The following is a 57,671-nucleotide window of genomic DNA, read 5'->3' on the forward strand; positions in this document are numbered from 1 at the left end:
TAGTGGTGGCTCTCAAGCTTGATAATACAGTAGATTCCAATTGCTCTCAAGCTTAAGAACGGTGGCTCCCAAGCTTGATAATAATCAATAACCTCGCACCGCATGAGATAAGTATGCTTTTTGCGGTCTTGCCCGCCGCAAGTTTGTATTTGCGGTACTGCTTGACCGCAAAATGCTCCGGGTCTTTTTCTTCCAGACGTTCAAACATGAGGTCAACCGGGTTCTGGAAGTCCTCGTCGTCCTCGCGGGCTTCCGACGCATTTATCATTTCAAGCAGCGTCGTGAAGTTCTTTTCCTCGTCCGGGGCTTCATACCAGATATAGCCGATTAGCGCGGTGTAGTAGAGCTTTTCCGCTTTCACCCAAAAATCCTCGCCGGATTTCTCCCCGTCGCCTTTGGTGTTGGCGATAATGGTATTGACTAACTTCAAAATGTCCTTTTCGCTCCGCAGATAGGCAAAGGGATTGTATTTCATGGATTTCTTGAAGTTAATCGTATTCAGCACTTTAATCTGGTAGCCGCCCCGCTGTAAGAGCTTCCCGCACTCGATTAAGACGGTGCCTTTCGGGTCTGTGACAACATAGCTGCTGTGCATTTGCATAAGCGACGGTTTGACGAAAAACCTTGTCTTGCCGCTGCCGGAACCGCCGATTACAAGAATGTTCTTGTTGCGGGCGTATTTCGGCTGCTTCGGTCGGCTGTTCATGGTGAGCCGTTCCGTCTGCGTGAGGGGGATATTGTTCTCAAATACCGGGTCGGTGTACGGCTTTATGTCGTCAGCCCCGCCCCAACGCGCCGAACCGTATTCTGTCCCGCGGCGGTATTTCTTCGCGTTCTTGCCTTTGGTGTAGATAATCAGCCGGACAATGACCGCCCCCGCAATGCCTAAAGCTAAGTCTGCCGGGTGGAAGCTCGGCGCGATACTGGAAAAGGCGGCGGTAAAACCGTCCCCAAGATGTAGCAGCTTTGCGCTTGCGTCCGCGCCGGGGGAGAGCCGGACAGCCGCGCCCACTTTATCAAAGAGCCAGACAAAGAGCAGATACGGGAGATTTAGGATAAGCAGCTTCTTGATTTCCGGCTTCATAGCGATACCTCCCTGTCCTTGTTCTTGACCTTTGCCCGTTCCGCGTTTCTGCCCTGTGCAGCTTCTTTGAGGGTAGAGAGCAGCTTTCGGATTGAGGGCTTTTTCTCCTGTGTCAGCTTTTTTGCGGAAAATTCCTTAAAGGCTGCGGTCAGTACGTCCGCGTCCCGCCCCTTGAAGAAAACCAGATAGCGGGGCGGGCTTTCCGTCGCATCCTTTTTCAGCGCAAAGTTGATACCGTACTTTTTCGCCGTACTCTCAAAGGCTTTGATATTGCCCTCGGTAATCTCAATGTTGGAAACGCCCGCGTTCTGCTTCATAAGCTGCTTTAAGCTCTGCTTGCCCTGTGGCGGTTTTGCAAGCTGCTTTTTGCCCTTTGACAGTATGGCTTTCATTGCCTTTTGGAGCGTCTGCGCGGTCAGCTTCCCGGTCTTGATGTAAAGGGCTATGGTCTTTTCGTTTACTTCGTCCTGCAATTTGTCGCGTCCTCCTTTCGCGTTTCTTTATGGGGCGGCGGTCAGATACGCACCCGCAGCCCGTTCAAGTCCTCGGCTCTGATACCCACAAGATACCAGTTGTCGCCGTACTCAATCCGGGTCGGCTTCCACTTGCCCCGCACGAATACGTCAAAGCACTCGCCGCAATGCAAGCCCCCGTAGTAGCTGTTTAAGTCAAAGCGGATGTCGTAACGGTCGGTGCGCTCGTCAAATACCAATGCTCCTGTCATTTTCTGTGCCATAATAAAATCCTCCTTTTGTGGTTGTGGGTGGTTACAGGCTTTCGCCCTCGTTGCATGAATAATAGTCCGGGTCGCCGTACTGCGGCTTCTTCGGTGACAGTGCGCCGCTTGCCATGTCATGGGCGACAAGGGAAGTGTAATAATTGCCGATAGTGGACGGGGCGTTGAAAAGGGCTGCTTTCAGATATTGCTTGATGTTGCGGATTTTCGTTGTGTTCTCCCGCATACAGTCAAGCACAAAGCGGATATGCTCGCCGTCCAGTTTCATAAACTTAGATTTCACAAGCTCTGCCGGGTAGTCGTCCCCCGCAATCCGTACCCGCTTTCTGGCGGTGCATACGGTTTCAAGCATGAGGTCTACAATCTCGTCCAGCCTGTCCCCGTCAAACTTCATGTCCTGTTTGAGAATGTGGTAGTCGATATTGTCCTTGATGATTTCCCGGTATATCTCTACTGCGCTCTGTGCTGCCGCTTCCGTTCCTTTCCGTTCCGGCGGCGTAGCCGCTTCACCGCAAGGAGAGGGGTTAGGGGAAAGGATAGGAATGGAATGGGTACTTGATAAATCTGTATTTGATTTTTCTTTTTTTGGTAAGTCAGTTCTTTGTATATCTTTATTTAATTGCGTTGGATTTTCCAACGTAGGTTTTTCCAATGTTGGTTTTTCCTGTGTTGGATTATCCAATGTTGGATTTTCCAATGTAGGTAAATCCGGCGTAGGCGGCTGCGGCTGCTCGAATATCACATAGTCCGCGCCCCGCAAGCGTCCTTTCTCGTCGCGCTCCCTTGACCGGACGATATACCCGGCGCGTTCAAGCTCCTTAATGGCTTCGCGGATAGCGTCTATCTTCTCCCGGTTGATAAGGGATAAGCCTTTCAAGGTGTAGTCCCAATCTTCGGGGAGTGACAGCATTTTGCGACAACAGCCCCTTTGCCTTTAGGGAAAGCTCCTTGTTGCGTAGGTGGTGGTTGCTCATTACGGTGTAGCCTTTGTTCCGTTCCACTCTGAAAACTGCCATAGTTCATAGCTCCTTTGCTTTGGATTTGTTACGCAGTAGAAGCGCAGTTTCGGGGGATAAGGTATAAATCCCTTTCCGCGCCAGATACGCGCCCGGAAAACCGCTTGTAGCAAGGCTTTTTCTGCCCCTACTGCGTAACAAAGGGCATGAAAAAAGCGGCGTTCCTGTTCTCCCATGTAGAGAGTAAGAAACGCCGCTTCTGCGTCGTATTCAGTTTTTAGTACAATCCCCTGCTTGTCCGTCGCTCGAAAAACCCTGATTTTCCAGTGTTTTCAAAAGTATCGTTATCTAACGTCAGCTTTCGAGCGCCCTGCATTCCAGGCTATGCTGGAAGATATCAGGCGTGGGATTGTTGATTGCGTAGTGGTGAAAGATTTATCTCGGTTTGGGCGGGAATACATTGATTCCGGGAAGTACATTGAAACATTATGGACAAGGACACAAAAGGCAGACCATGAAATGGGGCTGCTGACAACAAATAAAGGTTGAATATCCGGCACAGGGAAAGTGCGGGATATTCAGCCTTTTTGTTGTTTGTTGGGGTTTCCAAAGGGGCTTGCCCCTTGGCACACGACTTTGCTTGCAAAGTGTAGTGTGTTATACGCTCTGTCAGCGTTGCTGCGAAAATGGGATTGCCACCGGGAAAGGCAATAGCATTTGGAGCGGCAGGAAAACAGGGCTGTGATTGCGTGACGTGGAGCCGCAAGCGCAAGACTGGTCTTATCAGCAGACAGGGCGTATATGGAACTTCCGTTCCACGCCGGACTATGAGACAAAGTGTCCCAAACGGATAGCCACACTCACAAAAAAGAAGACGGATTTTTCTCTCAAAATTGAAATGGGCAGGAAAGCTATTTTAGGGCTTTCCCGCCTTGACTACCCATCAGCAAAGACAGGCGGGACTGTCAGCGGCGGCGCATTTATGCGCCGTTCATCTTGACCGTTGACTGGCTCGCCTGGCTTTGCTATTTCCCCGATAGATTAGGAAATTATTTGAGTGGCTTTTCACGTTCTTGAACATAATCATTTTCAAAGCTAATAGAAATTATTGTATTTTTTATTCCTGTCCCTGTAAAACATACAGCATATTCGTCATCCTTTTTTAGATTGTCCAGTGAAATGGAAAAAGTAGTTAATTCAACTGCTCCGTCCCATGTATTACTCCATAAAATCTCATTTGTTTTATTGTTCTTGATTTCTAAAATTCCTTTTTCTCCATCCATTTCCAATTCACATTTTGCTGTCACATTCTCTAAATCATTTGATACACAAAATAGCTTTTCATTGATAAATGGTTCTGTATCATCATAATTTTCATTTAATTGCATTTCGATTTTTACACCATCTGCGGTATTGGCATTGGCTATGGAACTTTTGCATGATGTTAAGGCCGCCATACTAATAAGTGCAATACATAAAACAAGAATTTTCTTCATAAATACCTCCGCATACTTTGGTTTTCTGCTCTTTTATTTTCTCCCCCGCTGTGGGGTTGGATTTTTCAGCAAGTCCGATTTCTCCGCAATCTTTTTCAGCCACTTCTTTTCTTCTTCTGACAGCTTCTTCAAATTCAATTTGAGCTGTTTGCAGATAAAAGCCATAGATGCTTGCTCCATGTCATCGTCCTCGCTGGCGGCTTCGTCTGCGGCCTGCAACAATCCTTTCAGCGGGTTATCCTCCGGGACGCTGAAAAAATCGTCCTTGTGGGTTTCCCGCAGGTCAAATGCTATATTGTTTATGTCCTGCTGTATCACATAGCGGCAAAAGCTGTCATCGTCAATATGGGCGGCGATAAGCTGTCTTAACTGCGGGTCGGTCAAGCCGGAATTATGTTGCTTCATAATGGTTGCGCTCATAGCGTCCACAATGGCGTTTGCGCCCTGCACCTGCTTCCCGGCAATTCCATTCACATAAATTTCAAGGTCAGCCATCAGCCGGGGAAAATCCGGGTGCACCGCCAGTTCACACAAGAGGGAATTGTCTACCAACCCACTTTTCAATAGTTCAATCATATCATCACTCAAACACAGGTCTGCAAGATCGGCGTTTGGGTAATTTTTTGTTTCGGACAGCCCCAGCAGATAGTCGGCAGTCACGCGGTAAAATTTCGCCAGTTTGATAAGAGCATAGTGGCTGATATCCTTGAAGTCATCCGCTTCATAACTGCCCAGCGCAGACTTGGAGAGGTGCGTTTGCTCCGCAAGCTGTTCCAGTGTCAAGCCACGCTCCACACGCAGGTCTTTTAAGCGTTCTTGTGTGGATAGTTCCATGCTCTCCCTCCTTGTCCACTCTATAAAATAGGAAGTTGTTACATTGTGGGGTATGTTTATTATACATGTTTTGTTGTTTTTACTCTTGATTGTGTAATTTCTTCAAATAGTTGTTTTTCGTTTAGGTCTTTAAAAACTCTTTTTGGAATTAACGTATATATTCGTGGTGCTTGAATTAAATAATAAAAATCATGGCTTTCCCATAGTGCAGAGTAAATATCCCACTTCATTTCTGATTCAATGCTTTGTGTTTTAAATTTAATTGTTTCTTTTGAGAATACCAGCGTATATTCCTCATGATATTTTGCAGTTTGCTTGAATTTCAGTATAGGCATTAGAATATATAAATAGCTTCCCAATGCAGTTACAACAATTACCAATCCAAATATTAAAATACTAAATATGCTAAAAGAGGTGAACAGCATATAAACTACCGACAGCAGCAAAAATACAGTGACTAAAGCAATATCATATTTATGTATAATTTTACTAGAAATTAAATATTGCCTTTCTGCTCTTATATATTCACTTTGAGTATATTGAAATCTTAATTCTACTGTTTCCAAAAGTATACCTCCATTCGTTGTATAAATAATCTTTGTTACAACTTCGGATTTATACTTTTCTTTTCTTAAATTTTTCTACGGCATATTCATAAGCTTCTTGAATAAATGGTTTTAATTTTTCAAAGGTTTTATCTGACGGATTTAATACAGAAATCCAGCCCATCCAAGCATATACAGGATGTGGAATTATCTTATTTAATTCTGTGAAATCATAATTCATACTTACTATTTCTCCCGCACTTGGTCTTTTAGGTACATCACTAAATAATTCTATAAAAGTTTTTTTGCGAATTCCTAAATTAACTCTGTATACATTTTCTCTATCCAAATTTGAGCCGTTGTCATTATCTCCATCTTTTTCTTTTATTGTAAGTATATACACGCCTCTTTTTAAAACATGATTGGGATTATAAAATATTCCCTTTTCTCCCCAGCTATCTACCAAAACTGTATCTTTTAAATTTTTAAGACAATACTTTAATATTTCTTCTGGTTTCATATTTTTACCTTTCAAATTCTAATTCATCATGCTCTATACGAACTGGAATTTATAGCTATTCAAGCCGTTAGTATTACTGGAACAGCTATCCTTGCTCCCGTACTTGTATCTGCACCGAAGTTAAAACTTGGGGCTATATCATATGCGAATTTATAACCATATACCGCAGGATTGTATTTTCCTATCGCTGCATATGTGATTTCAATCGCCTTACAGAAGTCCTCTTCATTCTCGTATGGTTCACTTTGAAAATAAAGCATGATACATTCTGGAAGTTCCACTGTTTTATATGTTTCTGGAAGTTCTTTATCATAATCTAATGGCACTTCAACGCCTGCTGCTATCTTTGAAAAACCATTTTCGACTAATTTGTCTGGTAATTCAATCAAAGCAGCAGGTTCAAATTTTTCTGGAATACTATTTAGCAGACCTTCCCATTCACAGCCAACTTCTTCGCAATACGAAAAATAATCTTGTGCATGGTGTGACGGGAGATAAATCAACTTCCTTTTTTCACGTTCTTTAACAGTAATCATACAAAAACTTAAATCATTACCCATAAATAATTCCTCCTTATTTTTAAACAAAGCATAATAGTGACTAATCGGATATTGTATGAATAATGGAATAGCAATCTTTTTTTCACGATATACAGAGGGATTGATATGAAATTTTTTATAAAAGGAACGCGAAAATCCCTCGTGCGTTTTATAATGGCTGTTCAATGCGACTTCCAAAATTGTTTTTTTTGTATTCAATAATTCATTTGCGCTATCCGTTAAACAAACTGCACTAACATATTCTTGTAATGTTTTGTTCAGATACTTCTTGAAAATTCTGTCAACTTGTCGCCTTGAATACCCAATCTTAGAACAGATATCATTTATATTGAAATTAGCATCTTTATGATGTATGCGTATATAGTCCTGTATTTTCTGTACCGTTTCTATTTCTCTCATTCAATCATACCCACCTCTAATATACATAATTAACAACGTGCTTATCTTGATTTATTTAGACAAATTGTCATTTGTCGCTTTGCTGTTTCCATTCTACCACAATTCCGAGAGCGTGGAAATAGAAAGTTTTCCGGGCTGATTTCCGACATTATGGATATACGGGACGGGCGGTCATTTAGGTGTAGACTTATCTTAGTTCATCGATGAGCCGCACCTTGAAAACAGAATGACCGTTCGAAAGGCGTTTCCCGGCAGGGGAAGCAACGCAAGGAGCCAGTTTCGGGACAACTTGTCCCGAAGTCCGGGGAGCGTGCCAACGTCGGAAAACCTTTCGGAGAGAACGGCAGCGAAAAAGCAAATGGAGGAAACGCATGAGAGATAATCCATATAAACGACTGCCACCCATAGAGCGCAGACCGGACGGTTCCCTCTACTGCATGAACCCGGCGCAGAGGAAACAGGCAAACGCCCTTATCCGGCGGGAGTGCTGTAATTGTGAAAACGGGGCTTGTATCGCCCTTGGCGACTGGGACAGCCACACCTGCCCGCAGATGATTTCTTTCTCGGTCTGCTGCAAGTGGTTCCGTTGGGCGGTCTTACCACTTATGGGGACGCTGGAAGCGGCGATTTACCGGAATAAGGATCTGAAACGCTGTGAGGTCTGCGGCGGTGTGTTCGTCCCAAAATCCAACCGAGGGAAATACTGCCCGGACTGTGCCGCCAGAGTTCACAGGCGGCAGAAAACAGAAAGTGAACGGAAAAGGAGGTCGAGCGTGGACAGTTAGGGGCTGAAAAGTCCTTGATTTATAAAGCGTTCAGAGGGCAGAACCGGAAGAAGTGGTATAAAGTATCGCCCTCCCCTGAAAATGCCTTTCTAACCGTCCACAAAGCATACTATGACAAGCATGATTTATATTCATCAGCCAGGAAAGGCGTCCAGCTTCACCCGGCTCCCCAATTTTCTCTTTGAAGCGCCCACATTCCAGCCCTTATCCAACGAAGCAAAGCTGCTGTATGCCTTTATCCTGCGGCGGGCGGAGTTATCCCGGAAAAACGGGTGGGCGGACGAGTACGGTCGCATTTACCTGTATTATCCCATTTGCGAGGTGGTTGCCCTGCTCCATTGTGGGCGGCAAAAAGCAGTCAACACCTTGCGAGAGTTGCAGTATGCGGAGTTGATTGACATTAAGAAACAGGGCTGCGGAAAACCCAATCGCATTTATCCAAAATCTTATGAAGCGGTTTCAAACACCGACTTTAAGAAATCCGATTATGGTACGCGGTCGAATTGAAAACCGTACTCGACAAGTACGATAATCAATCCTCTTGAAGTACGGAAACTGGACGGTATATAGAAATACAAAGATTAAAACGATTGATTTATATCTATTTCATTCCTATCCTATCAGAGATAATTTTGGCGGGGAAACCCGCTGGAAAGGAAGGGAACGGGGAAAGGAGTTTCATGGCACAGCACGCAATTTTGCGGTTTGAAAAGCACAAGGGCAACCCGGCAAGACCGCTGGAAGCCCATCACGAACGGCAAAAGGAACAGTACGCCAGCAATCCCGACATTGACACCAGCCGGAGCAAGTACAACTTCCATATCATTAAGCCAGAGGGTAGATACTACCACTTTATCCAGAACCGCATTGAACAGGCAGGGTGTCGCACCCGCAAGGACAGCACCCGGTTTGTAGATACGCTGATTACCGCCAGCCCGGAGTTTTTTAAGAAGAAGTCCCCAAAGGAAATTCAAGCGTTTTTCCAGCGAGCGGCGGACTTCCTCATTGAAAGAGTGGGCAAAGAAAATATCGTGTCGGCGGTGGTTCACATGGACGAGAAAACGCCACACCTGCATTTGACCTTTGTTCCGCTGACACAGGACAACCGCCTGTGCGCCAAAGAGATTTTAGGCAACCGGGCGAATTTGACAAAATGGCAGGACGATTTTCACGCCTACATGGTGGAGAAATACACAGATTTGGAGCGTGGGGAAAGCGCCAGCAAGACGGGCAGGAAGCATATCCCCACCCGGCTGTTCAAACAGGCGGTTTCCCTCTCCAAACAGGCAAGAGCCATTGAAGTCACCCTTGACAGCATTAACCCACTGAACGCCGGAAAGAAGAAAGAGGAAGCCCTCGCTATGCTGAAAAAATGGTTCCCGCAGATGGACAACTTCTCCGGGCAACTGAAAAAGTACAAGGTCACAATCAATGGCCTTTTGGAAGAAAATCAGCAGTTGGAAGCCAGAGCCAAAGCCAGCGAAAGCGGCAAAATGCAAGACCGTATGGAACGGGCGAAGTTAGAAAGCGAACTGCACAATATCCAAAGACTGGTTGAGCGTATCCCGCCGGAGGTGCTGGCAGAACTGAAACGGCAGCAGCATTGCAGAAAGGAAAGGTGATTTTATAAGTAACAGTATCAGATACAAGAAAGAAACCGAAATCGTGACTTTTCAGGGAAAGGAAATCACGCTGGAAAATCTCTCCCCAATATTCACGCCGGAGCAGGAAGCGGAGAAACGCCGGGAGCTGGAACAGCAGCTTTATGAGGTGTTCCGCAAGTACGCCGACAAGCGGCAGAACGAGGAAGCCGGGGCGTAAGGTTTTCCGAAGCCATCGTTGATTTGCGGGGCTGCTGGCGGTATAATGAAACTGTCAGTAGCTCCGTTTCTTTTTTAGAAAAGGAGCGACAATATGGATAATCGAATAGACGCGATCTATGCAAGACAATCGGTGGACAAAAAGGACAGCATTTCCATTGAAAGCCAGATTGAGTTTTGCAAATATGAACTAAAAGGCAGTAACTGTAAAGAGTACAAAGACAAAGGGTATTCCGGGAAAAATACGGAGCGTCCAGAGTTCCAGCAGCTTATGAGGGACATCGAAAGCGGACTTGTGCGGAAAGTAGTGGTCTACAAACTGGACCGTATCAGCCGTTCCATTCTCGACTTTGCGAAGATGATGGACTACTTCCAAAAGTATGAAGTGGAGTTTGTGTCCTCTACGGAAAAGTTTGATACCTCCACCCCGATGGGGCGGGCTATGCTGAATATCTGTATCGTGTTCGCCCAGCTTGAAAGGGAAACCATACAGAAGCGGGTGCAGGACGCATGGCACTCCCGCTGTCAGCGGGGTTTCAAGATGGGAGGGAAAACACCCTACGGGTTTCGGACAGAGCCGTATGTGATGGACGGGGTGCGGACAAAGAAGCTGGTCATTGAGCCGGCAGAAGCGGCGTTTGTGCGGCAGATGTATGAAATGTACGCAGACCCGCAGGTGTCCCTGCATGACATTACAAAGAAACTGACAGCGGACGGTATGCGTACCTATCATGGCAGGCCGCTGTCGAGGGCAACTTTGAGCGTTATCCTACGCAACCCGATTTATGTCATGGCTGACCTCGACATATACGAGTTCTACAAAAGCCAGGGAACGGATATTTACAATAACGCCGCCGACTTTGCGGGGACAAACGGCTGTTATTACTATCAGGGCAAGGGGAACACCGAGGACAAACATAAACACCTGCAAGGGCAGACGCTGGTGCTTGCTCCCCACGAGGGCTTTATCCCCTCCGAACTGTGGCTAAAATGCAGAAAGAAGCTGCTTGCCAGCCATACCTACCAGCCCGCAAGGAAAGCCCGGAACACTTGGACAGCGGGAAAAATCAAGTGCGGAAAATGCGGTTATGCGCTCATGTCGGCACACTCCAACGGTATCCTCTATATGCGCTGTACCGTCCATGCGGACAGCGGGGCTTGTCCCGGCTGCGGGTGTGTGAAGTTGCACGAACTGGAAGCGGTTGTCTATGGGGCGATGGTAAAGAAGCTGAAAGATTTTAAGACGCTGACAGGACGGAAAAAGGCGGCGAAAATCTCCCCAAAGCTGACAGCGAAGCGGCTGGAACTGGCGCAGGTGGAGAGCGAGATTGAAAAGCTGCTTGACACGCTGACAGGCGCAAGCCCGGTTTTGCTCTCCTACGTAAACAGCAGGATTGAGGAACTGGACGCAAAGCGGCAGAGCATTTCCAATGAGATTGCAAAATTGTCTGCGGACGCTGTGCCAGCCGAAAAGATAGAAAGCATTTCCGGCTATCTGGACGATTGGGAAAATGTCAGCTTTGAGGACAAGCGGCAGGTAGTGGACGCACTGATAACCGTTATCCGGGCGACCAATGAGAAAGTAGAAATCGAGTGGAAAATCTGACGGGCTAACCTCCGGCGTACATTATCCTTTTGTGCTCTTGTCCAGAATAGTGAACGTTTATTCCCGGCTCTTGGTGTGCGCTTTATTGCCATAAATGACAATTATGACAGCCTTCAGGGAAAGAATCATGCCGATGAAATTATTATCCCATTCAAAAACTTAATCAACGATGCTTATTGCCGTGACATTTCCATTAAGATCAGAAGTAACCTTGAAATTAAGAGGAAAAAGGGAGAATGTGTGACACCTTTTGTGGCATTCGGGTATCAGAAAGTTAAGGCAGACAAGCATAAGCTGGAGATTGATCCGGTTGCAGGCAGTGTAGTACAGGACATCTTTAAGATGAAACTGCAGGGAATGAGCCAGGATGCGATTGCCAACCGCCTGAATGAACTGGGTGTGCTTTCACCATTTGAATATAAGATCAGCAGCGGCAGTCATTATGAGACCGGGTTCCGACAGAAAGAGCAGGCTCTTTGGAGTTCTGTTACGGTACGCAGAATACTGGAAAATGAGGTTTACATTGGAAACCTTGTGCAGGGGAAACGTACGACACCGAACCATAAAGTGAAGCAGTCCTACGTAAAGCCGGAAGATGATTGGATCCGTATTGAAAAGAACCATGAGCCGCTGGTAAGTGAAAGGGATTTTGAGATCGTCCAGCGGCTTTTGGGGATGGATACCCGTACTTCTCCTGACCAGAAGCAGGTGTATCTGCTGTCCGGCATTGCTGTATGTGCGGATTGCGGGGCACCGATGACGAGAAAGGTCTCAACAGTGGCTGGAAAGAAATATGCCTATTATTTATGTTCCACAAATAAAGAAACGAAACGCTGCTCCAGTCACAGAATCCCGGAAAAAGATCTGGAAAACGTGGTATTGGTAATGCTGAAACAGCATATCCAGAACATCATGCATTTGAAAAGGGTGTTGGAGTTTATCGGGACTGTACCATTTCAGGAAATCAATGTGAAAAAACTCCAGGACAGGCTGGAAAAGAAAAAAATGGAGACAGAACGCTGTAAGGAACTCCGCATGATGCTTTATTCCGATATGAAAGAGGGCATCGTATCAAAAGAAGATTATGTAGAACTTCATGCAGCATATGGAAAAAGGCTTAGGAATGCAGAAGAGAGTATCCGGGCAATCCAGAAAGAAATGGATAACATGCTGGAAAAAGCAGATGCTTCTAACACATGGCTGGATTATTTTGTGAAATATCAGGATATTGAAGTGCTGACCAGGACGGTAATCGTGGAATTGATTCGGGAAATCAGAGTCCATGACAAAAAGAATATTGAGATCATCTTTGACTTTAATGACTGCTACCAGGCATTGCTGACACAGCTTCCGGCTATGGGAGTGGAGGTTGCAGCAGATCCGGATAACAATCTGCAGGTCAAGATAAAGGAGGTTGTATAAATGGCACGAAAAAGCAGGAAAAATATTTCTGAAACGGTCAGCGGTGCAGCCGTTCAGGAAGAGATCAAAAGACCGTTCCGGGCAGGATTATACGCAAGGATTTCTATGGAAACAGAGGAAACAATAGAGAGGGGGACGATAGAAACCCAGGTGGAACTGATGAAAAACTATGTGGCTGATACAGAGGATATTTCAGTTGCAGAAGTTTATAAGGATTCTGATTATTCCGGTACAAATTTTGACCGTCCTGGATTTACACAGATGATGGAAGATATCAAGCATGGGAAAATCAACTGCGTGATTGTAAAGGATTTGTCCAGGCTTGGCAGGAATTATGTAGAAACAAGCAATTATATTGAGCGTGTATTCCCGTTCTTTCATGTACGGTTCCTGGCAGTGACGGATAATTTTGATTCTTTCCGGGAGGGAGTGGATCTGACTGTTCCCTTAAAGAATATTATCAATGAGTTCTATTCCAAAGACCTTGCAAAAAAGAGCAGCAGTGCAAAAAAAGCATTGTGGAGAGAAGGGAAATTTACCGGTGCCTGGGAACCCTATGGATATAGGAAATCAGAACAGGACAGACACCAGCTGGTAGTTGACGAGGAAGCTGCCGGACATTTACGGGCGATTTTTTCTATGTATATGGATGGATGCAGTTACAGTGATATTGCAAAAAAACTCAACGCTGATGGCGTCTTGTCCCCAACTTTGCAGAGGGAATATTATAGATTCGGGGAAAAGCCATCCCCAGAGTCCAAACCGTGGAATAATTATGAAGTAAAACGTGTGCTTCAGGATGTTCATTGTACCGGGGATTCCGTATATGGAAAATATCAGCAGAGCGTTTTCCAGGGAAATAAGCAGAGAAACAGACCGGAGAGTGAGTGGATCTATGCAGAGAATACCCACGAAGGGATTATAGATAAAGAGCTGTTCCGCCAGGTACAGGAAAAAATCCGGGAATTTACGGAAGAATATAAAAAGAGGCATCAGCTGAATAATGGAGCCATCCGGAGCCAGAATTTTTATACCGGCAAGATCAGGTGTGGAGGATGTGGCAACCGCATGATCCTGTCCAGGGAAAAGTCCGGGACATTTTATTATATCTGCGGTGCCAATGCAAACCATAAATCAGGAGGAAACCAGTGCAAGGGGCACAGGGTCAAAAAAGAATACGTGGATGAAGATGTCCTTCGTCTGATCCAGTCACATATGAAAAACGTACTGGATACAGAAAAAATGATCCGGGAAATGAACTCCGCTTCCAGAAACCAGACGCAATATTTGCTTTTGGACAAGGAAGTAGGGAAACTTCGGCGGGAACTGAGCCGGATCAGTAAGCGTAAATCTGATTTATATGAGGATTATTCGGAACGCCTGATTACAGAAGAAGAGTACATGCAGTTTTCCCGTATCTATTCCAATGAAATAGAAAACATCAAGAGCCGTCTGGATGCAGTATTGACGGCGCAGGTACGGTATTCCCAAGATTATCATATCGAAGAAGGATGGGGGAAAGTGATACATACTTATATGTCTAAGCGGAAGCTGACAAAAGAAATGGTGGATGCCTTTGTGGATTCCATTATTATCCATGGTAAGTATGATTATGAAATCAAACTGGTATATGATGACCAGTTCGCTGAATTGCAAAAGATAATGAAAGAGAAGGAGGCACAGTCAAGATGACAGAAAATAGGAAAACAGCTGTCTATATCCGTTTATCTATGGAAGATGAGAATGTGGATGGCAGAACCAAACTGGAAAGTGACAGTGTGACTTCTCAGAGGATCCTGTTGAAATCGTTTGTGATCGATCAGCTTGGTGTGGATGAGTCGGATATCCTTGAATATGTGGATGACGGTGTTAGCGGCACCCATTTCAAACGCAATGGTTTTCAACAGTTGCAGGAGGATATGAAAAGCGGACAGATCGGCTGTGTAGTTGTGAAAGATTTCTCCAGGTTTGGCAGGGACTATCTGGAAGTGGGATTTTATATTGAGTATATTTTTCCGCTTCTTCAGATCAGATTTATTTCCATTAATGACAGTTATGACAGTGCAGCCAGCTCTGGAATGACCGGCGGTATGAATGTGGCTTTGAAAAATCTGGTTTATAACATGTATAGCCTGGATTTGTCGAAAAAAATCTCATCCGCAATGCAGACCAGAATGAAAAACGGTACAAGGCTTCCGGTAAATGCCAGATATGGTTATAGAAAGGGCAAAGATGGAAGGCTGGAAGTTGATCCAGATGCGGCTAAAGTGGTGAAGATGATCTTCCAGATGGCTGCAGAAGGTATGAGCTTTGCAGAGATCACAAGGGAACTGAACAAACAGGAAATTGCCACCTGTGATGAGCAGAAAATGTCAAGAGGAGAGCAGGTTCAGTTCCGACGATTTGATACCATCATGAAAAAACGCTGGAATCCAACCACAGTATCTGCAATCATACGGGATGAGATTTATATTGGAACCCGGATATGGGGTAAAACACGCTGCAGTATGCACACCGGTCATAAGGCGGTTCTTAATGACGAGTCTGACTGGATCAGGCTGGAAAACCACCATGATCCGATTGTTGACAGGGAACTGTTTGAAAAAGCGAACAGACTGCATCCGAAAAAATCCAGAGGTGTTGCAGAAACAAGAACCAATTATACGCTGGCAAGACGCAAGAAACAGCCAGCACTGATGTTGTGTGCACACTGTGGTCATTGTCTGGTAAGAGAAACGGAGCATCTACTGAAATGCTCGGATGGGCGTACCAGCGGTGATCATGTCTGTCGAAGCCTGGTGGTCAGACGTGAGCCAATGGAAAAGCATATCCTGGAACTTGTTCATCAGTTTGCATCTTCCATGCTGGAAAACCGGAAAATTGTTAAATCAAAGAACCAGAGCAAAGGTATGGAGACGAATGTTGCAGAATTGTTGAAACAGAGCCGCCAGTTGTCTTCTGAAAAAATGAGACTTTATGATGGGTACAAAGATGGTTGTATTGATCGGGAACTGTACAAGCAGAAAGCAGAAAAGATAGGCAGACAGCTGGAAGAAATCAGACGAAAGATAGCAGAGTCTGAACGTGATGCAAAGATGCTTAAGCAGGACAATACTGCGAAGGAAATGAAACTGGAAGAATTTCTGAACATGGAGAAATTCGATACAGAGAAGTTACGGGAGATCATCAAGGTTATCCGGGTGCATAGCCAGGAGGAAATCGAAATTGAATGGAATTTTGATGATGTATTTTTAGGGCAGAGATAAAATGTTCTGGACAAGAGCGATTTTGTGGAAGATAATAAAAGTGCTGGGGTACCTGATTGGAATGGTCAGGTACTATCCGGCAAGAAAAAAGAAATATTTTTTTGTCCCATACTTGACACGTCCACATATCTTCCGCCATACCTTTGCTACAAGAGCCATAGAGGCAGGAATGCAGCCACAGGTTTTAAAAACAATACTGGGGCATAGTTCCTTGGCTATGACAATGGATTTATACTCTCATGTATTACCGGATACAAAATCCGAGGAAATGAATAAAATATCAAAAGCGTTTTAAGGCAGGATAGTCCATATATCCTGTCTATTATTTTGTCCAAAAAAATGTCCAACTTTGGATGTCACAAGAAAGAAGATGATAAAAAGAAAATCCTTTGAAACATAACGTTTCAAAGGAAGATATAACATGATAAAAATGTAAAAAAGCATGGTTTTTAAAGTTTTGTTTTACGTGTGGAAGGTCTCGAACACACGCGCCTCAGCGGGCAGCAAAGTTATCCGGTGGATGTCTTTGCTGGTTTCCCATAACGCCGGAAATCGGCGGCAAGCCCAATAAGACCTTGGTTTTTGCCTGCGAGTAAAGGGCTTTGCAACGAATGAAAGTATAGCATGAAAAAGTGGATAAATCAAGATTTATTCGGAATAGGAAAATAGATGTAGTAACAGTTCAGCCTTTCGGCTGCACTGTTACTGAATCCGCCCGCCGAAGGCATGAATTATGGGATGCCCGGATGGGTATAGAATTATGTGCTTGTCCAATTGCAGAAGATGTGATACACTCCCCTTAAAACAACTGTGTTATAGGGTGGATTCTGCGAGTGGGGAGTTGACAGGACGTGGCAGGAGCACGAAAGAGAAAGAAAAGACACAGCATAAGAAACTTCATAGCTGCTATGCTGATTATTGTATTGAGCGGCATTGGTCTTTATGCGCAGCTTGGGGGAGCCGATGCGAGGGCACAATTATCCGAAGTAAAGACGCAGGTACAGACTGCGGTTTATGAAGCGGGGGAGAAAGTCGGTCTGGCGAAACCAGCCAGCAAGCTGATACAGTGGGGACAGGAACTATGGGATGAATTTGTCCCGGGGGCGGAACCGAAGGTTTTGCTTGCAGATATTCCGGAATATGCCGGTGCGCCGTATGTGGAGATAAATGGTAATGTTCCTCAGTTTGACAAGGCGGACTTTGAGAGGGAGGCTTTTGAAAGATACAGTTCCCTGGATTTGCTTAGCCGCTGCGGTACAGCATATGCAAAGCTGGGACAAGAACTGATGCCGAAGGAGAAGCGGGAAAGTATCAGTCAGGTGAAGCCAACAGGCTGGCAGAATGTAAAATATGAAGAAATTGATCAGAAATATTTATATAACCGCTGTCATTTGATTGGGTTTCAGTTAGCAGGTGAGAATGACAATGAGAAGAATCTGATTACCGGAACCCGATATATGAATGTTGATGGAATGCTGCCATTGGAAAATAAAGTGGCATCTTATATCCGTGAAACAGGGAATCATGTGATGTATCGTGTCACTCCGGTGTATGATGGGGCTGATATGGTGGCAAGAGGGGTGCAGATTGAGGCAGAGTCTGTGGAAGACGGCGGAAGCGGAGTACGGTTTAATGTGTATTGTTACAATGTGCAGCCCGGAATTGAGATTGATTATGCAACCGGAGAGAGCTGGGAGAAATAAAGACTATCTGAAATATTTCTGACTTTATAAATGATACGGGGAGGGAATGATTATGTCCTTAAAAATTGGAATTATCGGAACGAATTATATAAGTGATAATCTCTGCCGTGCAGCAATACAGGTGCCGGGAGTGGAATTGTATGCGGTGTATTCCAGAAAGCAGGAAACAGGTTCCGTGTTTGCAGAGAAATATGGAATTACACACGTTTTTACTGATTACGAGGAATTTTTATCATCGGAAATCAATGCGGTATACGTGGCATCACCGAATGTGATCCACTGTCAGCAGACGCTGGAAGCGCTGCGCCATAAAAAACATGTACTTTGTGAGAAAGTTATGGCAGTCAATGAAAGGGAAGTGCAAAGTATGATTGACTGTGCCCGTGAAAATGGTGTAATTCTGCTGGAAGCTATGCGCCCGGATTTTGATCCCGCATTGGCGCTTGCAGAGGAATGCCTGCCGGAGATCGGAAAGCTGCGGAGAGTGACATATGAATACTGTCAATATTCCGGGCGGTATGATACATTTCGTCAGGGAGAAATCTTAAATGCTTTTAATCCAGAGTTGTCCAATGCGGCGATTATGGATATCGGTGTATACTGCATACATTCTCTGGTTCGTCTGCTTGGTATGCCAAAGGCAGTGAGGGCATATTCTACAAAGCTTCATAATGGATTTGAGGGAAGTGGAATTGTTCTGATGGAATATGAAGATTTACTGGCAGAGGCAGTATATTCTAAGATATCTGTAAGTGTGAATCCGAGTGTGATCCAGGGGGAGGAAGGTTCAATCTTGATTGACTATATAGGGAGTCCAATGCGTATGGAGGTGCGTAGGAGAAGGAGCTGCCGTGATACATTAGACGGCGGTGAGAGTAGGGTGATACCGTATACTCCGGTGGAAAATAATATGGTTTATGAAGTGCAGGAGTTTTTACGGTTAATTCAGGAAAATGAAGTGAACCACAGATATTTACAATATTCTCTCGATACGATTCGGGTAATTGATGAAGCAAGAAGACAGAATGAGATTGTATTTTCATCGGATTTAGTGCTATAATATAGAACATGTTAACAGACAAGGAGTAGGAGAGATGGAATTAATAACAGTTCGCGAATTATTTAAAAACAGAGAGCAGTACCTTGACAAGAAGGTTACGGTTGGCGGATGGATCCGCAGTATCCGTGACTCCAAAACATTTGGATTTATTGTGGTAAATGATGGTTCTTATTTTGAAACATTACAGATTGTATATCATGACAGTATGGAGAATTTTCAGGAGATATCCAGACAGAATGTAGGCGCTGCAATTATCGTAACAGGTACTCTTGTTGCGACACCGCAGGCAAAACAGCCGTTTGAGATTCAGGCGGATGAAGTTGTGGTTGAAGGTGCGTCTGCACCGGACTATCCGCTGCAGAAGAAGCGTCATAGCTTTGAATATCTCAGAACAATTTCCCATCTGCGTCCGAGAACGAATACATTTCAGGCGGTATTCCGTGTGCGTTCTCTTGCGGCATATGCGATTCACAAGTTCTTCCAGGAGAGAGGATTTGTGTATGTGCATACACCGCTGATTACGGGAAGTGACTGTGAAGGCGCGGGAGAGATGTTCCGTGTAACTACAATGGATATGGAGAACCTACCGAAGAACGAAGACGGCAGTGTGGATTACAGCCAGGACTTTTTCGGAAAAGAAACAAGCCTGACTGTAAGCGGACAGCTCAACGGTGAGACTTATGCACAGGCGTTCAGAAGTATTTACACATTTGGACCGACATTCCGTGCAGAAAACTCCAATACGACAAGGCATGCTGCTGAGTTCTGGATGATCGAGCCGGAAATTGCGTTTGCAGATCTGGAAGATAACATGAATCTCGCAGAGTCAATGCTGAAGTATGTGATTCATTATGTAATGGAAGAGGCGCCGGAGGAGATGAACTTCTTTAACTCCTTTGTGGACAAGGGATTGATTGAAAGACTAAAGAATGTTGCAGAGTCTGATTTTGCAAGAGTGACTTATACAGAGGCAGTTGAGATTCTGGAGAAGAATAATGACAAATTTGAATATAAGGTACACTGGGGTAGTGACTTACAGACGGAGCATGAACGCTACCTGACAGAAGAAGTGTACAAACGCCCGGTATTCGTAACAGATTATCCGAAGGAGATTAAGGCGTTTTATATGAAGCTCAACGATGATGGCAAAACGGTTGCCGCAGTGGATTGTCTTGTTCCGGGAATCGGCGAGATTATCGGAGGAAGCCAGAGAGAAGATGACTACGGGAAGCTGTGTGCGAGAATGCAGGAACTGGGTCTGAAAGAGGAAGATTACGGCTTCTATCTGGATCTGAGAAGATTCGGGTCTACACGTCATGCAGGGTTCGGTCTTGGATTTGAGAGATGTGTGATGTATCTGACGGGTATGGGAAATATCCGTGACGTGCTTCCATTCCCGAGAACAGTAAACAACTGTGAGTTATAAAATTTATCAAATAAGAGGGTGTCCCGGCTTCCGGAGATACCCTCGTTTGGAATAAAGGCGGCACGCCGGGAATATACCGTTACTGCCGGGAATGGAGAGAGTGAAAGAGGAGAGTATAGAGATGCGGTTTATTCATATTGCAGATGTACATCTTGGAGCAGAACCGGATGCGGGGAGCGCTTACAGTGAAGTGCGTCCAAGAGAATTATGGGAGACTTTTGGGAAAGTAGTGTCAATCTGTGAGACGGAACAGATTGATCTGCTTTTGATTGCAGGAGATTTGTTTCACCGGCAGCCACTTTTGCGGGAATTGAAGGAGGTAAACTATTTACTTTCTTCTCTGAGCCATACAAAGGTAGTATTAATTGCGGGAAATCACGACTATATTGCAGCCGGTTCCTATTATCGTACATTTCAATGGGGTGAAAATGTATATCCATTGTTTGAACCGGAAGTAACGTATGTAGTATTTGAAGAATTGGATACGGCAGTTTATGGATTCAGTTATTTTTCACGTGAAGTCCGGGAGCCAAAATATGACAGTGTGAAAGCACAAGGCGCGGCGGGGTGTGAGATTTTACTGGCACATGGCGGAGATGAAAAACATGTGCCGATTCACAGAAGCGCGCTGGAGCGGTCAGGGTTTGATTATGTTGCATTGGGGCACATTCACAGACAGCATCATTTGATTTCGCACTATGCCGTTTATGCGGGGGCATTGGAACCAACGGATAAAAATGATACAGGACATCACGGATTTATTCAGGGAGAGATTCAAAACGGTACAGTCAGAACAGAGTTTATTTTAATGGCAAAACGGGAATATCTTCATCTTGTATTGAAGGTAAATCCTGAGATGACGATGGGGACGATACGTACCTGGATACGCCAGATTATAAAAGAAAGAGGCTTGGAGAATCTTTATCAGTTTACTTTGAAAGGATTTCGTGACGCAGATTTGGCGATTGAACCGGAAGGGCTGATGGTCAGCGGAAATATTCTGGGGATTACAGATGGGACAAGGGCTGCCTATGATATGAACAGGCTGTCAGAAGAGAACAGGGATAATCTGATCGGAAAATATATCGGATTGTTTGATGGCTGTGAAGAGGGAAGTGTGGAAGAACAGGCTTTGTACGAGGGTGTGCGTGCATTGTTGGAGAGCCGGTAGAGCAGAGATGGTGTGAGATGCAGGTATGGCGCCTGATTACAGAAGGGGAGAAACAAAATGCAGATATTGGAGTTGCATTTAAAAAATTTTGGAAAATTTTCTGATCATCATATAGATTTTACGGATCATATTCAGGTTTTTTACGGAGAAAATGAGTATGGAAAATCGACTATATATGCTTTTATCAAGGCGATGCTTTTTGGGCTGGAGCGCAGCCGCGGGCGTGCGGCGGGCAAGGATGAATTCAGCCGTTATGAGCCGTGGGAGAATCCAAATTACTATGCAGGGATGATGCGGTTTCGCTGTGGCAGACGCACCTTCCGTCTGGAGCGTACTTTTGACAGATACACAAAAAATTCGTCATTGGTTTGTGAGGACGACGGAGAAGAGTTGTCTGTAGAGGCAGGAGATCTGAAGATGCTGCTGGAAGGCATGACGGCATCTTCTTTTGAAAATACAGCGGCAATTGGCCAGCTGACGGCAAAGCCTGGTCAGGGGCTTGCGGCAGAGCTTAAGAATTTTGCTGCAAATTATTATGAGACCGGAAGCAGTGATGTGAATCTGCAAGGTGCACTGGATTACCTGAAGGAGAGGAAAAAGCAGGTGGAACGGGAGCAGAAGAGCTGCAGGGAAGAGCATCGAAGGAAAGCGGAGAAGCTAGAAGTCCAGAAACGGTATGTGGAGATGGACGAAGAACGGCTGAAAACAGAACTGGCAGAGACAAAGAACGAGCTGGAAACCATGAGACAGAATGTGGGAAAGTCACAGGAACGGCAAGATGTAAATGAGAAAAAGGCATACACGCAGCAAGGAATAAGAGGACAGGGTGAAAAAAATGTGTATGCTTTTTGCGGAATTATACTGGCTGTAATGAGCGCCGGGATTTTGGGTTACAGTCGATTTATGAAAGAGAGTGTGTGGATATCAATCTTGTCAGGAACTTTTCTGGCAGTGGGAATTGTGCTGACTGCAGCGGGAGCCTTCCTTAAAAGAGCTCAGAAAAAACAGGATCAGTATAGTACAGACTTTTTGGAGAAGGAATTTTCTGGGGCAGTGCACTTTGACGAAACAGATTCACTGGGGTCTGAGCTGGCGCATAATATTCAGAAACTGGAATGGGAGTTTACCCGCATCCGGGAGGAATTAAAGGAAAAGCAGCTTTTAAAAAGCAACTTACAGGAACAACTTCTGGAATTGGAAGAGAGTGATGAGTCAGTGCAAAAACTGCGGGAAAAGATTCGTGCCCTGGAACTTGCAGAGCATCGGATGAAGGAAGCGGCTGAGGAAATGGTACATGGTTTTGGCAAACGGCTGGATGCAGAATCATCCCGGATCTTGTGTGAGATTACAGGCGGCAGATACAGCCGTCTTTTAATTGGTGAAGGTCTCGATATGACAGTTCTGCACGATGGCAGACGGATTCCGGTGGAACGGCTGAGCCGCGGAACGCTTGAACAGGTCTATTTTTCTCTGCGGATGGCGGTGCTTTTGATTCTGTACGGGGAAGAAATTCCGATTATTCTGGATGATGCTTTTGTATTTTATGATGAAAAAAGATTGAAATCTGTGTTAAAATGGTTGAGCGAACAGCCAAGACAGGTTATAATATTTAGTTGCCAAACACGAGAGAAACAGCTATTGGAAGGATGAAAACTGATGAAAATTACATTGCCTGCAAAAGTGTCAATGATTATTAATAATTTGCAGATGCACGGGTTTGAAGCTTATGCCGTTGGGGGATGTGTCAGAGATTCGATACTTGCAAAAAGCCCGGAGGACTGGGATATTACAACCTCTGCAAAGCCGGCGGAGATCAAGCGTCTGTTCAGCCGTACCGTGGATACAGGGATTGAGCACGGAACGGTGACGGTATTACTTGGAAAAGAAAGCTTTGAAGTTACCACATACCGGATTGACGGGATGTATGAAGACAGCCGTCATCCGAAAGAAGTGATCTTTACAAACAGACTGGAGGAAGACCTGCGCCGCAGAGATTTTACAATCAATGCAATGGCGTACAATGATGAGGCGCGGCTGATCGATGTATTCGGCGGGATGAAAGACTTGAATCGTCATCTGATTCGTTGTGTAGGTGAGCCAAAAGAGAGGTTTTCCGAGGATGCACTGCGGATTTTGCGCGCAGTTCGTTTTTCTGCTCAGTTGAATTTTCCGATTGAACCGGCAACTGCGGATGCGATCAGGGAACTGGCGCCGGCTCTTGAGAATATCAGCGCGGAGCGGATTCAGGCAGAGCTTGTAAAACTGCTTGTGTCTGCTCATCCAGAACAAATCAGAGATGCCTGTGAACTGGGAATTACAAAAGTGATATTGCCAGAATGGGACGCTATGGAAGGAGTGGTACAGAATACTCCGCATCATAAATATAACGTAGCGGAGCATACAGTACATGCTCTGAAAAGTGTCAAACGGGATAAGATTCTTCGGCTGACTATGCTTTTTCATGACATGGGGAAACCAGCCATGAAAAAAACAGATGGGAACGGCAGAGATCATTTTAAAGGACATGCGCTGGTAAGTGAAGAGATTGCCCGCTCGGTTATGCGGAGACTGAAATTTGACAATGAGACGGTGAAGAAAGTGACCCGTCTTGTGTGTTACCACGATTACAGGATTGAGGCGACACCGCAGAATGTGCGCCGCGCCATGAACCGGATCGGCATAGATTTGTTTCCATATTATCTTGCTGTGAGGATGGCAGATGTAAAGGCGCAGAGTCCATACCGCAGACGAGAAAAGATTGAAAATATCATTGCCATGCGGGAGATTTATCAGGAAACACTTGTGAATGAGGACTGTGTAACACTGCGTGATCTGGCAGTGGGCGGCAGAGAACTTATGGAAATCGGTATGAAACCAGGCAGAGAGTTGGGAAATATGTTGAATGAACTACTGGAATGGGTCATTGACGAGCCAGATTGTAACAAGAAAGAGATTTTATGTGAATATGTAAAAGAAAAATTAGGTCTGTAGCATACTCAGGCTGTCTCCTTCATAGATTAGAACAAAGATAAATATTTCACACTCGGGCAAATGCGGCTTCAATTGTGTGGAGTATTTATACGAAATTGAAGCGCAGGGGGCAGCCATGAAAGACTACGAATTAGAAATTCTGGATCAATATGAGATTGAAATAAGAAGCACCCGCAAAGTAAGGGGTGCGTTTTTTTGCGATACAAATGAGGGGATAATGCTGTTAAAAGAAGCGGCGATTTCTGACAGGCGGGCTCTTTTTTTGTATAAAATGCTTTGCAGGCTTTCCGGTGACGGCTATCCGAATGTGGATATTCCGGTAGCTTCCAAAGAAGGGAGCCTGATCAGCACATCAAGAGACGGCAGCCGCTATATGCTGAAACGATGGTTTAATGGACGGGAGTGTGATGTGCGCCGGGAAGCAGAAGTGTTAGAGTCAGTGAGAAATCTGGCATTTCTTCATCAAAAATTGCATTGGCAAAAAGATTCTGAAGAAGAATCACCATCTGTAGGACGACATTTGAAAGAAGAGTTTCTCTGCCATAACAGGGAGTTGAAAAAGGTCCGTTCATTTATCCGAAATAAAGTGAACAAAGGGGATTTTGAATACTTATTTTTACAGTGTTTTGAGAAAATGTACCAGACGGCGGTCAGGATAACAAAACGGCTTGAGAACTCTGGTTATGAGGATCTGTACAAAAAGAGTATTGAATCAGGGTGTCTGGTTCATGGGGATTATAATTACCACAATATATTGTTTTCAAATGTACCGTTTTCAGGAACAGGTAAGGGCACTGTTTTTCGCGGGGCGGACAGAATGGCAACAACCAATTTTGAACATTTCCGGTTAGATGTACAGGTGCAGGACTTGTATTATTTTTTGCGAAAGGTGATGGAAAAACATAAATGGAATGAGCAACTGGGGCTGCAGATGCTGGAAGCATACAGCGCAGTTCGTCCATTAGAGACTGCAGAGTGGGAGTATATTGCTCTGAAGCTTGCGTATCCTGAAAAATTCTGGAAAATTGCCAATACTTATTATCACTCCAACAAAGCATGGATTCCTGAAAAAAATGTGGATAAACTGAAAACTACAGTTATACAGTCAGAAGAAAAGCAGCGTTTTCTAAGAAATGTGCTTAGTTTTTCAGTAGAATAAGAGACTGGAAAAAACGGTGATATATTATGTATGGAAATATAAAGAAACCTTGATTTGCGGGGGTAAATCTGCAGAAAGGGTAAAAAATGTATAAAAAAGGTGAAAAACCTCCAAATATAAGGAAATCCCTTGACAAACAAGGGGGAAACAGGTATAACAAGAAATAAAGGTGAGGTCGTGCGTAAGCGTGAGGACAGACCTTTATTATTATTCTGTTAGAATAGACAATATTCTACTACAATATAAAGAGGAGGAAATATCCATGAACAAAACAGAATTGATCGCAGCAATCGCTGAAAGCGCAGAAATTTCTAAAAAAGACGCAGAGAAAGCTATCAAAGCCTTTTCAGATGTTGTTACAGAAGAATTGAAGAAGGGTGAAAAAATTCAGCTTGTAGGATTTGGTACATTTGAAGTATCTGAGAGAGCAGCCAGAGAGGGAAGAAACCCACAGACAGGTAAGACAATGAAGATCGCAGCCTGCAAGGCTCCGAAGTTTAAAGCTGGTAAGGCTCTGAAGGATGCTGTTAATGCATAATTACAGTTTTTGAGAGGATTCAGGAACATAATCAGAAGCAGGGGATGGCCCCTGCTTTTTATGTTGGAGTGCAAGGAACTGTTTTGAGTCAAATGGAGGAATATGTTAAGATGAGATTGGATAAGTTTTTAAAAGTGTCACGTCTGATTAAGCGCAGAACTGTGGCAAATGAAGCATGTGATGCAGGAAGAGTGCTGGTAAACGGTACAGTTGCCAAAGCATCTGTAAAAGTGAAGGTAGGAGATATTATTGAGATACAGTTTGGAACGAAGACTGTAAAAGTAGAAGTACTGGATATCCAGGATACAACGAAGAAGGAAGAAGCAAAAGATCTGTTCAGGTATCTGTAATAATATTTGGAATTTCTTCATATATATACTGTACGGAAGGGCTGCTGTGCACACCGCAGGTGTGCACAGCAATACGAAAAGGGGGAATTCGGATGGAAGAACGACAGGCTGTAAAGACTCATAAGCTGATTGTGAATAATCGAAAGACAAGTATGGTGACAGGGGTGCTGGATGTGCTTTCATTCGATTTGAATGAAATTCTTTTGGAGACAGAGCAGGGAATGTTGATGGTAAAAGGAACAGATTTGCATGTAAACCGCCTGAGTGTGGAAAAAGGAGAAGTTGATCTGTCGGGGAATATTGACAGCTTTGCATATTCAAGTGCAGAACATCTGCCAGGCAGGCAGGGAGAAAATTTCTTTTCCAGATTGTTTAAGTAGGCAGTATTTATGATGCTGGGAATCGGAATGGAGGCGGCAATATTTCTCTATGCGGGATTGACGGGGATTGTGACATTTTCCTGTTACCAGTTTTTGAAATTATTCCGTCAATTAATCAGGCATAATATCATTGTAATCAATATTGAAGATTTTTTATACTGGCTTGGAATTAGTGCATATGTATTCCGACAGATGTATTATACAACTTATGGTAGCATACGATGGTTTTTTGTACTAGGTATTGTATGCGGAAATTTTTTTGCGTATTTTGTCGTAAATTTGCTGAAAAAACTCTTTCTAAAATGGAAGAAATCTCTTGAAAAAGAGGGACAAAACCGATAGAATAAAACAATAAGTAAGGGGAGCTTATAAAGGGATTAATGTAGTGGGTGAGTCTGAATGAAGAAAAAGGGAAGCATGGATACAGTGGGACGCCGCAAACGAAAGCGTTCTTCTGCATTAGGAGCACATAAAAAAAGTGTCATGGTCATCTGCGTCATATTGTGCCTGTTGACAGGCACTTTATCAGTGAATGCGGTAGGTTTGTATAACAAAAATAAAATATACAGGCAGCAGGAAGCAGAGTTAAAGGCACAGATTAAAGAAGAGGAAGAGCGCTCTAAGGAAGTAGAAGAGTTTGAAGCCTATGTGAAGACGGATGAGTATATCAAGGATGTTGCTGAAGAGAAGCTAGGTCTGGTAGATCCGGGAGAGATTATTTTTAAAGCTGGAAATTAATGGAACATAAATATATAATATATATAGAAGAATAAGAGATTACGAAAGAGAAACTGACGGATGGATTCCCGGAAGGTTTCTCTTTTTTATTTCTGTGTCAGTAATCGCGTAGGGAATCTGCCCGATTGGACGAGAGATCATAAACAGGAGGAGATAGCATGGATAAGGGACAGGCTCTGCACAGCCCCTATGTGTCGCAGATTGAGCGGTTTGCCGATTCAGTAAAGCAACTGTCGAATACATTTCTGCTGATGGAAGAAAAGAAAAAGACGTTTACAGGAGAAGAAGTGGATGGCATGTTCGACCGGGTCAGGGAGAAAGTCTGCGGTCAATGCGAGAAATGTTCATGGTGCTGGGGAGATAACTTTGTACATACATATCAGATGGGATACGAAATTTTGTCGGCGGTAGATAATTATGGAACTGAGCTGAATATGGAAACGAAGCGGAAACTACAGCAGCGATGCCTGATGGCACCGCGGTTTTTGCGTGAGATGCTGGAAGCATTCCATGATGCGCGTCAGAACATGATGTGGATTAACCGGATAATGCAGAGCCGGGAGGGATGTGCGATTCAAATGGATACTTTTGCGGAAATGCTTCGGACGACAACAAAAGAACTGGAGAAAAGCATTTTCACGGATGAACGGATGGAAAAGAAGCTGAGGGCAAAGCTGAAACGAAGAGGTGTCCGCGTATTGTATACACATTTCTTTATGAATAAGGAAGGGAAGTGTGAAGTCCATGTGACTGCACGGGCTATGAACGAACAGTGTGTGACAATGCGGGAGCTTGCTCAGGAAGTGTCTGCGGCTGTGGGACGCAAGTTTGTGCCAGAGGGTAATCAGTTTCAGATACTTGGAAGAGAGTATATTACAGCAGTCTTTTTAGAGGGACCGTCTTTTCATACATTACAGGGGGTTGCACGGATTGGGAAGGGCTGCAGCAAAATTTCCGGGGATAATTTTTCCTTGATAGATTTGCCGGGAGGAAGGCAGAGTGCGGCGCTGTCCGATGGTATGGGGTCAGGAGAACGGGCATGTGAGGAAAGCACGCTTGTCATTGAGCTTCTGGAAGAATTGCTGGAAGCGGGATTCCCAGAGAAAACGGCAATACAGATGATTAACACAACTTTAGTGATGGGACGGGAGGAAATCCACTATTCGACAGTGGACATGAGCGTGTTTGACTTATATACCGGTGAATGTGAAATCATTAAAGCGGGAGCATCTTCAACTTTTATCAAGCATAAAGATCAGGTAGAGCACCTGAGTTCTACCAGCCTGCCGATTGGAGTAGTACATAAGCTGGAAATTGATTCTGTAACAAGAAAATTGAGCGATGGGGATTTTGTCATTATGGTGACGGACGGAGTGCTGGACGCCTTGCCTGTGGGGGAACAGGATATTCTTCTGGAGACGATTATACAGGGGACAGCGATGATCAATCCGAAAGAAATGGCGCACCATGTTCTGCAGCAAGTACTGAACTGGACCGGACGAGAACCAGAGGACGATATGACGGTGCTGGTGGTAGGAATCTGGGAAAAGTAGAATTTAATTATTGTAAAACATGGGTTGAAATTTATTTTTTAATTCGTTATATTTTACATATGAGAAATTTAGAGATTAAAGTCAGGGAATATATTAACAGATATCAGATGATTGAAAATGGCGACAGGGTAATTGTGGGCATATCGGGCGGAGCTGATTCGGTATGCCTGTTTTTCGTACTTTTAAAGCTGCAAAGGGAAATCAGGTTTTCGCTCGCGGCAGTCCATGTTAATCATGGACTGCGCGGCGCGGATGCAGACGCAGACGAGCAGTTTGTGAAAGAACTCTGTGAAAAATATAATGTTCCGTTGGAAATTTCCCGAATAGATTTGGAATCAATTGCTAAAAAACGGAAACAATCTCTTGAGGAGGCGGGGCGTGACGTTCGCCGGGAAACATTTGTCCGGGTGATGCTTCAATATTCGGGAAACCGGATCGCCCTGGCACACCATCAAAATGACAATGCGGAGACGATGCTCTGGAATCTGGCGAGGGGAACCGGGCTTCATGGTCTGGGCGGGATCCATCCGGTGAACGGTCAGTGGATCCGTCCTATTCTCTGTCTGAACAGACAGGAAATTGAAGCGTATCTGAAAGAGGAAAATCAGACATATTGTACGGACCTGACGAATCTGGAAACGATATATACAAGAAATAAGCTGCGCCATCAGGTGATTCCGGTTTTGGAAACAGAGGTCAATCCTGCTGCAGTCCGGCATATGAATGAAACGATGGAACAGATGTGTGAGCTTCAAAAATTTGTAGAGCAGGAGACTCAGAAAGCATTCAAGCGGTGTGTAGATGTGAATGTATCTTGTTATAGAATTTTAGAGAAGGAATGGCGGAAGCTTCCGGGGCTGCTGCAAAAAGAAGTTATTTATTCTTGTCTGGAGCAGCTGGGCGGCAGCGGGAAGGATCTGGGCAGAGTTCACGTAGGAGCGGTCGAGGGATTATTTGATAAGCAGACTGGCAGAGAATGGAATCTGCCGGGGGGCATCCGGGCTGCCAGGAGCTATAACGAGGTGGTACTTGAAAAAACCAGTCATGCATTGGCGGAATCATGCAGCAGGGAAGAGCAAGAGACGAATACAGAAGGAATAAAAAATAATTGCAAAACAGATACATTTCCGAAGGTAAAAGTACAGATTCCGGGGATAACTGTTGTACCCGAAATGAATCTGGAAATTACAGCACGGATTCTGGAGAAAGACGGTGGTTTTAAAGTATCAGAGATTCCACAAAAAAAGTACACGAAATGGTTTGATTATGATATAATGAATTGTCTATACATCAGGACGAGAAAAAGCGGCGACAGTATTGTGATTGACAGCGGCGGTCACAGACAGAAGTTAAAGTCTTGGTTTGTTAATGAGAAAATACCTGCAAATGAAAGATCACAGATTCCGCTTCTTGCAGACGGGCAGCAGATTGTCTGGATCATCGGGCACAGGATGAGCAGCGCATATCAGATCAGCGGGCAGACGAGACGGATTTTGCAGATAGAGGTTAAGTGTTACAGTTCACGGTCTGACAGGATACCTTGCAGCAAGGCACCGTGAACAGTAACGGTTAAGTAACAAATGAAAAGGTTTGGAGGACAAAAAGATGGCAGAGACAGTACGTGTTTTATTATCAGAAGAGGATGTTGACAAAAGAATTGAAGAATTGGGCAAAAAAATCAGTGAGGATTACGCAGGAAAGCAGGTACATTTAATCTGTATTCTCAAAGGCGGCGTATTTTTTATGTGTGAGCTGGCAAAGAGAATAACAATTCCGGTATCCATGGACTTTATGTGTGTAAGCAGCTATGGAGACGGAACTGAGTCCAGCGGAGTTGTGCGTATCGCAAAGGACTTGGATGAAACAATAGAGGGTAAAGAAGTGTTGATTGTAGAGGATATCATTGATTCAGGGAGGACGTTGTCTTATTTGATGGAGGTTCTGAAAAAGCGTAATCCGAGCAGTCTGCGCCTTTGCACATTGTTAGATAAGCCGGAGAGAAGAGTCTGCGATGTAACAGTCGATTATGTCGGATTCGATATTCCGGATGAATTTGTAGTCGGTTATGGTCTGGACTACGCACAGAAATATAGAAATCTTCCGTATATCGGTGTTGTCGAGGGTATCGATTAATTTATATGGAAGAAGAAACAGGAAGGAGTAACTTGGTTTGAATAATAAGAAGAATCGGGGAATGGGCGGTGCGCCGTTCCTTATTTTCATCATGATCATGCTTGGCTCTCTCTGGTACATGGGCAGAATACAGCAGCAGGGACAGGAAATCACATATTCTGCATTTGTGGAGGCAGTGGAGAACGATGAGGTGGGGGAGGTGTACATTACCCAGAATAAAACGGCTCCTACAGGAATCGTGACAGTATCTTTTAAGGGCAGCAATTCGGTTAAGACTGTATATGTATCTGATGTCAATGCGGTACAGGAGTATTTACAAAATACGGATGTTGACTACCACATGGGAAATATCAAAGAAGACAGCTGGGTAACGACTGCTGTAATTCCAGCTTTGATTGTCGTAGTGGGTGTATTCCTGATGTTTATGCTGATGAACAGACAGGGCGGAGGTGGCAATACCAAAGCAATGAACTTCGGAAAGAGCCGTGCCAGAATGAGCAGTCCGGAGGACCAAAAGGTGACATTTGCGGATGTTGCCGGACTTAAAGAGGAAAAAGAGGAGTTAGAGGAAATTGTAGATTTCTTAAAGGCTCCGAAGAAATATATTCACGTGGGAGCCAGAATACCAAAAGGGGTGCTTTTGGAGGGACCTCCGGGAACCGGTAAGACACTGCTTGCAAAGGCGGTTGCAGGAGAAGCGGGAGTTCCGTTTTTTAGCATTTCAGGTTCAGACTTTGTAGAAATGTTCGTCGGTGTGGGAGCTTCCCGTGTCAGAGACTTGTTTCAGGATGCGAAGAGAAACGCACCGTGCATTATTTTTATAGATGAGATTGACGCAGTCGCAAGGCGAAGAGGAAGCGGTCTCGGGGGCGGACACGATGAGAGAGAGCAGACACTGAATCAGCTCCTTGTGGAGATGGATGGATTTGGCGTCAATGAAGGAATCATTGTGATGGCGGCAACGAACCGGAAGGATATTCTGGATCCGGCAATCCTGCGTCCCGGGCGTTTTGACAGAAATGTTATCGTAGGCCGTCCGGATGTAGGAGGACGAGAAGAAATTCTGAAGGTTCATGCAAAGAATAAGCCCCTCGGAGATGATGTGGATTTGAAACAGATTGCTCAGACAACAGCCGGCTTCACCGGAGCTGATTTAGAGAATTTGTTAAATGAAGCTGCAATTCTGGCGGCAAAAGAGAACCGGGTATTTTTACAGCAATCTGATATTCGCCATGCATTTGTAAAGGTAGGAATCGGACCGGAGAAGAAGAGCCGGATTGTATCAGAAAAAGAACGCAAGATTACAGCATATCATGAAGCAGGGCATGCGATTCTGTTCCATGTGCTTCCGGACGTAGGACCGGTGTACAGTGTATCTATCGTACCTACCGGCGGAGCGGGCGGTTATACGATGCCGTTGCCGGAGAAGGATGAGATGTTTAATACAAAAGGACATATGCTTCAGCAGATTACAGTATCTCTGGGCGGACGTGTCGCAGAAGAGGAAATCTTTGATGATATTACAACAGGAGCTTCTCAGGATATTAAACAGGCGACAGCGATTGCAAGATCCATGATCACAAAGTTCGGAATGTCTGAACGTTTGGGATTGATCAACTATGATAATGACAGTGATGAGGTATTTATCGGAAGAGATTTCGGTCATACTTCCAGAGGTTACGGTGAGAAGATTGCAGGAACAATTGACGAGGAGGTAAAACGTATTATTGACGAATGTTATGCAAAAGCGAGAAAGCTTCTCCAGGAATATCATCCGGTGCTGGATGCCTGCGCAGAGCTTTTGTTAGAAAAAGAGAAGATTACACGCAGCGAATTTGAAGCACTTTTTGGGGAAGATAATGTTGCTGAATAGATGAGACAGGTAACAGTTCAGCATAGGAGTTTGCACTTGCTGCAAACTCTGTAAAAACGTGTGCTGGAGAAATAGAATTCGCCCTTTCACCGTAGGTGAACTTAAAAAAGGGCGGATTCAGTAACTATGAAGCCGGAAGGCTGAATAGTTACTGAGACAGAACAAGGATAGGAAAGGATTATATGAATAGAAAAGCATTATTCTGTGATGGAACGGCTTCTTATGTGATACCGGCAGAACCGGAACCGAATCAGTCAGTGCGCCTGCGGTTCCGGACGGGGAAAAACGATGCTGATACGGTGCATCTTGTCGTTCCTGGAAAGGGACAATTTCAGATGAGTAAGGCTGATACCAGAGGAATGTTTGATTATTATGAGATTACATGGCGGCTTACGTCAGAACTTTTTTCTTATTGTTTCCTGGTAAACAGCGGAGAAGAATACAGCTATTATAATCAGTGCGGTGTGTCAGATTCTGTTATTGAAATGTATTATTTCCAGATTATGCCCGGATTTTCCACGCCGGACTGGGCGAAGGGTGCCGTTATGTACCAGATTTTTGTGGACCGTTTTTATAACGGGGATATGGCCAATGATGTACAGGACAGAGAGTATATTTACATCGGTTCACCGTGTGAACGGGTGCGAGATTGGTTCAGTCCTCCGTCGGCAATGGATGTGCGCCGGTTTTATGGCGGCGATCTGCAAGGAGTTTTGGAGAAACTGGATTATTTGCAGAACCTGGGGGTTGAAGTGGTTTATTTTAACCCGCTGTTTGTGTCACCGTCCAATCACAAATATGACATTCAGGATTATGATTATATTGACCCTCATTATGGCAGGATCGTGGCAGACGGCGGAGAGCCGCTGCCGGAAGATGCATTGGATAATGTGAATGCGACGATATATCAGAAACGGGTTGGTGACCGGGCGAACTTAGAGGCGAGCAATGTGCTGTTTGCAGAACTGGTGGAGGAAATGCACCGCCGGGGAATGCGCGTTATTATTGACGGAGTATTTAACCACTGCGGTTCCTTCAATAAATGGATGGACAGAGAACGTATTTATGAGAATCAGGAGGGCTACGAGAAGGGCGCGTTTATCAGTGCAGACAGCCCGTACCGGAGCTTTTTCAATTTCCCGAATGCGTGGGAAGGCGCCTGGCCTTATAACGGAAATTATGATGGCTGGTGGGGACATGATACCTTGCCGAAGCTGGATTATGAAGATTCACCAAAACTAGAGCAATATATTCTGGACATTGCAAAGAAATGGGTTTCTCCGCCATATAATGTGGATGGCTGGAGACTGGATGTGGCAGCTGACCTGGGATTTTCAAATGAATATAATCATTTATTCTGGAAAGAATTCCGCAAGGCAGTCAAGAGTGTACGTCCGGATGCGCTGATTCTTGCAGAGCATTACGGCGATCCGTCTGAATGGCTGATGGGTGACGAATGGGACAGCGTAATGAATTATGATGCATTTATGGAACCTTTGACATGGTTTCTGACTGGAATGGAAAAACACAGTGATGAACGCCGGAAGGATCTGTGGGGAAATGCGGATTACTTTGTCCGGTCCATGAACCACCACATGGCATGTATGATGACCCCGTCTATCCAGACGGCAATGAATGAGATATCGAATCACGATCATTCTCGTTTCCTGACCCGTACAAATCACATAGTAGGTCGTGTCGGAGAGTTGGGAACCAAGGCGGCAAGTGAAGGAATCAATCGGGCAGTTTTCCGCGAAGCGGTAGGAGTCCAGATGACATGGGTGGGGGCTCCGACCATTTATTATGGAGATGAAGCCGGGCTTTGCGGTTTTACAGACCCTGACAACCGCAGAACTTATCCGTGGGGACAGGAAGATAAGGAACTGATTGCATTTCATAAGGAAATGATACGAATACACAAGGAAAATCCTGTTATTCGTACAGGTTCGCTCCAGATGCTCAGGTGGTCAGCCAATATACTGACCTATGGAAGATTCAGCAAGGATGAGCAGATTATCGTTGCATTAAATAACAGTAAGGAATTAAAGGAAGTCACGATTCCTGTCTGGAAAGCGGAAGTACCGCTGAACGGCCGGATGCAGAGACTCATTTATTCTTATGAAGATGGTTACACGGTCGAGCATGATGAGTATATTATAGAAAATGGAGAAGTTGTGATTAACATGGGTAAGCATTCATTTGTTGTGATGAGGACGATGCCGGATCAGATGGAATTCGCCGGGGAATGCTTTATTAAATGATACGTATATGTAATAATACTCACAGAAGATCACGGAATATAAGGAGAAGATAAAAATGGCAGAGAAGCAGAAGTTTTACATGACAACCGCAATTGCCTATACATCTGGTAAGCCGCATATCGGCAATACTTATGAGATTGTGCTGGCAGACGCGATTGCGAGATATAAGAGAAGTCAGGGATATGATGTGTTTTTTCAGACAGGAACTGACGAGCATGGACAGAAGATTGAGCTGAAAGCGCAGGAAGCCGGAATTTCACCAAAGGAATTTGTGGACGGTGTAGCGGGGGAGATCAAGAGAATATGGGATTTGATGGATACCTCTTATGACAAGTTTATTCGGACAACGGATGAGTATCATGAGAAGCAGGTACAGAAGATTTTCAAGAAGCTGTACGATCAGGGAGATATTTACAAGGGATATTATGAAGGAATGTACTGTACTCCGTGTGAATCCTTTTTTACAGAATCACAATTAGCAGACGGCAAATGCCCGGATTGCGGACGGGAGGTACAGCCGGCAAAAGAGGAAGCCTATTTCTTCAAGATGAGCAAATATGTAGACCGCCTGATCGAGCATATTAACACACACCCGGAGTTCATTCAGCCGGTATCCCGTAAAAATGAGATGATGAACAATTTCCTGCTTCCGGGACTGCAGGATCTCTGCGTATCCAGAACATCCTTTCAGTGGGGAATTCCGGTGGACTTCGATCCGAAACATGTAACTTATGTGTGGCTGGATGCACTGACCAACTATATTACAGGAATCGGATATGACTGTGACGGAGAGAGCACAGAGCAGTTTAAGAAGGACTGGCCTGCTGATCTGCACCTGATCGGAAAAGACATTATCCGTTTCCATACAATTTACTGGCCGATTTTCCTGATGGCGCTGGATCTTCCACTGCCGAAGCAGATTTTCGGACATCCGTGGCTCTTACAGGGAGACGGAAAGATGAGCAAGTCCAAGGGAAATGTACTCTATGCTGATGAACTGGCGGAATTTTTCGGGGTGGATGCAGTACGTTATTTCGTACTTCATGAGATGCCTTTTGAGAACGATGGAATTATCTCATGGGAGCTTATGGTTGAACGTATGAACTCTGACCTTGCAAATACGCTTGGTAATCTTGTCAACCGTACGGTTTCTATGACAAATAAATATTTCGGCGGAACAGTAGCGGACAAAGGTGTTACAGATGAGTTTGATGCAGAGCTGAAAGCGGCGATGGACAAAGTTCCGAAACTGGTAGAAGCGAAGATGAACGACCTGCGTGTGGCAGACGCAATGACAGAGATTTTTAATCTATTCAAGAGATGCAACAAATATATTGACGAGACAATGCCGTGGGTATTGGCAAAAGACGAAGCGAAAAAGGATCGTCTGGAGACGGTACTGTGGAATTTGATTCAGGGCATTTCCGCAGGCGCGGTACTTCTGGAGTCCTTTATGCCATCTACAAGCAAGAAGATTCTGGAACAGCTTGGCGGCGGTCACGTGACTGATAAGCCGGAGATTCTCTTCCAGAGACTGGATATTGAAGAGGTTCTGAAAAAGGTAGAAGAGCTTCATCCGGCTGTTCCGGAAGAGGGAGAAGGTGTTGAAGCTGAGGGGGTTATTGACACCTTGCCGAAACCGGCGATTACCTTTGAACAGTTCGGCGCAATGCAGTTCCAGGTAGGCGAGATCATTGCCTGTGAAGAGGTTAAGAAATCCAAAAAGCTGCTTTGTTCTCAGGTTAAGATTGGCTCTCAGGTGAAACAGATCGTGTCTGGTATTAAGGCACATTATACACCGGAAGAGATGGTTGGCAAGAAGGTAATGGTTCTTGTGAACCTGAAACCTGCAAAACTGGCGGGCGTGCTTTCAGAAGGTATGCTTCTGTGTGCTGGGGATGCAGACGGCAATCTGGCGCTGATGACACCGGAGAAGAATATGCCGGCAGGAGCGGAAATCTGCTAGAAAATTTTTCAAAAAACAGTCCATAATCTGCGGATCCTGGCATTAAGACTAAGTACGCAGAAGTATAAAATATATTGATAAATAAAAAAGAGTAGAGACAGGATGAAAAAGAAGCTGTTTTCTGCTCTTTTTTTATCTGCATATCTTATCCCTCTGACGTACATGGAGTACAATACTATGATCGGCAGAATTTATTTTTGGGTACACATGTTATTATTCAGCTATTCTTGTATTCTGGAAAATCTGTCGAATTTACCTGACAGAATATACTAAAATCTATCATTTTTGTTGTGCTATGCTCTTTGTGAAAATGAAATGGCGGGAAGAAAGATTACTTGTCACGCAAGGTACGGCTGCGAAGTGGACAGGCTTCCTGTGCATATCCTAAAAATTTGAGCAGAGGTGAGTATGATGGAAAGACAGATACCAAAAAACGTACGTCAGATAGGAAATGTGAGCGATACTCCGAAAATATATGTGGAAGATTATGTGGATACTTTTTTCAGTCAGTTGTGTGAGAAAGCGGGAGAGAATCCGATAGGGGCATTTCTCGTAGGGGATTTTGTGAAATCGGATGAGAACGAGTATGTTTACATATATGGCGCAATTAAGATGCACGACCTGAAAATATCCGGTAATGATTATGTGTTAGATGAAGAGACATGGAAAGCGGCATATGAGGACTGCAAACAGTATTTTGAAGATGGAGAAATGCTGGGGTGGTTTGTGGCTCATGCAGGAGTTCCGCTGACAGCAGAGAATAGTACGTTGAAGCTGCATAAGAAATCATTTCCGAAGAATAATACGATTTTTATTATGAGAGACCCGGTGGATCAGGACGAAAAATATTTTGTGCATAAGCTCAATGATCTGATCGAGATTGGGGGACATTATACATATTACGAAAAAAATCCCTGCATGCAGAACTATATGATTTCTGCAAGAAAGAAAAATGGGGTGTGTCCCTCGGAAACTGTGGAAGACAGAGCTGCGAAGGACTTTAGAAGCCTTGTGCGCTCCCGCGGAGAGCAGCAGAGTCAGCGAAGGACAAATCGTTTGATGTATGCCATGAGTGCATGTCTGGTTTTGATTGTGGTGATCATGGGCGTGGCGACAATGAACAATTTTGATAAAATGAAAGCGGTGCAGTCTATGATAGAGGGGAACGGTTCCGTTGCCGAGGCAAAACAGGAGGAAGTACAGGAGACCAGCGGAGGTGTGACGGCGGTTATTGAAAAAGGACAGGCTCCCGGAGACGGGTCCCGGACGGAGGCTGATACAGGTGGTACTCAGAATGCAACTGATACAGGGGACAGCACCCCGATAGATGATACCGGGCAGCAGATGGATCTAAATGAGGAAACAGAAGGGGCAGACAATGAAGAAATACAAAACTCGGCTGCTGGCGATGATATGGGACAGCCGGGTGAATCCGGGCGTTCGTCAAGGAGCGCAGGAAGCGGAGGTTATAATGGCAGTGATGGAATATATATCGTAGAAGAAGGAGATACACTGGCTATCATCAGCAAAAAAATGTACGGAGATGTTTCTCATACGGAGGCGATCAGTAAAATGAATGGACTGTCCGATGGAAATTTGATTTATATCGGTCAAAAATTGCTATTACCGTAGAATAGTGATATACTATTCGAGACAGGCAGAAATGGAGAAGCTGTCTGTGTATGGCTAAAAGTTACAAACATATATAAGGGGTAAAAGATGGCTCAAAAGAAAAAACCATATTTGAAGCTGGTTAAACCTTTGAATCTGGATGAGATGAAAAAGAGGACGAGACACCATCGCAGAAATCAGATTAAGAAGTGGGCGAGACAGTTTCTTATTGGATTTATGGCAGTCTCGGGGACATGGATGCTTATAACGAACCATACCTATGATACAGTTTACCGTTCGGCATCTTACAAGCAGGATACGTCAGATACCAGCGGCTATGCTGCTTTTAGAGACGGTATTGTCCGATATACGAGAGATGGTGTTACATATCTGGATCGTAAAAATGAAGAACGGTGGATACAGCCTTCCCAGTTCAAGAATCCGTCTGTTGACGTGCAGAAAAATGTATTTGCAGTAGGTGATATCGGTGGAAATGCGATTCAGGTGTTTAATGCGGAGGGATTGAAAGGTGAGATAGAGACGACGCATCCCATTGAGAAATTTACGGTTTCGGATCAGGGGATCGTCAGTGCGATTTTGAAAAATGAATCAATGCCTCAGATTGTTACTTATGACGCAGTAGGAAACATTTTGGTAGAGAATCAGGTGTCAGCCGCAACGGACGGTTATCCAACGGCTTTGGAGATGTCTCCTGATGGAAAGGTATTGATGGCATCTTATCTGACTTCAGCCGGGGGCATACTGAAATCAAAAGTTGTGTGTTACAATTTCGGTGAAGCTGGAGCGGAACAGACGGATAAACAGGTTGGGACAGAAGAATATGAAGATTTGGTTATTCCGGAGATTTATTTTATGAATGAGTCTGTATCGGTTGCGGTGGGAGATCATTCATTTGCCGTGTATGAAGGCGGACAGGTTCCGGTGAAAAAGCGGGAGATACAGATTGGACAAGAGATTAGAAGTTCATTTCATACAGAAAAATATATTGGCTTTGTGCTATTGAATCAGGAAAAGTCTGGTTATGAGGTCCGGCTGTATAATAAAGCGGGCAAACAGGTTATGAACCGCGCATTTACCGGAGAATACAGTAATGTACAGATGGTCGGAAATGAAATCATTATGTATGAAGGTTCTGCTTGCTGCATTATTACAAAAACAGGAGTGCCTCGGTTTAAAGGAGATTTAAAAATAGATGCACAGATGATGATTCCGGCGGCCGGATTTAATAAATACCTTGTGATGAGCACAAATGAATTACGTGCCGTTTATTTGGCAAAATAGGAGAAGAGTATGGACAACTGGTTATTGATTATTGTAGGCGTAGTGTTTTTGTTAAGTATTGTGATTGGATATATCCGGGGATTTTTTAAGATAGGATTGTCTTTATTGTCTTCTGTTTTGACAGTAGTGATTGTGATTTACTTGTCACCTTATGTGGCAAAGGCTTTGACAAACTTTACTCCGGTGGATGAAGCAATCGAACAGAAATGTGTAGAAGCATTTATGCCGGAATTATCTGCGGACATTCTGGCAGGCAAGGATTTGAGCGGAACCCCGTTTGCCGGGCTGGATACGGATCAGATGAACAATTTGGCGCAGCTGGACTTGGAGAGCAACGGAATTACAGCGAAGGATGTTCTGAATATAGTGGGAGAGATCCCGAAGGATAAGCAGATACAGGAGATTGAAAATTCAGCGCTTCCGGGTTTCCTAAAAGATGTTCTTTTGGAAAATAATAATACAACAATATATGAAGAACTGGGTGTCAGTACGTTTGTGGAGTATGTGGCTTCTTACATCGCACGAATGGTAATCAATATTCTCTCATTCCTTGTGACATTTATTCTCGCAATCATCATTGTGAAAGCGTTGATGGCAGCGGTGGATATCCTCGGAGAACTGCCGGGCGTGGGATTTTTGAATCATCTCGGCGGCGGAGCTGCAGGTGCGCTTACAGCACTTCTGATCGTGTGGCTGGGATTTTTGGGTATTACGCTGATCTATACGACACCAGCCGGTAAGGCGGCATTTGAGATGATAGAGCAGAGTAAGATATTGATGCTTTTATATAAGAGTAATATTTTGTTGTCGAAGCTGATCGGTTTCTAAGGGAAGGCAGCGAAATGATCAGACGTTTAAAAGACCGATTGAAAATTGTAACAGTTCAGCCATAACAGCTCGAATTGGCTGCCAAGCATGCGACAAAAACGTCCAGTGGACGTTTTTTAGCAGTTTCACCGCCTATACGCTGCTATGCAGCGCAAATTCTCGCTTATGGCAGAACGCCATATACAAATCCTACAAAAAACGTCTTGTTGTAAGCAAGCTTACCAATTCGTTTTTGTAGATTTGTGCATGGCTGAACTGTTACTGAAAATTGAGTAAATTTCAAAAAAATGTTGACATCTTTTGTCAAATGTGATATTTTATAGGAGTTGCAGAAAGCAGCTCCATATGGGGGATTAGCTCAGTTGGGAGAGCGCCTGCCTTGCAAGCAGGAGGTCACGAGTTCGACTCTCGTATTCTCCACTTAAACCAGATTCTGAGGAGTCTGGTTTTTTTGTTGCCAAGCATACGATAAACAGTCCAGTGAACTGTTTTGAGTTGCCAAGCATGCGATAAAACAGTCCAGTGGACTGTTTTGAGCGATATATCCATATTTCACAAAAAACTCTGAGAGATGCGCATCCTTTATTTTACAACGCACTCAGAGAATAAAAAGCGGAGTGACAGTTTAAAACTGTTACCCCACTTTTTAATGACTGTGTTTGTCTATTATTTTGTTCCGAATATCCGGTCTCCTGCATCTCCCAGTCCAGGACAGATGTAAGCATTTTCGTTTAACTCCCGATCAATATGTCCGACATAAATCTGTACGTCCGGATGTGCGTTCTGCAAGCGTTTGATGCCTTCCGGTGCAGCGATGATAGACATGAACTTAATTCTGGTACCGCCGTACTGTTTGATGAAGTCTACTGCGGCAACGGCAGAGCCGCCTGTTGCAAGCATTGGGTCAGTAACAACGATCAGACGCTCAGAAATTGGTTTTGGCAGTTTGCAGTAATATTCATGGGGCTCATGCGTCTCTTCGTCACGGTACAGACCGATGTGTCCGATCTTTGCCGTCGGGACAAGCGCCTGAATTCCGCTTACCATACCGAGTCCTGCACGAAGAATCGGTACGATCGCCAAATTTTTGCCATCGATTACCGGAGTCAAACAAGTTTCAATCGGTGTTTCAACTTCCACATCCTTCAGCGGAAGATCTTTTAAAGCTTCATAACCCATCAGCATGGCGATTTCTTCTACAAGGGAACGGAATTCAGCGGTTCCAGTATTCTTATCACGCAGACGGGAAATTTTATGCTGGATTAACGGGTGTGTCATTTCAATTACATTGTTCATAGTGATTCTCCTTGCCTGTAAAATAGTATTTCTTAATAGATGATAGAATTATACTATATATTTCATAAAATGTAAAAATATATTGGATACTGTTATTGGAGCACCCGTAGGGTGTGAACAGTAACGAGCTGATTACAGATCACTGCTGGTTTTCATATCCCCCCACGGGGCTTGTGAAGTTCTCTTTTTTGATGCTATACTGGATGAAAATAAATGGGAATCAAACATAGGCGGAGACAAAGAGATGGGGAAAAAGCATACGTGGAAACGGACAACTGCTGCGGTGATGATGTTGGGGCTGATGACTTCAGCTGCGGGATGTAGTCAGTCTGCGGCGGGAAAAGCAGAAGAGACGGTAAAGCAGGCGATAGAGGCAGGAAAAGTAGAAAGTACAGAAAAGGATTCGGTGATCGTAACAATGCCGGTTACTTCAGAGCCGGAGGCGGGATTTGATCCGGCATACGGATGGGGGGCAGGAGAGCATACCCATGAGCCGCTGATCCAGAGTACACTGACAACAACGACGACAGATCTGAAAATCGGGAAGGATCTGGCAACAGATTATTCTGTCAGTGAGGACGGTCTTAAATGGACGATAACCATCCGGGACGATGTGGAGTTTACAGACGGGAAGCCACTGACGGCAGAGGATGTCGCGTTTACATATAACCATTGCAGAGACAATAGTACGGTCAGTGATTTTACGATGTTGAAAGAGGCTGTGGCAGTGAATGAGACAACGGTGGAATTTCATATGAATCATCCGTATTCAATCTGGCCGTATACTATGGCGGTGGTCGGAATTGTGCCAAAGCATGCATATGACGAGAACTACGGGCAGCATCCGATTGGTTCGGGCAGATATGTTTTGAAGCAATGGGACAAGGGGCAGCAGGTGATCTTTGAAGCGAATCCAGATTACTATGAGGAAATGCCGGAGATGAAGAAAGTGACTGTACTTTTTATGGAAGAAGACGCGGCGCTGGCAGCGGCTATGGCGGGCGTGGTGGACGTGGCACACACGGCGGCGTCTTACAGTGAGCAGCAAATTGACGGCTATGGACTGACGGCAGTACAGACAGTGGACAACCGTGGATTCAATCTTCCGGTTGGAGAAGTCAGGGAGAAGGATGGCATCACCTATGGAAATGTATTTACTGCGGATATCAATGTCCGGAGGGCGATCAATATAGGCATTGACAGAGAAGAGATAATTGAAAATGTGCTGAATGGATATGGCACGCCGGCTTACAGTGTCTGCGACAAAATGCCGTGGTATCATGAGGCTTGTGAAGTGGAATATGATCCTGGTGAGGCAGTGCGCCTTCTGGAAGAGGCAGGCTGGAGGGAAGGAAAAGACGGTATTCGTAAGAAGCAAGGTGTACGCGCCGGATTTACACTGATGTTCAGCAGCGGAGATTCGGTACGTCAGGCATTGGCAGAGGAGACGGCGAATCAACTGCAGGAGATTGGTATCGAAGTGAAGACGGAAGGCGTGGGATGGGATGTGGCATATGATCGCGCCCAGTCCGAGCCGCTTTTGTGGGGATGGGGAGCGCATACGCCGATGGAGCTTTATAACATTTATCATACTGCAGAAAATGGGAACGGAATCGGTGAGGCGCGGTATTCTCCTTATGTAAATGAGACGGCAGATGCTTACATGGACGAAGCGCTGGCAGCATCTTCACTGGAGGAAGCTTATGAACTTTGGAAGAAAGCCCAATGGGATGGCAGCACCGGGATTACGCAGGACGGGGATATTCCATGGATATGGCTGTGTAATATTGAGCATTTATATTTTGTGAGAGACGGGCTGATGATCGGAGAGCAGAAGATCCACCCGCACGGACATGGCTGGTCACTGATCAATAATGTAGATTTGTGGAGTTGGAAATAGGGAAGAAATAAGATGGAAGGGGCTGTGTGGATCATGGCAAAAGGAGCAGCATGAAAAATAAGACAACGGGGAATCGCATCGCATTTATAATAAGAAAGCTGTTACGTCTGGCATTACTCTTGTTTGTGACAAGTATTACTTCATTTGTGCTGATGAAGGCGTCACCCATTGATCCGCTTCAGGCAAATGTGGGACAGTCGGCGCTTGGAACGATGAGCATAGAGCAGATAGCAAGACTTCAGGCATACTGGGGTGTGGGAGGCAATCCAGTGAAACAGTATCTGGGGTGGGCGGCGGATTTTGTCCGGGGGGACATGGGAATGTCCCTGTTATACCATCAGGCGGTGTCGGAGGTTATTGCGGTACGGCTTCAAAATTCCCTCGTTCTGATGGTGACTGCATGGCTTTTGTCGGGAGTGTTAGGACTGGCTCTGGGTGCAGCTGCAGGAATGAACCGTGGGCGGTGGATCGATAGAGGGATCAAAGGTTATTGCCTTGTGATCTCCAGTACGCCGGCTTACTGGCTGGCGATGCTTCTTTTGATCGTGTTTGGGGTATGGCTGAAAACCTTTCCAGTTGGCTTAAGCGTGCCGATCGGAGTTGCCGCGGCAGATGTGACATTTACGGAGAGGGTGCAGCATTTTGTTCTTCCCGCGCTGGCGCTGAGCATTACGGGAATCGCGGGTATTGCGCTACATACAAGGGAGAAAATGATTGAGATAACGGAAAGTGAGTATATGCTGTTTGCCCGGGCGAGGGGCGAGAAGGGGTGGCGGCTTTTCTGGAATCATGGATTTAGAAATGTACTGCTTCCCGCGATAACGCTGCAGTTTGCGTCCATCAGTGAAATCTTCGGAGGTTCGGTACTGGTGGAGCAGGTGTTTTCTTATCCCGGACTGGGACAGGCGGCAGTGGCGGCAGGTCTTGGGAGTGACATGCCTTTACTGATGGCGGTTACAATCGTAAGCGCCTTATTTGTGTTTGGCGGAAATATGATTGCGGACGTACTTTACGGGATTGTAGACCCACGGATCCGAAAAGGAGGTGTGGGGCAGTGAGAGAAAAAAATAATCGGAGACAACGGGTACTGGCGGGATTGATTTTCTCAGTTATTTTTTTAGCTGTTGTCTGTATCGGCGGGATATTGTGCAAGCAGGAGGCGGCTGCAACGGATTTTTCCAGAAAGAATCTGGCGCCTTGTACAGAATATTTGTTTGGAACAGACTGGCTGGGGCGAGATATGTTCGCAAGGACACTTCGGGGACTGTCTGTCAGTATTCTGCTGGGGATGGTATCTGCGGCGGTCAGTGCGGCTGCGGCGTTTGTGTTGGGTGTGATATCCGCGGCGATGGGAAGGACGGCTGACAGTGCGGTGTCTTTTTGCATTGACTGGGTGATGGGGATCCCACATATATTGCTGCTGATTTTGATCTCTGTAGCGCTGGGGAAAGGATTCCGCGGCGTAGCGGCCGGCGTTGCGCTGACGCACTGGCCGTCTCTGGCGCGGGTGATCCGGGCAGAAATGATTCAGTTAAAAGAAAGTCCTTATATACAAATTGCAGAGAAGCTGGGGAAACGAAAAGGATATCTGATCCGAAAACATATGCTGCCGCACCTTATGCCACAGTTTTTTGTGGGACTGGTGCTTTTGTTTCCACATGCTATTCTGCACGAATCCAGTGTGACCTTTCTGGGATTCGGACTGTCGTCAGAACAACCTGCTATTGGAATCATTTTGTCCGAATCCATGCGGTATCTGGTGACCGGACAGTGGTGGCTGGCGGCATTTCCCGGAGCAATGCTTGTGCTTGTTGTGATATTGTTCTATGAGATCGGGGAAAACCTGAGGAAGCTGTTGAGTCCGGGGAGCGCGCATGAGTGAGAGATGATGAGAAGGTGGAAGCAGCCGCATATGGGGTTCATTGGATATTTAGTAATGATGTGAGTAAAAAGTGAGTGAAAAGCGAGTGAATAAGGGCAATAATATCATATTAAAAATAGAAAACCTACAGATTTCATTTACGCAATATGAACGAGGTCTGAAGCAGCGAACGTTTCAGACCGTGAAGGGGATGGACCTGGAAGTGAGTTCAGGAGAGCTTACGGCGGTAATTGGAGCAAGTGGTTCGGGAAAGAGTCTGCTGGCGCATGCGGTGATGGGACTGCTTCCGTACAATGCGTCCATGAGCGGTGAAATGTATTACTGCGGTGAAAAACTTACGAAGATGAGACAGGAGAAGCTCCGCGGAAATGAAATTGTTCTTGTACCGCAGAGTTTAGCTTATCTGGATCCGCTGATGAAGATTGGCAGGCAAATTAAGAAGAACCGTAAGGATGAGAAAATAAACCAGAGACTGGCAGATATTTTCAGCAGGTATCATTTGAAAGAGGAGGTAGCAAAGCAGTATCCTTTTGAATTATCAGGAGGAATGAACCGGCGGATTTTGATTTCTACGGCGATGATTGAGAACCCAAGACTGGTGATTGCTGACGAACCCACGCCGGGACTGGATCTGAAATCGGCAAAACGTGTCATGGAGCACTTTCGGGAGCTGGCGGATATGGGGGCGGGAGTGCTTTTGATCACGCATGATCTGCGCCTTGCAATTGAAACAGCAGACAGAATTATCGTCTTTCATGACGGAAGGACGATTGACGAAGCAGTACCAACGGATTTTCAAGCGGAAAATACATTGAAACATGCGTATACCAAGGCTCTCTGGCGTGCCATGCCAAAAAACGGTTTTGCAAATGAAAGTAAGAATACAGATATATGAGGCTGTGTGCGGAAATAAGAAACGGAAATACATATAGGATTGAGGATATGGGAAAATGAGATTGGATGTAAAGGAACTTTCGTTTGCATATCAACAGCGGACGGGACAGGGACAGCAAAAGCACATTTTGCAGGAGTTTCAATTGTCTGTGGAGAGCAGAGAACGGGTAGGACTTACCGCGCCCAGCGGGTTTGGAAAAACGACGCTTTGTAAATTGATTGCGGGTTATTTACAGCCGGATGCCGGGGAGATTCTGCTGGATGGGAAGCCGTTGTCTTCTTACCGGGGATATTGTCCGGTGCAGATGATCTGGCAGCAGCCGGAACAGGCAGTCGACCCGCTCCTTCGGATGAAGGATGTGATTGCCGAGGGAGACGAGGTGGAGGAAAGGATTCTGGCAGGACTGGGAATTAGAACGGAATGGGGGAACCGCTTTCCGGGAGAGCTTTCAGGAGGAGAACTGCAGCGGTTTTGTATTGCAAGAGCGCTTGGAAAGGGAACCCGTTTTCTTCTTGCGGATGAGATCAGTACAATGCTGGACTTGATCACACAGAGCCAGATCTGGCACTTTCTGATGGAAGAGACAACACAGAGAAATATTGGAATGCTCGTAGTCAGCCATGACAGGGAATTGCTGGAATGTGTTTGCACGCGGATAGTGGAAATGATATAATCATTATACTTATAGCCGCAGTGTGCGTGAGAAAGGATTACCGGACGAAATGAATGAACGGGATAGTGAGAAGAAATTACATATACATGAGCATGGAGAGACCCATAGCCGTCTGCATGCCCATAAGCACAGCCATAGTCATGGGAATTTGCATGGGGAACATCATCATGTGCATAGTCAGGAGGAAAAGAAGGCGGTGATGAACCGCTTGTCCAAGGCGATTGGACATCTGGAGTCTGTGCGCCGGATGGTGGAACGTGACGAAGACTGCAGTGAGGTGCTGATCCAGCTTGCAGCAGTGCGCTCGGCAATTAATAATACAGGAAAACTGGTGCTGAAAAATCATATCAATCACTGTATTGTGGAGGCAGTGGAAGAAGACGATGAGAAAGCGATCGAACTGCTGAATCAGGCGATTGATAAGTTTATAAAGTAACTAAAAAATGCGAAGCAATCTAATGTAAATGAGAAGGAGCAGAGTTTCCCGGTGGAAGGGCATTTGGAAATAAAAAGTACAACGGAATTGATATGATGCAGAAAGAATTACAGAAAACAAAAAGACGCGGAACAACAGAAAAAAGGCTGATCGCAGCCTGCGTCTGTCTGTCAGCGGCGGGGATATTGACTGCGCTTGCCGGAATGATGGACAGATTTGGAGAGTGGTATGCCGGACATATTTATCCGGCATTTGTTTTTGTGCTCGGACATTTGAACGGATGGCTTCCCTTTTCTGTATCGGAAATCGGGATATATGTGATTCTTGCTGCAGCAGTTGTAATGGCAGTACGAGCGGTGATTCGTGGGAAACGAACAGGCGAAACCGGTAGGTGGATACTGCGGTGGACGTCAGGAGTTTTTCTCACTGCTTCTATTTTATTCTTGCTTTATGTGATGAACTGTGGAATCAATTACCGCCGCATTTCATTTTCAGAAAAAGAAGGAATATTGACGGAAACGTATTCGGTTGAGGAATTGGGGGAAGTCTGCGACTGGCTGACAAGGGAGGTCAATGCGCGTGTGGACACTGTGGGCAGAGATGAAAACGGGGTAATGGAACTTAGCGACGGGGAAGGCGGGAAGGCGGTCCGTGCAATGGAGGGATTGGCAGAGAGGTATGAATCTATGAGAGGATATTATCCGCAGCCGAAGGCTTTGCTTGTGTCGGAGATTCTGTCTTATCAGAGTCTGACGGGGATCTATCTGCCCTTTACTGTAGAGGCAAATTATAATGGTGATATGACAGCATATAATATTCCATTTACGATGTGCCATGAACTGTCGCACCTGCGCGGATTTATGCAGGAGGAAGAAGCTAATTTTATTGCTTTTCTGGCATGTGAAATGTCGGACGAACCAGAATTTCAATACAGCGGATACCTGATGGCATGGATTTACAGCACAAATGCATTGTACCGGGCGGACAGAGAGAAGTGGGCGGAGGTATGTCAAGAATTGGATGTAAAGGCAGATGCAGATTTACAGGCAAATACTGTATTCTGGGATTCTTATGATGGGACTGTAGCAGAAGTGGCTGATAAAGTGAATGATACATATCTAAAAGTAAACGGACAGGCAGATGGAGTGAAAAGCTATGACCGGATGGTGGATCTGCTGGCAGCATATTATCAAAATGATGTGTAAGTTAATTAATGAAAACCAGAAATAAAAAGAGGAGGCTATCGGGAAATCAATGTCATCACTTCATTAGTCGGACATCTTGAAGCGCAGTGCAAGATGCGTGTGAACAGTAACGAAAAATTGGTCGTTTGATCCTGCTCATAAAAATTTAGTTGTGAAAACAAATGCAAAAGGGTATAATATAGTAAAAACATAGTTTGATAATAGTAAAAAGATTCTCATATAAAAGGGAGTGATTTTATGACTTTTACAGATGTTAGCATTAAAGTTCCAGAAGGAATGACTATGTATTTACGTCCAAAGAATCCACGAGCAGAATTAGAAAGAAATGCTCTTTTGCTTTATCCATACATTAACGATAGAACAATCTCTCACGGTAAAGCTGCTGAGATTTTGGGAATATCCAAATATGATTTGATTGAATTATACGATTACATGGGTTTTGCCTATCTTTCTATGGATATTTCAGAAGTTGAGGATGAAGTTGCAAATTGGGAGAAAGTGAAGGAGGCCCTTGTATGATAGTTGTTGCCGACACGACACCTCTTATCTCCTTAATGAAAATTGATCATTTGGATTTACTCCATCAACTTTTCGGAGAAGTACAAATCCCATCTGCCGTTTTCGAGGAGCTTGTTTCAAATTCGGGATTTCCAAACGAATGCAGACAAATCAGGAAATGCACATTTATAAAAAAGGTAGAGGTCACTGATGTACGCGCTGTAAATTTACTTCGGCGTTCTTCTGGATTAGATGCAGGTGAAAGCGAAGCTATTGTACTATCGGATTCCACTAATGCCTCTTTGCTTCTTATGGATGAAGTCAAAGGATGACAGGTTGCCGCACAAATGGGCATTCCGCTTATGGGGACAATCGGTATTCTCATAGTCGCATATAAAGAAAATCTGCTATCTAAAGAGGAGATTCTTCAATGCATAGGAATCTTAAAAATTACCGGACGACATATCAGTAATAGACTATATGAACAGTTACTAGAAAAACTATCCCATTAGAAAAATTCAATATATTTCGAGCCACCCATTTTGGACGGCTCTTTCTATTTATAGCATACATAATAATCCGAAAATAAAATATTGAACTCATCTTTTGCCGGTACTGCCAGTACAAAGTAAAATTTCTTAATCAGTTTCTTTCTCTCGATTCCATCTTTCTGAATCTTCATCAATACCGATGCCACCTTATTTTTCAGAATTGATTTTTTGAATTTTGAAAAGTAAAAAAGCCTCAGAAAACCTTGATTTTCCGGGCTTTTTTAAGAGGCGCAGACCGGATTTGAACCGGTGAATCAGGGTGTTGCAGACCCACGCCTTACCACTTGGCTACTGCGCCTAGCTATGAGCACTTGATGTCTGTATTTTAGACATCTACGTGCGATGCATATCGTCGCCGTTAGCGAGGTTCCTACGAACTTACCAGCTTACCAGACGACGTAGTGACTCCAACGGGAATCGAACCCGTGTTACCGCCGTGAAAGGGCGATGTCTTAACCGCTTGACCATGGAGCCATATGAATAGAATCATCTGCGTGAACAGTGACCATTTGTTATACTATCATAGATTGAATATAATTGCAAGCATTTTTTTACTGTGCTATGATAAATATGTAACAGTGCAGCCGAAAGGCTGAACTGTTACATAAATATAGTTACTGTGTACAGTATCAGAAAATGTGATGGAGAGGATATACGATGGAATATAATCACGAAGTTATTTTGCCAAATGAAGATTTGCCTTTTAAATTATTTTTATTTGAAGGAGAGCGAGGTAATTATTTCCGTGACAAGCATTGGCACCGTTCGATAGAGATTTTTGCAGTGTTCGAGGGAGGTCTGACATTTTATTTAATGGAGACGGAGCAGCAGCTTAAGCCGGGAGATTTTATGCTTGTAAATTCCAATGAAATCCATTCGGTGGATTCTCCGCTTCCGAATCAGACGGTTGTAGTGCAGATCCCCCTACAGACATTTTCTGGTTATTTTACAGGAGAACAATTTATCCGTTTCACACATGACCCAAAGTTACATGATGCACAGGTGATGAAGCTGATCAAAGAAATGTATACCACATACATGGAGAAGAAGCCGGGGTATGAGATGAAGGTCAAGAGCGGATATTATATGCTTCTCTACTTGCTTGTGACGAAATACAGGGAAATGGATGTGACACAGAGGATGTTGAAGCAGAATAAAAAGCTAAACCGTCTGACGACAATAACAAATTATATCAAGGAGAATTACCGGGAGGAGATATCATTGGAATCTCTGGCGGGGATTTTTGGATATGCGCCTGCATATTTGTCAAGAATGTTCCAAAAATATGCGGGTATCAATTATAAGGATTATGTGCAGAGTGTGCGGGTGGAGTATGCATTTCGGGAACTGGCTGGCACGGATCATACAGTAAGTGAGATTGCGTCTAACAATGGATTTCCTAATAGTAAAGCTTTTACAAAGGCATTTCAGAAAAAGTATGGAATGCTGCCCAGTGAGTATAGAAGAAGTATAAGCGGACGGTAGGGGGAGGTTGGGAAACATGCTGGATAAAAAATAAAAAGGACAAAAAAATGCCTTTGTTTGGATAAATAAATGGTCGATGAAATGTCTGCGGATTGTTATTATGGACTCAGAACGAAATACATTTAAAAAAGGCGGAAATAGGAGAAGGAGGTTCATAATGCAGATTCAGAATGTGAATGATGATTCATTCAAAAAATATGGAAAAGTTCTGAAGGGATACAGTGTAAACGGTATCTTGAAAGAGATGGAGCATACGCCGATGACAAAGGATGTCGTCTATGTTCCGTCTGTGGAAGAATTAGAAGTGCTGGCGGATGCGGAGGAGATGAAGAATCGTGGATTCGGTGGAATTCCGATTCAGATCGGGTACTGTAATGGAGATAATAAGAAGCTCAATGGTCTGGAGTACCACCGTTCTTCGGAAATCAATGTGGCAGTCAGTGATCTGGTTTTATTGCTTGGTCTGGAACAGGACATCGAGGCAGATCATACATATGATACATCAAAGGTGGAAGCCTTTTTTGTACCGGCCGGAACAGCAATCGAGGTCTATGCCACAACACTTCACTATGCACCGTGTACCGCAGAGGGCGAAGCAGGCTTCCGCTGCGTGGTCGTATTGCCTAAGGATACGAATACAGAGTTGAATTTTCCGGCTGGAACAGAAGGGGAAGATAAATTGATTACCGCAAAGAATAAATGGTTGATCGTCCATGAGGAAGCTGGGATTGAAGGTGCGTTTTGCGGATTAAAGGGTGAAAATATCGAGATAAATCGGAAAGATCCGAGATAGTTTTGTAAATATTGATTCAGTGAGTAAGAAATAAATCAGGAAAGGTGGTAAATAAAATGAATAATATGCCAGAATTGAAAATTGGAGTTGTAGCAGTAAGCCGTGATTGTTTTCCGGAAAGTCTGTCTGTGAGCAGAAGAGAAGCTTTGATAAAGGCTTACAAAGAGAAGTATGGTGAGGAAGATATTTACGAATGTCCGGTTTGTATTGTTGAGAGTGAGATTCATATGGTACAGGCATTAGAGGATATTAAGGCGGCAGGATGTAATGCATTGGTCGTATATCTTGGAAACTTCGGACCGGAGATTTCCGAGACACTGCTGGCTAAGCACTTTGACGGACCGAAGATGTTTATCGCGGCAGCCGAGGAGCGGGGCGACAATCTGATCCAGGGACGCGGGGATGCATACTGCGGTATGCTCAATGCCAGCTATAATCTGAAACTGAGAAACGTAAAAGCATATATCCCGGAATATCCGGTTGGAACTGCAGAGGAATGTGCAGACATGATCGCAGAATTCCGTCCGATTGCAAGAGCCGCTGTGGCACTTCAGGATCTGAAAATTATCAGCTTCGGACCACGTCCGCTGAACTTCCTTGCATGTAATGCGCCGATTCAGCAGCTCTATAATCTGGGAGTCGAGATTGAGGAAAATTCTGAGCTGGATTTGTTTGAGTCATTTAACAAACATGCAGGAGATGAAAGAATCCCGGCAGTTATAAAAGAGATGGAAGAAGAGCTGGGTACAGGTAATAAAAAACCGGAAATTCTGGAGAAACTGGCGCAGTATGAGCTTACATTGAAGGATTGGATCGGGGAACACAGAGGTTACCGTAAGTATGTTGCGATCGCAGGCAAATGCTGGCCGGCATTCCAGACACAGTTTGGATTTGTTCCATGTTATGTAAACAGCCGTCTGACGGCACAGGGCATTCCGGTATCCTGTGAGGTTGATATTTACGGAGCATTGAGTGAGTTTATCGGAACTGTTGTAAGCCAGGATGCAGTAACATTGCTTGATATTAACAACAACGTGCCGGCAGATATGTATAAAGAGGAGATCGACGGCAAGTTCCCATATACGCATAAGGACACATTTATGGGATTCCACTGTGGAAATACCGCATCAAGCAAGCTCTCTTCCTGTGAAATGAAGTATCAGCTTATTATGGCGCGTGCTCTTCCAGAAGAGGTGACACAGGGAACTCTGGAAGGAGACATCAAACCGGGCGATATTACATTCTTCCGTCTGCAAAGTACGGCAGATTGTAAACTGCGGGCTTACATTGCGCAGGGTGAGGTGCTTCCGGTGGCGACACGTTCCTTTGGCTCTATTGGAATTTTTGCCATTCCAGAGATGGGAAGATTCTACCGTCACGTATTGATTGAGGGCAATTATCCGCATCATGGGGCTGTTGCATTTGGTAACTACGGCAAGGCATTATTTGAGGTATTTAAGTACATCGGTGTTCCGGTAGAGGAAATCGGATACAATCAGCCGGCAGGGGTAAGATATCCGACAGAGAATCCGTGGAAATAAAAATTTTATAGTACGAAATAGTAAAAAGCAGTTCAAATAATGTGCTCTGTGTCAGTACCGGCATGATTTTCCCTACGAAAGCCTTGCTGTTATTATTGTGAATCTGCTTTTTACTTTTTTGTACATCCAAAGCGCATTGGAAATGCGAAAAGTAAGTTTAGTATAGCGGGGGATTAGATCCAATATTTGATGAAGATAAGTTTTGGTAGATGTGTAAAAAGGAGAAGGTAGAATATGTTATACATAGGTGTTGATTTGGGAACATCGGCAGTGAAACTTTTGCTGATGGATGAAACTGGAAAAATCCATAATATCGTATCACGGGAATATCCGATTGCTTTCCCGCATCCGGGATGGTCGGAACAGAACCCGGCAGACTGGTTTACACAGTCCATGGAAGGCATTAAGGAGCTGACAAGGGATTGTAACAAGGCACAGGTTGCGGGAATCAGTTTCGGCGGACAGATGCATGGGCTTGTGGCTTTGGATGCACAGGATCAGGTGATCCGTCCGGCAATTCTCTGGAATGACGGAAGGACAGCAAAGGAAACGAATTATCTGAATGAAGTGATTGGAAAAGAAACATTGTCAAAATATACGGCAAATATTGCATTTGCGGGATTTACTGCTCCTAAGATCCTGTGGATGAAGGAGAATGAGCCGGAGAATTTTGCACGCATCAGCAAAATTATGCTGCCCAAAGATTACCTGGCATATATGCTGTCAGGCATACACTGTACGGATTATTCCGATGCGTCAGGAATGCTGCTGCTGGACGTAGAGCATAAATGCTGGTCTAAGGAAATGATCGATATCTGCGGCATCAGCAAAGAACAGCTTCCGAAACTGTTTGAAAGTTACGAAGTTGTGGGCACATTGAAGCCGGAGATTGCGGCAGAATTGGGACTTCCTGAAACAGTGAAAGTCATTGCAGGCGCCGGAGATAATGCGGCGGCAGCGGTGGGAACCGGAACGGTCGGCGAGGGCAGATGTAATATTTCGCTGGGAACTTCCGGTACGATCTTCATTTCCAGCAAGAAGTTCGGTGTAGACGATCACAATGCACTGCATTCTTTTGACCATGCGGATGGCAGCTATCATCTGATGGGCTGCATGCTCAGTGCCGCGTCTTGCAATAAGTGGTGGATGGATGAGATCTTAAAGACAAAGGAATATGGAGAGGAACAGAAGAACATTACAAAGCTGGGGGAAAACCATGTATTCTATCTTCCATATCTGATGGGTGAGCGTTCTCCGCATAATGATCCGAAGGCGAGAGCGATATTTACCGGAATGACTATGGACACAACAAGAGAAGATATGACACAGGCAGTGCTGGAAGGCGTGGCATTCGGGTTAAGAGATTCTCTGGAAGTGGCAAGAAGTCTCGGAATCAAGATCGAGCGCACGAAAATCTGCGGCGGCGGAGCGAAAAGTCCTCTGTGGAAGAAAATCATTGCAAATGTGATGAATCTGAAAGTAGATATCATCGAAAGTGAGGAAGGTCCGGGATACGGTGGTGCTATACTGGCGGCTGTGGGCTGCGGTGAATTTGTAAGTGTGGAAGAGGCAGCCAAGAAACTGGTGAAGGTGATAGATACGGTAGAACCGGAGCCGGAACTGGCGGCGAAGTATGAAGAACGATACCAGCAGTTCAAAAAGATTTATCCGGCAATGAAGGAATTGTTTCAGGAAATGTAAGCGGGTTTTGGGCAGAAGATTAGAACGAAGAAGGAATTATCCGACGGATCCATTTTTTTGGTAGAAATTGCAGAGTGGATTTAGAGCATATGGTAAAAATAGAGGAAAAATAATGCAGCAGTACAAACATGAATTTATTTCTCCTAATGAGATGCTAGAGGTCTATCTGGATTTCCGCATTGATACTGGGAGTGTAGTCAATAAGCATTTCCATGATTGGATCGAAGTTGTATATTTGATTCATGGAGATTTGGAGTTTCAGGATAATAATGAAGTGCGGCATTTAAAAGGAGGCGAATTTGTCGTTGTAAATCCTATGAGCATTCATTCTACAAAGTGTATGCATGGTAATACCGCAATTCTGCTTCAGATTCCGATTTCTTTTTTAGAGAAGCTTGTGCCGGATATCCGCCAGTATGTGTTTGCGGTGGATTACGATTCACAGGATGCAAGAGTGCAGACGAAGCTGCGGGAAATCGGAAGTACACTGCAGAACCTATGGATTGCCTACCAATTCCATGTGGATGGGTATCAGTTCCGGTGTTATAGTCTGATATTTGAGATGATCTACATTCTGATACACTCGTTTTCTTATAAGGTGAACCAAAGGGAAATGTACCGGAATCATAAGAATATGCAGCGGGTTCAGTTTATCATGGAATATGTGGCGAAGCATTATACAGAGCCAATCAGTATTCCGGAGATTGCAAGGGAAATAGGATTAAATGAAATCTATTTTTCGCGTTTTTTTAAGAAAAGTATGGGAATTACTTTCCTTGATTATCTGTATAGAGTGCGTATGGAAAAGATATATACAGATTTGATGAATACAGATTTAAACATACAGGAAATCCGGGAACGGCATGGTTTTTATAATGAAAAGGTATTTCGGCGTATGTTTAAAGAGATGTACGGAGGTTCTCCGAAAGAGGTGAGGAACGGACAGAAAAGTATTTCGGCAGCAGAACAAAATACCTTTTGATCCTGACATTATGTGTATATAGGACAGGTTGATATAAACAATAAAAGTTTGTATCGACCTGTTTTTTGGTTTGGAAAACGACTGTTGCAGCGGCAGGGAAGCAGGTATAATAGAATCATCAAAAGAGCTCATGAAAGAGAAATATATCCGGGTATTAAGTATCAAAAAAGTTTGAATAACAGAAAGTAAGAGGAACAGAAAATGAACATCAAAGGTGTGAATCTGGGAAACTGGCTTGTTTTGGAGAAGTGGATGAGTCCGGCATTATTTGACGGAACAACTGCGGAGGATGAGTATTATCTGCCGCGGCAATTATCAAAGGAAGCATATGAATCAAGAATTAAGGTGCATCGCAGTTCTTATATTACGGAACGTGATTTTGCGGAAATAAAATCTTTTGGAATGAATACTGTCCGCATTCCGGTTCCTTATTTTATCTTCGGAGACTGCCCGCCCTTCATCGGTTGTGCTGAGGAATTGGATAAGGCATTTGCATGGGCGGCAAAATATGGATTACAGGTTTTAATCGACCTGCACACCGTGCCGGGAAGTCAGAATGGATTTGATAATGGGGGATTATCCGGTGTGGTAAAATGGGCGCAGCAGCCGGAGAGTGTGGAATTCACTTTAAAGGTACTGGAAAAACTTGCAGAACGGTATGGATGCCATCAGGCATTGTGGGGAATTGAGATTGTCAATGAACCTCTTCTGGAGGCTGCATGGGATACATTTAACAGTATGGAACGTTATCCGGCAGTAGA

At 44.6% G+C, this 57,671-nt stretch carries 54 protein-coding genes, 3 tRNA genes and 5 pseudogenes (1 of these 62 running past the window's edge); 49 read left to right on the top strand and 13 right to left on the bottom strand.

Annotated features, from left to right (window positions below):
* Positions 1–88 precede the first annotated feature (88 nt).
* The 4 genes and pseudogenes from NFS18_RS09440 to NFS18_RS09455 all read right to left on the bottom strand — a co-directional run.
* Positions 89–1,084: pseudogene (locus NFS18_RS09440) on the bottom strand (VirD4-like conjugal transfer protein, CD1115 family); the annotation flags it as partial.
* Positions 1,081–1,557 carry a PcfB family protein gene (locus tag NFS18_RS09445; RefSeq protein WP_251389811.1) on the bottom strand — a complete coding sequence of 159 codons (477 nt, stop codon included), beginning with the start codon at positions 1,555–1,557 and terminating at the stop codon, positions 1,081–1,083. The pseudogene NFS18_RS09440 and the gene NFS18_RS09445, both read right to left, overlap by 4 nt.
* Positions 1,558–1,598: 41 nt before the next feature.
* Complete coding sequence (locus NFS18_RS09450; protein WP_002569164.1) at positions 1,599–1,820, bottom strand: DUF5348 domain-containing protein; 222 nt, start codon at positions 1,818–1,820, stop codon at positions 1,599–1,601.
* 31 nt (positions 1,821–1,851) lie between these two features.
* Positions 1,852–2,836: pseudogene (locus tag NFS18_RS09455) on the bottom strand (DUF6017 domain-containing protein).
* A 234-nt stretch (positions 2,837–3,070) separates the two neighbouring features.
* Between NFS18_RS09455 and NFS18_RS19365 the strand changes: the two are divergent.
* Positions 3,071–3,268: pseudogene (locus NFS18_RS19365) on the top strand (recombinase family protein); the annotation flags it as partial.
* Positions 3,269–3,521: 253 nt separating this feature from the next.
* Positions 3,522–3,776 carry a hypothetical protein gene (locus NFS18_RS09465; protein WP_164991315.1) on the top strand — a complete coding sequence of 85 codons (255 nt, stop codon included), beginning with the start codon at positions 3,522–3,524 and terminating at the stop codon, positions 3,774–3,776.
* Between the two features lie 49 nt (positions 3,777–3,825).
* Here NFS18_RS09465 and NFS18_RS09470 read toward each other — a convergent pair whose 3' ends face one another.
* The 5 genes from NFS18_RS09470 to NFS18_RS09490 are packed head-to-tail and all read right to left on the bottom strand — an operon-like array spanning position 3,826 to position 7,130.
* Positions 3,826–4,272: a DUF4624 family lipoprotein gene (locus NFS18_RS09470; protein WP_016316871.1), complete on the bottom strand. Its 447-nt coding sequence runs from the start codon at positions 4,270–4,272 to the stop codon at positions 3,826–3,828.
* Between the two features lie 33 nt (positions 4,273–4,305).
* On the bottom strand, positions 4,306–5,106 hold the full coding sequence (locus NFS18_RS09475) for a helix-turn-helix domain-containing protein (RefSeq protein ID WP_016316872.1): 801 nt from the start codon (positions 5,104–5,106) through the stop codon (positions 4,306–4,308).
* Between the two features lie 59 nt (positions 5,107–5,165).
* Positions 5,166–5,672: a YcxB family protein gene (locus NFS18_RS09480; RefSeq protein ID WP_016316873.1), complete on the bottom strand. Its 507-nt coding sequence runs from the start codon at positions 5,670–5,672 to the stop codon at positions 5,166–5,168.
* A 49-nt stretch (positions 5,673–5,721) separates the two neighbouring features.
* Entirely contained in the window at positions 5,722–6,171 is a 450-nt protein-coding gene (locus NFS18_RS09485) for a DUF6194 family protein (protein ID WP_022788523.1), read from the bottom strand.
* A gap of 59 nt (positions 6,172–6,230) precedes the next feature.
* Positions 6,231–7,130 (bottom strand): helix-turn-helix transcriptional regulator, encoded by a 900-nt coding sequence (locus NFS18_RS09490; protein WP_016316874.1) that lies wholly within the window; start codon positions 7,128–7,130, stop codon positions 6,231–6,233.
* Positions 7,131–7,501: 371 nt separating this feature from the next.
* Between NFS18_RS09490 and NFS18_RS09495 the strand changes: the two genes are divergently transcribed.
* The 31 genes and pseudogenes from NFS18_RS09495 to NFS18_RS09645 all read left to right on the top strand — a co-directional run bounded on the left by NFS18_RS09495 (position 7,502) and on the right by NFS18_RS09645 (position 41,492).
* Positions 7,502–7,915, top strand: a complete 414-nt coding sequence (locus tag NFS18_RS09495) for a cysteine-rich VLP domain-containing protein (protein ID WP_016316875.1) — start codon at positions 7,502–7,504, stop codon at positions 7,913–7,915.
* Positions 7,916–8,026: 111 nt separating this feature from the next.
* Positions 8,027–8,422: a replication initiator protein A gene (locus NFS18_RS09500; protein ID WP_022788524.1), complete on the top strand. Its 396-nt coding sequence runs from the start codon at positions 8,027–8,029 to the stop codon at positions 8,420–8,422.
* A gap of 173 nt (positions 8,423–8,595) precedes the next feature.
* Complete coding sequence (gene mobV, locus NFS18_RS09505) at positions 8,596–9,537, top strand: MobV family relaxase (protein ID WP_016316877.1); 942 nt, start codon at positions 8,596–8,598, stop codon at positions 9,535–9,537.
* A 43-nt stretch (positions 9,538–9,580) separates the two neighbouring features.
* A complete protein-coding gene (locus NFS18_RS09510) occupies positions 9,581–9,736 on the top strand; it encodes a hypothetical protein (protein WP_022788525.1) in 156 nt (51 codons plus the stop codon).
* Positions 9,737–9,829: 93 nt separating this feature from the next.
* Positions 9,830–11,341, top strand: coding sequence for a recombinase family protein (locus tag NFS18_RS09515; protein ID WP_016316878.1), 1,512 nt, complete (start codon positions 9,830–9,832; stop codon positions 11,339–11,341).
* Between the two features lie 240 nt (positions 11,342–11,581).
* On the top strand, positions 11,582–12,763 hold the full coding sequence (locus tag NFS18_RS09520; RefSeq protein ID WP_251389813.1) for a recombinase family protein: 1,182 nt from the start codon (positions 11,582–11,584) through the stop codon (positions 12,761–12,763).
* Entirely contained in the window at positions 12,764–14,455 is a 1,692-nt protein-coding gene (locus tag NFS18_RS09525) for a recombinase family protein (RefSeq protein WP_251389814.1), read from the top strand.
* Entirely contained in the window at positions 14,452–16,029 is a 1,578-nt protein-coding gene (locus tag NFS18_RS09530) for a recombinase family protein (RefSeq protein WP_251389815.1), read from the top strand. The genes NFS18_RS09525 and NFS18_RS09530 overlap by 4 nt, the downstream gene beginning before the upstream one ends.
* A 121-nt stretch (positions 16,030–16,150) precedes the next feature.
* Positions 16,151–16,324: pseudogene (locus tag NFS18_RS19725) on the top strand (tyrosine-type recombinase/integrase); the annotation flags it as partial.
* Between the two features lie 820 nt (positions 16,325–17,144).
* Positions 17,145–17,726: pseudogene (locus NFS18_RS09540) on the top strand (DNA/RNA non-specific endonuclease); the annotation flags it as partial.
* A gap of 58 nt (positions 17,727–17,784) precedes the next feature.
* Complete coding sequence (locus NFS18_RS09545; RefSeq protein WP_251389816.1) at positions 17,785–18,792, top strand: Gfo/Idh/MocA family protein; 1,008 nt, start codon at positions 17,785–17,787, stop codon at positions 18,790–18,792.
* 34 nt (positions 18,793–18,826) lie between these two features.
* Positions 18,827–20,218: an asparagine--tRNA ligase gene (gene asnS, locus NFS18_RS09550; RefSeq protein WP_251389817.1), complete on the top strand. Its 1,392-nt coding sequence runs from the start codon at positions 18,827–18,829 to the stop codon at positions 20,216–20,218.
* 121 nt (positions 20,219–20,339) lie between these two features.
* Positions 20,340–21,389 (top strand): metallophosphoesterase family protein, encoded by a 1,050-nt coding sequence (locus NFS18_RS09555; protein ID WP_251389818.1) that lies wholly within the window; start codon positions 20,340–20,342, stop codon positions 21,387–21,389.
* A 57-nt stretch (positions 21,390–21,446) separates the two neighbouring features.
* A complete protein-coding gene (locus NFS18_RS09560; RefSeq protein WP_251389819.1) occupies positions 21,447–23,039 on the top strand; it encodes an ATP-binding protein in 1,593 nt (530 codons plus the stop codon).
* A 6-nt stretch (positions 23,040–23,045) separates the two neighbouring features.
* Positions 23,046–24,380: a CCA tRNA nucleotidyltransferase gene (locus NFS18_RS09565; RefSeq protein ID WP_251389820.1), complete on the top strand. Its 1,335-nt coding sequence runs from the start codon at positions 23,046–23,048 to the stop codon at positions 24,378–24,380.
* A 115-nt stretch (positions 24,381–24,495) separates the two neighbouring features.
* On the top strand, positions 24,496–25,539 hold the full coding sequence (locus tag NFS18_RS09570) for a CotS family spore coat protein (protein WP_251389866.1): 1,044 nt from the start codon (positions 24,496–24,498) through the stop codon (positions 25,537–25,539).
* Between the two features lie 262 nt (positions 25,540–25,801).
* Positions 25,802–26,077: an HU family DNA-binding protein gene (locus NFS18_RS09575; protein WP_251389821.1), complete on the top strand. Its 276-nt coding sequence runs from the start codon at positions 25,802–25,804 to the stop codon at positions 26,075–26,077.
* A 110-nt stretch (positions 26,078–26,187) separates the two neighbouring features.
* Complete coding sequence (locus NFS18_RS09580; RefSeq protein ID WP_251389822.1) at positions 26,188–26,427, top strand: RNA-binding S4 domain-containing protein; 240 nt, start codon at positions 26,188–26,190, stop codon at positions 26,425–26,427.
* Between the two features lie 92 nt (positions 26,428–26,519).
* Positions 26,520–26,807: a sporulation protein YabP gene (gene yabP, locus NFS18_RS09585; RefSeq protein ID WP_251389823.1), complete on the top strand. Its 288-nt coding sequence runs from the start codon at positions 26,520–26,522 to the stop codon at positions 26,805–26,807.
* 9 nt (positions 26,808–26,816) lie between these two features.
* Entirely contained in the window at positions 26,817–27,149 is a 333-nt protein-coding gene (gene yabQ, locus NFS18_RS09590; protein WP_251389824.1) for a spore cortex biosynthesis protein YabQ, read from the top strand.
* A 57-nt stretch (positions 27,150–27,206) separates the two neighbouring features.
* Positions 27,207–27,545: a septum formation initiator family protein gene (locus tag NFS18_RS09595; RefSeq protein WP_251389825.1), complete on the top strand. Its 339-nt coding sequence runs from the start codon at positions 27,207–27,209 to the stop codon at positions 27,543–27,545.
* Between the two features lie 158 nt (positions 27,546–27,703).
* Positions 27,704–29,098 (top strand): SpoIIE family protein phosphatase, encoded by a 1,395-nt coding sequence (locus NFS18_RS09600; RefSeq protein WP_251389826.1) that lies wholly within the window; start codon positions 27,704–27,706, stop codon positions 29,096–29,098.
* 107 nt (positions 29,099–29,205) lie between these two features.
* Positions 29,206–30,657 carry a tRNA lysidine(34) synthetase TilS gene (gene tilS, locus NFS18_RS09605; protein ID WP_251389827.1) on the top strand — a complete coding sequence of 484 codons (1,452 nt, stop codon included), beginning with the start codon at positions 29,206–29,208 and terminating at the stop codon, positions 30,655–30,657.
* Positions 30,658–30,703: 46 nt separating this feature from the next.
* Complete coding sequence (gene hpt, locus NFS18_RS09610) at positions 30,704–31,231, top strand: hypoxanthine phosphoribosyltransferase (RefSeq protein WP_251389829.1); 528 nt, start codon at positions 30,704–30,706, stop codon at positions 31,229–31,231.
* Between the two features lie 61 nt (positions 31,232–31,292).
* Positions 31,293–33,104, top strand: coding sequence for an ATP-dependent zinc metalloprotease FtsH (gene ftsH / locus NFS18_RS09615; protein WP_456299368.1), 1,812 nt, complete (start codon positions 31,293–31,295; stop codon positions 33,102–33,104).
* Positions 33,105–33,286: 182 nt separating this feature from the next.
* Positions 33,287–35,365 (top strand): glycoside hydrolase family 13 protein, encoded by a 2,079-nt coding sequence (locus NFS18_RS09620; protein ID WP_251389831.1) that lies wholly within the window; start codon positions 33,287–33,289, stop codon positions 35,363–35,365.
* A gap of 49 nt (positions 35,366–35,414) precedes the next feature.
* The gene (gene metG, locus NFS18_RS09625; protein WP_277613599.1) at positions 35,415–37,331 is read left to right on the top strand and encodes a methionine--tRNA ligase; all 1,917 of its coding nucleotides are present in this window, start codon (positions 35,415–35,417) and stop codon (positions 37,329–37,331) included.
* 411 nt (positions 37,332–37,742) lie between these two features.
* On the top strand, positions 37,743–38,963 hold the full coding sequence (locus tag NFS18_RS09630; RefSeq protein ID WP_251389867.1) for a LysM peptidoglycan-binding domain-containing protein: 1,221 nt from the start codon (positions 37,743–37,745) through the stop codon (positions 38,961–38,963).
* Between the two features lie 87 nt (positions 38,964–39,050).
* On the top strand, positions 39,051–40,244 hold the full coding sequence (locus NFS18_RS09635; RefSeq protein ID WP_251389833.1) for a DUF5711 family protein: 1,194 nt from the start codon (positions 39,051–39,053) through the stop codon (positions 40,242–40,244).
* Between the two features lie 9 nt (positions 40,245–40,253).
* Positions 40,254–41,072, top strand: coding sequence for a CvpA family protein (locus NFS18_RS09640; RefSeq protein ID WP_251389834.1), 819 nt, complete (start codon positions 40,254–40,256; stop codon positions 41,070–41,072).
* Between the two features lie 347 nt (positions 41,073–41,419).
* Positions 41,420–41,492 (top strand) — tRNA-Ala (locus tag NFS18_RS09645).
* A 246-nt stretch (positions 41,493–41,738) separates the two neighbouring features.
* On the opposite strand, the gene upp is transcribed toward NFS18_RS09645, so the two are convergent.
* Complete coding sequence (gene upp, locus NFS18_RS09650; protein ID WP_251389835.1) at positions 41,739–42,368, bottom strand: uracil phosphoribosyltransferase; 630 nt, start codon at positions 42,366–42,368, stop codon at positions 41,739–41,741.
* Positions 42,369–42,654: 286 nt separating this feature from the next.
* Between upp and NFS18_RS09655 the strand changes: the two genes are divergently transcribed.
* The 10 genes from NFS18_RS09655 to NFS18_RS19730 all read left to right on the top strand — a co-directional run bounded on the left by NFS18_RS09655 (position 42,655) and on the right by NFS18_RS19730 (position 50,369).
* Positions 42,655–44,268 (top strand): ABC transporter substrate-binding protein, encoded by a 1,614-nt coding sequence (locus tag NFS18_RS09655; protein ID WP_408631555.1) that lies wholly within the window; start codon positions 42,655–42,657, stop codon positions 44,266–44,268.
* Between the two features lie 50 nt (positions 44,269–44,318).
* Positions 44,319–45,326: an ABC transporter permease gene (locus NFS18_RS09660; protein ID WP_251389837.1), complete on the top strand. Its 1,008-nt coding sequence runs from the start codon at positions 44,319–44,321 to the stop codon at positions 45,324–45,326.
* Positions 45,323–46,150: an ABC transporter permease gene (locus NFS18_RS09665; RefSeq protein ID WP_251389838.1), complete on the top strand. Its 828-nt coding sequence runs from the start codon at positions 45,323–45,325 to the stop codon at positions 46,148–46,150. The genes NFS18_RS09660 and NFS18_RS09665 overlap by 4 nt, the downstream gene beginning before the upstream one ends.
* A 70-nt stretch (positions 46,151–46,220) precedes the next feature.
* Complete coding sequence (locus tag NFS18_RS09670; protein ID WP_251389839.1) at positions 46,221–47,045, top strand: ATP-binding cassette domain-containing protein; 825 nt, start codon at positions 46,221–46,223, stop codon at positions 47,043–47,045.
* A gap of 55 nt (positions 47,046–47,100) precedes the next feature.
* Positions 47,101–47,718: an ABC transporter ATP-binding protein gene (locus NFS18_RS09675; protein WP_251389840.1), complete on the top strand. Its 618-nt coding sequence runs from the start codon at positions 47,101–47,103 to the stop codon at positions 47,716–47,718.
* A gap of 49 nt (positions 47,719–47,767) precedes the next feature.
* Positions 47,768–48,154, top strand: coding sequence for a metal-sensing transcriptional repressor (locus tag NFS18_RS09680; protein WP_251389841.1), 387 nt, complete (start codon positions 47,768–47,770; stop codon positions 48,152–48,154).
* A 92-nt stretch (positions 48,155–48,246) separates the two neighbouring features.
* The gene (locus tag NFS18_RS09685; protein WP_251389842.1) at positions 48,247–49,359 is read left to right on the top strand and encodes a DUF3810 domain-containing protein; all 1,113 of its coding nucleotides are present in this window, start codon (positions 48,247–48,249) and stop codon (positions 49,357–49,359) included.
* Between the two features lie 237 nt (positions 49,360–49,596).
* Positions 49,597–49,878 (top strand): UPF0175 family protein, encoded by a 282-nt coding sequence (locus NFS18_RS09690; protein ID WP_251389843.1) that lies wholly within the window; start codon positions 49,597–49,599, stop codon positions 49,876–49,878.
* On the top strand, positions 49,875–50,189 hold the full coding sequence (locus NFS18_RS09695) for a DNA-binding protein (protein ID WP_251389844.1): 315 nt from the start codon (positions 49,875–49,877) through the stop codon (positions 50,187–50,189). The genes NFS18_RS09690 and NFS18_RS09695 overlap by 4 nt, the downstream gene beginning before the upstream one ends.
* A 30-nt stretch (positions 50,190–50,219) precedes the next feature.
* Positions 50,220–50,369, top strand: a complete 150-nt coding sequence (locus NFS18_RS19730) for a DUF3368 domain-containing protein (protein WP_251389868.1) — start codon at positions 50,220–50,222, stop codon at positions 50,367–50,369.
* 44 nt (positions 50,370–50,413) lie between these two features.
* Here NFS18_RS19730 and NFS18_RS19370 read toward each other — a convergent pair whose 3' ends face one another.
* The 3 genes from NFS18_RS19370 to NFS18_RS09710 form a co-directional block, all read right to left on the bottom strand.
* Positions 50,414–50,539, bottom strand: coding sequence for a hypothetical protein (locus NFS18_RS19370; RefSeq protein ID WP_277613598.1), 126 nt, complete (start codon positions 50,537–50,539; stop codon positions 50,414–50,416).
* Between the two features lie 95 nt (positions 50,540–50,634).
* Positions 50,635–50,706 (bottom strand) — tRNA-Cys (locus NFS18_RS09705).
* A gap of 104 nt (positions 50,707–50,810) precedes the next feature.
* Positions 50,811–50,882: transfer RNA gene (locus tag NFS18_RS09710), tRNA-Glu, on the bottom strand.
* A 183-nt stretch (positions 50,883–51,065) separates the two neighbouring features.
* Between NFS18_RS09710 and NFS18_RS09715 the strand changes: the two genes are divergently transcribed.
* The 6 genes from NFS18_RS09715 to NFS18_RS09740 all read left to right on the top strand — a co-directional run.
* On the top strand, positions 51,066–51,893 hold the full coding sequence (locus NFS18_RS09715; RefSeq protein WP_251389846.1) for an AraC family transcriptional regulator: 828 nt from the start codon (positions 51,066–51,068) through the stop codon (positions 51,891–51,893).
* 157 nt (positions 51,894–52,050) lie between these two features.
* Complete coding sequence (locus NFS18_RS09720; protein WP_251389848.1) at positions 52,051–52,686, top strand: DUF4867 family protein; 636 nt, start codon at positions 52,051–52,053, stop codon at positions 52,684–52,686.
* A 56-nt stretch (positions 52,687–52,742) separates the two neighbouring features.
* Positions 52,743–54,227: an L-fucose/L-arabinose isomerase family protein gene (locus NFS18_RS09725; protein WP_251389849.1), complete on the top strand. Its 1,485-nt coding sequence runs from the start codon at positions 52,743–52,745 to the stop codon at positions 54,225–54,227.
* 234 nt (positions 54,228–54,461) lie between these two features.
* A complete protein-coding gene (gene xylB, locus NFS18_RS09730) occupies positions 54,462–55,928 on the top strand; it encodes a xylulokinase (RefSeq protein ID WP_251389850.1) in 1,467 nt (488 codons plus the stop codon).
* A gap of 112 nt (positions 55,929–56,040) precedes the next feature.
* Positions 56,041–56,910 carry an AraC family transcriptional regulator gene (locus NFS18_RS09735; RefSeq protein WP_251389851.1) on the top strand — a complete coding sequence of 290 codons (870 nt, stop codon included), beginning with the start codon at positions 56,041–56,043 and terminating at the stop codon, positions 56,908–56,910.
* 201 nt (positions 56,911–57,111) lie between these two features.
* Positions 57,112–57,671 carry the 5' end (the start) of a glycoside hydrolase family 5 protein gene (locus NFS18_RS09740; protein WP_251389853.1) on the top strand. It continues 610 nt past the right edge of the window, so only the first 560 of its 1,170 coding nucleotides appear in the window; its start codon is at positions 57,112–57,114; its stop codon lies beyond the right edge, outside the window.

Source organism: Mediterraneibacter agrestimuris, from assembly GCF_943193195.1.
Lineage (GTDB): Bacteria > Bacillota > Clostridia > Lachnospirales > Lachnospiraceae > Schaedlerella > Schaedlerella agrestimuris.

Bases quoted from the DNA above. Each gene is read 5' to 3' on its own strand.
- NFS18_RS09635 (WP_251389833.1), top strand. From the start codon at position 39,051: ATGGCTCAAAAGAAAAAACCATATTTGAAGCTGGTTAAACCTTTGAAT.
- NFS18_RS09695 (WP_251389844.1), top strand. From the start codon at position 49,875: ATGATAGTTGTTGCCGACACGACACCTCTTATCTCCTTAATGAAAATT.
- NFS18_RS09640 (WP_251389834.1), top strand. From the start codon at position 40,254: ATGGACAACTGGTTATTGATTATTGTAGGCGTAGTGTTTTTGTTAAGT.
- NFS18_RS09450 (WP_002569164.1), bottom strand. From the start codon at position 1,820: ATGGCACAGAAAATGACAGGAGCATTGGTATTTGACGAGCGCACCGAC.
- yabP (WP_251389823.1), top strand. From the start codon at position 26,520: ATGGAAGAACGACAGGCTGTAAAGACTCATAAGCTGATTGTGAATAAT.
- hpt (WP_251389829.1), top strand. From the start codon at position 30,704: ATGGCAGAGACAGTACGTGTTTTATTATCAGAAGAGGATGTTGACAAA.
- NFS18_RS09565 (WP_251389820.1), top strand. From the start codon at position 23,046: ATGAAAATTACATTGCCTGCAAAAGTGTCAATGATTATTAATAATTTG.
- asnS (WP_251389817.1), top strand. From the start codon at position 18,827: ATGGAATTAATAACAGTTCGCGAATTATTTAAAAACAGAGAGCAGTAC.
- tilS (WP_251389827.1), top strand. From the start codon at position 29,206: ATGATTGAAAATGGCGACAGGGTAATTGTGGGCATATCGGGCGGAGCT.
- NFS18_RS09720 (WP_251389848.1), top strand. From the start codon at position 52,051: ATGCAGATTCAGAATGTGAATGATGATTCATTCAAAAAATATGGAAAA.
- NFS18_RS09485 (WP_022788523.1), bottom strand. From the start codon at position 6,171: ATGAAACCAGAAGAAATATTAAAGTATTGTCTTAAAAATTTAAAAGAT.
- NFS18_RS09475 (WP_016316872.1), bottom strand. From the start codon at position 5,106: ATGGAACTATCCACACAAGAACGCTTAAAAGACCTGCGTGTGGAGCGT.
- NFS18_RS09525 (WP_251389814.1), top strand. From the start codon at position 12,764: ATGGCACGAAAAAGCAGGAAAAATATTTCTGAAACGGTCAGCGGTGCA.
- NFS18_RS09600 (WP_251389826.1), top strand. From the start codon at position 27,704: ATGGATAAGGGACAGGCTCTGCACAGCCCCTATGTGTCGCAGATTGAG.
- NFS18_RS09545 (WP_251389816.1), top strand. From the start codon at position 17,785: ATGTCCTTAAAAATTGGAATTATCGGAACGAATTATATAAGTGATAAT.
- NFS18_RS09630 (WP_251389867.1), top strand. From the start codon at position 37,743: ATGGAAAGACAGATACCAAAAAACGTACGTCAGATAGGAAATGTGAGC.
- NFS18_RS09680 (WP_251389841.1), top strand. From the start codon at position 47,768: ATGAATGAACGGGATAGTGAGAAGAAATTACATATACATGAGCATGGA.
- NFS18_RS09560 (WP_251389819.1), top strand. From the start codon at position 21,447: ATGCAGATATTGGAGTTGCATTTAAAAAATTTTGGAAAATTTTCTGAT.
- NFS18_RS09515 (WP_016316878.1), top strand. From the start codon at position 9,830: ATGGATAATCGAATAGACGCGATCTATGCAAGACAATCGGTGGACAAA.
- upp (WP_251389835.1), bottom strand. From the start codon at position 42,368: ATGAACAATGTAATTGAAATGACACACCCGTTAATCCAGCATAAAATT.
- NFS18_RS09675 (WP_251389840.1), top strand. From the start codon at position 47,101: ATGAGATTGGATGTAAAGGAACTTTCGTTTGCATATCAACAGCGGACG.
- NFS18_RS19730 (WP_251389868.1), top strand. From the start codon at position 50,220: ATGGGGACAATCGGTATTCTCATAGTCGCATATAAAGAAAATCTGCTA.
- NFS18_RS09595 (WP_251389825.1), top strand. From the start codon at position 27,207: ATGAAGAAAAAGGGAAGCATGGATACAGTGGGACGCCGCAAACGAAAG.
- NFS18_RS09580 (WP_251389822.1), top strand. From the start codon at position 26,188: ATGAGATTGGATAAGTTTTTAAAAGTGTCACGTCTGATTAAGCGCAGA.
- NFS18_RS09685 (WP_251389842.1), top strand. From the start codon at position 48,247: ATGATGCAGAAAGAATTACAGAAAACAAAAAGACGCGGAACAACAGAA.
- NFS18_RS09655 (WP_408631555.1), top strand. From the start codon at position 42,655: ATGATGTTGGGGCTGATGACTTCAGCTGCGGGATGTAGTCAGTCTGCG.
- NFS18_RS09715 (WP_251389846.1), top strand. From the start codon at position 51,066: ATGGAATATAATCACGAAGTTATTTTGCCAAATGAAGATTTGCCTTTT.
- NFS18_RS09575 (WP_251389821.1), top strand. From the start codon at position 25,802: ATGAACAAAACAGAATTGATCGCAGCAATCGCTGAAAGCGCAGAAATT.
- NFS18_RS09660 (WP_251389837.1), top strand. From the start codon at position 44,319: ATGAAAAATAAGACAACGGGGAATCGCATCGCATTTATAATAAGAAAG.
- NFS18_RS09500 (WP_022788524.1), top strand. From the start codon at position 8,027: ATGACAAGCATGATTTATATTCATCAGCCAGGAAAGGCGTCCAGCTTC.
- ftsH (WP_456299368.1), top strand. From the start codon at position 31,293: ATGGGCGGTGCGCCGTTCCTTATTTTCATCATGATCATGCTTGGCTCT.
- NFS18_RS09725 (WP_251389849.1), top strand. From the start codon at position 52,743: ATGAATAATATGCCAGAATTGAAAATTGGAGTTGTAGCAGTAAGCCGT.
- NFS18_RS09495 (WP_016316875.1), top strand. From the start codon at position 7,502: ATGAGAGATAATCCATATAAACGACTGCCACCCATAGAGCGCAGACCG.
- NFS18_RS09470 (WP_016316871.1), bottom strand. From the start codon at position 4,272: ATGAAGAAAATTCTTGTTTTATGTATTGCACTTATTAGTATGGCGGCC.
- NFS18_RS09555 (WP_251389818.1), top strand. From the start codon at position 20,340: ATGCGGTTTATTCATATTGCAGATGTACATCTTGGAGCAGAACCGGAT.
- NFS18_RS19370 (WP_277613598.1), bottom strand. From the start codon at position 50,539: ATGAAGATTCAGAAAGATGGAATCGAGAGAAAGAAACTGATTAAGAAA.
- NFS18_RS09490 (WP_016316874.1), bottom strand. From the start codon at position 7,130: ATGAGAGAAATAGAAACGGTACAGAAAATACAGGACTATATACGCATA.
- NFS18_RS09735 (WP_251389851.1), top strand. From the start codon at position 56,041: ATGCAGCAGTACAAACATGAATTTATTTCTCCTAATGAGATGCTAGAG.
- NFS18_RS09620 (WP_251389831.1), top strand. From the start codon at position 33,287: ATGAATAGAAAAGCATTATTCTGTGATGGAACGGCTTCTTATGTGATA.
- mobV (WP_016316877.1), top strand. From the start codon at position 8,596: ATGGCACAGCACGCAATTTTGCGGTTTGAAAAGCACAAGGGCAACCCG.
- NFS18_RS09530 (WP_251389815.1), top strand. From the start codon at position 14,452: ATGACAGAAAATAGGAAAACAGCTGTCTATATCCGTTTATCTATGGAA.
- NFS18_RS09570 (WP_251389866.1), top strand. From the start codon at position 24,496: ATGAAAGACTACGAATTAGAAATTCTGGATCAATATGAGATTGAAATA.
- xylB (WP_251389850.1), top strand. From the start codon at position 54,462: ATGTTATACATAGGTGTTGATTTGGGAACATCGGCAGTGAAACTTTTG.
- NFS18_RS09690 (WP_251389843.1), top strand. From the start codon at position 49,597: ATGACTTTTACAGATGTTAGCATTAAAGTTCCAGAAGGAATGACTATG.
- yabQ (WP_251389824.1), top strand. From the start codon at position 26,817: ATGATGCTGGGAATCGGAATGGAGGCGGCAATATTTCTCTATGCGGGA.